This window comes from Tenacibaculum todarodis, from assembly GCF_001889045.1.
Taxonomy (GTDB): domain Bacteria; phylum Bacteroidota; class Bacteroidia; order Flavobacteriales; family Flavobacteriaceae; genus Polaribacter; species Polaribacter todarodis.
Genome location: NZ_CP018155.1, coordinates 615001 through 672671, shown reverse-complemented (window position 1 = coordinate 672671; position 57671 = coordinate 615001). Strand labels below are relative to the sequence as shown.

The window sequence follows — 57671 nt, the reverse complement described above, 5'->3', positions numbered from 1 at the left end:
CTTTTAATCCGTTTTCAGAAAAATATTTTTCACCGTTAAAAACTATGGTTAAACCTGGGTTTAAGTACACATAGTTTTTCAACATTTTAGCAACATATTCATTTCTGAATTTAAACTTCTTAAAGATTGTTTCATCCGGAATAAAAGAGACCTTTGTTCCTTTTCTACGTGATGTTTCTTCTAAAAACTCTTGATTTCCTAAAACACCTTTGGAAAATTCTGCCGAAGCCGATTTACCATCACGAGTAGATTCTACTCTAAAAAATTCTGATAATGCATTTACTGCCTTTGTACCAACTCCATTTAAACCAACCGATTTTTTAAACGCTCTGGAATCGTATTTTCCACCAGTATTCATTTTAGAAACCACATCTACAACTTTACCCAACGGAATACCACGACCGTAATCCCTTACAATAACCTTGCTTCCATGTATAGAAATTTCAATGGTTTTACCAGCGCCCATAACATACTCATCAATAGAGTTATCCAGCACTTCTTTTACTAAAATATAAATACCATCGTCTGGCGAAGAACCGTCACCCAACTTACCAATATACATTCCTGGTCGCATTCTAATGTGCTCTTTCCAGTCGAGCGATCGTATATTATCTTCGGTATATTTTGTTTCTTGAGCCATAAATCTTTAAATGGTTGGAGTCTTGCTAAAATAGCATTTACACCGCAAAAACAAAACAGCAAAATAGATTAGTTATTAACAGATTTTTGAATCTTTTTTTGGGCGTTTTAACGGGCTTTCGCTACTCGCTTTTTTTAGTTTTGTATTTCGACTTCGCTCAACAACCAAAACTAAAAAAGAGCTCAAACAGACCGCTCTATCCCTAACGCTCGTACTTATTAATGCAGTGTTAATTCCAACGTTTTTCACTATTTATTTTTTAAGTAAATAGTTATATAAATAAAAAAGCTTTGGCATTTTACCAAAGCTTTTTATTTTAAAATATTACTACCCCTTAATTAGCAATATTTTGAATGTTGTAATAAATCCCCTTAAAATTTAATTACACTACAAATATAGTTTAGCTATTTAGTTTTTTGTACAGGAAAAATCCTGTTTTAAAAGAAGAAAAATATGGTTTTAACTAATAAAAAAAGACCTTTTAGGTTTTTAAAATCTGAAAGCTCTGAAGTTTTAACTGACTTACATAAATATGCCTGCGTGAAAGATTGAGCGTTTCGACTGCGCTCAACGCAGGCTAATTGTTTGAGCTCTTTTGAAGCATGAAAAAAGCGAGTAGCGAAAGCTTGACGAAAATAAAAAAGAGAAGCCGTTTTAGCTTCTCTTCTTTTATTTTGGGCACGCCCTAAAAATTATTTTATCGTCTACTATAATTTGGTGCTTCTTTAGTAATTGCAACATCATGCGGATGACTTTCGTTAATTCCGCTTGCTGTAATTCTAACAAATTTACCTGTATTTTTTAGTGTTTCAATATCTTTTGATCCACAGTAACCCATTCCGGCACGTAAACCTCCAATAAATTGATGAATACTTTCGTATAACTCGCCTTTATAGGGAACACGACCAACAATACCTTCTGGCACTAATTTCTTAATATCGTCTTCTACATCTTGGAAATAACGGTCTTTAGAACCTTGTTTCATAGCTTCAACAGAACCCATTCCACGATACGATTTAAACTTACGTCCTTCGTAAATAATAGTTTCTCCTGGGCTTTCTTTTGTTCCTGCTAATAATGAACCTAACATAACACAATCTGCTCCTGCTGCAATTGCCTTCGGAATATCACCTGTATATCGAATTCCACCATCTGCAATTACAGGAACTCCAGAGCCTTTTATAGCTGCTGCAACTTCTAAAACTGCCGAAAACTGAGGAAAACCAACTCCTGCTACAACTCTTGTTGTACAAATAGAACCTGGACCAATACCAACTTTTACGGCATCTGCTCCAGCCTCAACTAAATATTTAGCTGCTTCTGCTGTAGCAATATTACCAACAACAACATCTAATTTAGGAAACTTTTCTTTTACTGCTTTTAATACATTTACCACACCTTTTGTATGTCCGTGAGCTGTATCTATAATTACGGCATCTACTCCTGCATTTACTAAAGCCTCAGCTCTATCAACAGCATCTCCAGTTACACCTAAAGCAGCTGCAACACGTAATCTACCAAAAGTATCTTTGTTTGCAATTGGCTTTTGCGTAACCTTTGTGATATCTCTAAAAGTAATTAATCCTTTTAATTTGTAATCTCCATCAACAATTAATAATTTTTCAATTTTGTTCTTCTGAAGAATCTTTTCTGCATCTTTTAATGAAGTTCCAACAGCTGCAGTAATTAAGTTTTCACTTGTCATTACTTCTACAATTGGTCTTTGATTGTCATGCTCAAAACGTAAATCTCTATTAGTTACAATTCCTTTTAAAACTCCGTTTTCATCAACAACAGGAATTCCTCCAATGCTATGTTCTTTCATTAACTGCTTTGCATCATAAACAATAGCATCTAATGGTAAAGTAACTGGATCTATAATCATACCAGATTCGGCACGTTTTACACGTCTAACTTCTTGTGCTTGTTGCTCAATAGTCATGTTTTTATGTAAAACTCCAATACCTCCTTCTCTAGCAATAGCAATAGCTAAAGCAGATTCTGTAACCGTATCCATTGCTGCAGAAGCAATTGGTACGTTAATGGTAATATTTCTAGTAAATTTTGTTTGAATTGAAACTTCTCTTGGAAGTACTTCTGAAAAAGCTGGAACTAATAAAACATCATCGTATGTTAAACCTTCTCCTAAAATTTTGTTGTCGTGTGCTGTCATGGTGCAATTAAAGTATAATTGCGAGCAAATTTACAATTAATAAATGAATAATTTAAGAATTAGTCTTTACAATAAGCACGCAATCTATCCAAAGCATACTTATATCTATCTTTTGCTAATTCAATTTTACCTTGAAACCTAATTTCTTTAGGGACAAAAAGACTAAATAAAAATTTGCCTTTTGCCACCCTTTCTATTCTTTTTATTTTCTTAGAACTCATTGTTTTATACAAAGATGCTATCCAAGTAAATTGTTCTTTGTGAAGTATCTTTTTATCCCAATTAAGTGCAGCATCGTTTTTTAAGGTTTCATCTGATTTATACAGAGCCAATAAATCTAAAAAAACATTATTAAAAACAATAATACTTCCGTCTTCTCCATACTCTTTAACGCTTTTTCTAACAAAAATATTTACGGGAAAAGAGTTCATTGTCTTTATCTTCTGAGAAATAAACAAAGCCATTCTTGGCCAAACAACTTGATGTCCTTTTTTTTCTATTTCTGATATATACCAAACATAAAAATCTCTCCTTTGTTTAATGGTTAAATACTCTTTAGATAAGTTATTTTTTAAATTGTAGACATTGGCTTTCTGCCAAACTAAAGTATTCTTTTTTCTATCTGATTTTAACCAATCTGAAGGAGAAAGTGTTTCTTTTTGAGTCGATTTTTCATACGCTTTTAAAGATTTGTATTCTTTAGCTGAAATTGGGATTGACACAATAAAAAAGGCAAGAAATAATATCGTTTTCATAGTTAAACGAAATTACAAAAACTTATATCAGTAAAAAGATAACTTATGCTTTTTTACTTCTAAATAATTGCAGTAAAATAATTAAAACTGAAGCGGTATAAGTTAATGTCATTAACATTCCAGAAAACATAATTACATATTTCATCCAATGGATTTCTTTCCACAGAAAATAGATTCCTCCAAAAGTAAAAACCAATGAAAAGAAAGGTTCAATCATTAAAAATAATTTTAATTTCTGATTGACACTTGTTGTTGCTAAAAGCAAGGAAACCATAAAGAAAATAACCGAAAGTGATAAAATATGACTATGAACGGTTGTTAAAATTTCCCCTTCAGATTTTTTGAACTTCATTTTGGTTGCTTCTTCATCTGCTTCGTTACCTAAATAACGTTCTTCTATTCCGGTTGGATTTGCATCTGTTGTTGTTCTAACAAATGATATTCCGCCATAGAAACCGATACTTAATGTAACTAAAAAGGCTACAATTAAATATCTTATTTCTTTAGGAAATTGATGAATTAAACCCTGAAATTGCATTAAAAAACCTTATTTTGATGTAAAATAGCCAAATTTTGTAAAAACTTGTTTACTGCTATTGTCATTGAAGATGCAGAAATTGTAGCACCAGAAATTGCTATAATATCTTGCTCATAGGTTAGGGTATCTTTAAACGTTTTTCCTATAAATTGTTTTAACCAACGTTTGCTTCCTATTTCTCCACCGTAATCTTCTCGGTAAATTAATATTTTGGTTTTTGCTACTATTAGGTCCTTATTAAGTAATATTAAATAATCAAATTCATCTGTTTTACTTGGTGCTTTGTCTACATAAGCATACCCTAATAACGCACTATTATTAGTGATTTTAAATAAGTTTTCTTTTGATATTACTTGGGTGAGCTGCTTATTCACAGCATCTGAAACTGGAATACTTTCTAAAGAAAAGTTTTCTACAGAGAAAGTTTTTTTAATTTCTTTTGCTACTTTTTTTTGTAGTCTATTCGATATATTAAACGACAAAAATGTAAATGAAATTAAAACAAGAAATAAGGATAAAAAACGTTTCATATTCATGCAGCAAAAGTAATTAGAATTAATCTAAATAAAAAGAAAAGAATATTGTTTTTGTACGGTTAGTTAGTAAAAATGCCCGCGTTAGTGATTGAAGCAATTGTTTGAGCTCTTTTTTGAGGCACGAAAAAAAAGCGAGTGCGGAAAGCACGACCTTGGTCCTGAATGCCTTCAGGATAAAGTAACGCCATAATAAAAGCCAACACAAATTTTACTTTGTATTGGCTTTTTTAGACAACAAAAATTAATTACAATTTTGTCTATAATTTAGTTTAGAACCAAACTCCTATTCCTAAATTTAATTGTTTTGTATCTTGGTTTAAAGCATTGTCTTTAAATTGATAATCTGCTTTTACAACTGCTCCTGGAGCAATTTTGTAGCTTAAACCAACAGTCCATTCTTGACGATCATACGTTAAGTTTTCGGCTAAAGCGCCATCTACATCGGCATGTGTGTTATAATCCTCGTAACGTACAAATCCAAAAAGTTGTTGTTTTTTACGTTGTGGTAATAAATTATAAGCTGCCTCTAAATAGTAACCTTGTAATGCGCTTCCTAAATCTTTACCTGTTGCTAAATTGTAAGCTTCCGTATCTGATAAATCTGCATAAATAAATTGACCACGAGCTGCAAAACGTTGGTATGCATAACGTGCATCGAAACCAACCATTGAAAGACCAACATCTGCTCCATCTACATTTTCTACATCTACTGGAGATTGTGTTCTACCAAAATAACCTGATAAACCTAAACGTAATCCAGGTAAACCATAATAATCTAATTTTGCTGAGAAGTTTGGATTGTTAAAGTTAGATTTTGCTCCTTTTTGTCTTCCACCACGTAAACCGCTACTTCCGCCTAATTTACCTCCAGTAATGTTTCCATTACCATCTGAAGTTGTTGTTTGAAATCCGTTGAAAATATAAGCTTGGTAACGTAAAGACGCTTCGTCATATCTACCAGAAACACCTACTCCAATTTCTCTCCAAGTTGTTGGAATTATGGCTCCATCCATACTTGGTCGCTCAACTCCGTTAAAAGTTGTTGGTTCGTGGTATTCATTTACAATTCCCATTGGCACTAACATTAAACCTCCACGAAGGTTAACATTTTCGGCAACTGTATATTGTAAAAATGCTTGTTCTACAAACACTTCTTTTACATGTTCAAATTCTACTTCTGTTACAAACTGAACTTTATCTGAAAACTTATATCCAAATAATAAAACTAAACGTTGTACGTCTAATTCGGCATTTTTTCCTGTTGCTCTATTGTAAGTAATTTCTCCATAACCACCAACAGTTAAGCCTTTTTGAGCTAAATTAGAAGATAAAATACGTTGTGCCGCATTTTTTTGGTTTTGTGGATTTGTTGGTATACTGTCTTGTGGAGCACTTTGTGCCATTGATACAAGTGTAAAACTTGTTAAGAATAAGAATAATACTTTTTTCATCTTAATTAGATTAAATATAAATAGTGATTAAATTTTCGACTGCAAATATAGTCAGCAATTTTAATTTAACAAGTATTATTTAGATTTATTTTAAATAAAAATAAGGAAAAGAATTAATGGGGATTTTAAAGCTTAAAAAGTTTTTAAATAAGCAATGATGGCTTTTCTAATATCATAAGGTAAATCTGTATTAGCTGGTTGAGAAACTGTTAACACACCTGGGTTTTTATCAGATAAAAAAGGAATATCGAAGCCTTTTAATAAATAATCAGAGAAAGCAACTTTATAAATTTGCTCATTATTTATTGGTAGGTTTTGTACAAACCACTCCTCACCTACTTTAGTAACATTATGTCTATGTAAATAAGCGCCAGTTCCAGCAGCTTGCTTACCAAAATCTAAAACCTGCTTTAATAAACTACCTTTAATATCTACTTTTAAAACTGCGCCTCCGTAAGGTAAAACTCTAAAAATATCTACGGAATTTATATCACCTTCTAAAACATCATCTATTCTAATAGAGCCTCCATTTACCAATGCACAATCTACTTCGTTATTATAAGCATAACTCATAGATTTAGTTATAATTTCTCCTAAATTAGTTTGTAAACTTCTTGTTGGAGTATCTCTACCATCTAAAGGAATGTTTGCTGTGTAAATTACTGAATCTGGATTGGTAATAATTTCTTTAATCTTCGTTTTTAAAATTGTTTGCCATTTATCTACAACTGCTCCAACTTCTTCGTCTCTAAGAATTCTATCATTAATTTCTTTTAATTCAGATTTTACAGTAGTTTCTTTTGTTATTGTATTATAGCTTATTCTATGAATATAGGCAGTTTTTGCGTTTGCATCTGCTTTAGAAATTTGAACATTCCCAACAAAATCATTACTATTAGTATGTTCATGTCCGCCCATAATTAAAGGAACATTAGGTAATAATTGTGCTATTTGTTTGTCTTGCGCAAGTGTAACATGTGTTAAACCAATAACAATATCTACTTGGTCTTTTAAATCTAAATAAGAACGTTCTGCTTCTATTAAAATATCTCCATAAGACACATAATCTTTTGGGTTAGAAGGAACACAGACACTTAAAAAACCTATTTTAATTTTTGTTCCATCTGCATCTGTAAGCTCTTGAATAAAAGTATCGTTAACAGGATATTTTTTACCATTTACTACTTTTTCAAAATAGAAGTTTCTTCCTCCTTTATTGTGCATAACATTACCTGAAAGCCATTCGAAATTACTTTCATTTAAGCGTTTTTGTAAATCGTTATAACTTAAATCAAACTCATGATTACCAAATGCAACCAAATCGAAATTCATGTAATTCATTACATCAATCATTTGCTTTCCGCGTAAACGTTCTCCATCTTCTTTTATGGTTCCTAATAAAGACGGATTTAAAAAATCGCCAGCCATTACCATCATTGTATTTGGATTTTCTTCTAACAGCGCATTATGTACTGCTTGAACTCTTGCCATTCCGCCAAACTTACCTCCTTGAATTGGTGCTATTTCGTAGACATCATTTAACTGTAAAAAGTTAAATTCTATGGTATTAGGGTTATTTGTAACGGTTTGTTCTACAACAACTTTCTGCGGAAGTATTACAACTGGTTTCGTTTCTTTTACTTCTGTTGATGTGGTATTTGAAGAAGATCCGCAAGACAATAACAATAGTATTGTTGCGCAATATATAATTGATTGTATTTTTTTCATTTTCATTTTTAATTTATGAGAAACTGAAACAACCTTTCGGCTGCGCTCAAGGTGACATTATCAACTTAAAACACCTCTAAAGCCTTATTATAAGCACTTTCAAAACTCATTGGTTTTATACCAGTTTCAGCTTTTTCAGTTGTAAAGTAACTTAATAATTTTTCGGTTGGCATGTTTCCTGTTAAATCGTCTTTTGCCATTGGGCAACCTCCATAACCTTTAATTGCACCATCAAAACGTAAACAACCTGCTTTGTAAGCAGCATCTACTTTTTCGTGCCATTTATCTGGTGTTGTATGTAAATGTGCTCCAAACTCAATTTCAGGGTATTGTGTAATTAAGTTTGAAAACAAATAATCGATTACGTCTGGTGTAGAACTTCCCACAGTATCTGAAAGTGATAAAATTTTAACACCCATTTTAGACAATTTCTCCGTCCATTCACCTACTATTTCTACATTCCAAGGATCTCCATACGGATTTCCAAATCCCATAGATAAATACGCAACTACCTCTTTATTGGTTCTATTTGCTATGCTTAAAATTTCTTGTAAAGTCTCAATAGATTGCGCAATTGTTTTGTGTGTATTACGCATTTGAAAGTTTTCTGAAATTGAAAACGGATAGCCTAAGTAATCTATTTCTTCAAATTGAGACGCATCGTTTGCGCCACGAACATTAGCAACAATGGCTAATAATTTACTAGTTGTTGAAGATAAATCTAATTTTGATAACACTTCAGCAGTGTCTCGCATTTGCGGAATTGCTTTTGGCGATACAAAACTCCCAAAATCAATTGTATCAAAACCAACTTTTAGTAAAGAATTGATATACAGCGCTTTCTTTTCTGTAGAAATGAAATGGCTTTTAATGCCTTGCATTGCATCTCTTGGACATTCTATAATTTTGACCTTGTTGTTCATGAATTTCAAAGATAAACAAAGTATGGTTTGTGCAAAATTTTTTTATTGGGATTATTTTACTTCTACTTTAGGTTGCATTATTGTTAAAATTTATTAAGAAATAACTTCTAGAATTAAAAACTAGATTGATTTAATTGTGGTAAATTATCTTTGATGTAAACAAAGTCTCCTTTAAAGTCATTATTACCTAATGACAGTTTCTTTAATTTTTTCAAGTTAATTAAATCAGATGGTAAATACCCTACAAATAGATTATTTCCCAATGATAATTCTTCAATGTTTTCCAAATTACTTATTGCTGAAGGTAACACACCATTTAACTTATTGTCAAACACGTTTAAGATTTTTAATCTTTTTAACTTAAAAATATCTTTAGGTAATTCTCCTGATAAAGAGTTGCTACTAACCTGTAAACACACTAAATTTGATAATTTCGTTATTGAAGGAGGTAGTTTTCCTGTCAAATTATTATTAAATATTTGTATAGAGCTTAATAACTTAAGGTCTCCAATATTTTCTGGTATTTCACCAGTTAACCTATTCATAAACAAACTAAAAGATCTTAAATTAGTTAAATTAGTGATAGTTAAAGGTATCTCTCCTTCTAACTTGTTAAAAGCAATATTTAAATGTGTTAATTCTTTTAAACTTCCTATAGATTTAGGAATATTTCCAGTAATATTATTTCTATCTAAAACTAATTTTTTAAGATAGACTAAGTCTCCAATCTCTTCAGGTAATTGACCTGTAAGGTTGTTATAGTTTAGATCTAATTCAATAACTTTATTATCTTTTACCAAAACACCATACCACTCAGATATTGGTTTATTTAAGTTCCAAGAAGTTGTCCATTCTTGACCTTTAGTGTTTTTATAAATTGTAAGAAGTGCTTCTTTTTCTTTTTTTGATACATTATCATTATTACCAAAAACTATACATGGAAGTGCACACAAGAAAACTAGTGTAATTTTTAAAGGGGACATAAATTTTAATTTGGGGGTTAATTAAAGCACTAAACTATAATTAAATTTCGAGAAAACAAAATTATTGATAAATAATATTATTTGCCAATTAAATATGTAATTGATAGAATTAAACCAAAAATATTAAATAATTTCCAGCAATTACTCATATTAATTAAAACATATACACTTACTTAAACGCTAGTAACTGTGATAAATAACACCTAAAGTTATATTTTGAATTCTACTTTAATAAACAAGTTTTCCAAAAGATTTAAAGTTAATAAAAAAAGATTGAGTAAATTTTAAGGCAATAAAATTAAACAAGCAATAGCTATAAAAACTACAATTTGCATCCATTTTAGATAAATACCTATTTTTTTATTCTGTTTTATAGTTTCAGAAATACTTCCTGCTAATAAAGCTATTGAAGAAAAGATTATAAATGAAGTAATTATAAACAATCCACCGAGAATATAGAACTGTACTACTGTAGAAATTGTTTCAGAAAATAAGAATTGCGGAAAAAATGCTAAAAAGAAAATAGTAACTTTTGGATTAAGAACATTCATCCAAAAGCCTGTTTTAAATAATTGAAAGGTCGTTTTTTGAGAAACATTATCAGTAGAAAAGGTAATACTTGCATCACTTTTATACACTTGATACGCTAAGTATAACAAATATCCAGCTCCAAAAAGTTTAATAATAAGAAATAGATTTTCGTTTTGCTTTAAAATTGCTGAAACACCAAAGGCAACTAATGTTGTATGAATTATACAACCTGTCATTAACCCTAAAACTGTAGCTAAACCATACTTTTTTCCGTTTACAATACTTTGTACCAACACAAAAATGTTGTCTGGTCCAGGCGAAAACGCCAAAGTTGCGGTTGCAAGAATGAATGAAATTAGTGTTTCGGTCATTAGTAATTTGAGTTACTTTTTATAAAAACTGTCATTCCTGCGTAGGCAGGAATCTAAAACTATATTTATATGGATTCCTGCCTTCGCAGGAATGACAATGTAAGAGATTCTGAAATAAATTCAGAATGACATCAATTTAAAATTGACGTAAAATAGCCTTATTTATTTTTTTAATTAAACTTGGCCCTTCGTAAATAAAACCTGTGTAAACTTGAATTAAATCTGCACCTGCATTCAATTTCTCTAAAGCATCTTCAGCAGAATGAATTCCACCAACACCAATTATTGGAAACGATTTGTTAGAATTATCGGCTAAATATTTAATTACTTTTGTACTTCTATCTTTAATTGGCTGTCCGCTTACTCCTCCATTTCCAATTGTTTTTAATCTTTCTTCAGAAGCTTTTAAATTATCTCTATTTACTGATGTGTTTGATGCAATTACACCATCAATTTTAGTTACTGCAACTAATTCTATAATTTCATCTAATTGCTGGTTATTTAAATCTGGAGCTATTTTAAGAAGAATAGGTTTTTGTTTTTCTTGTTTGTTATTTAACATTTGAACTTCAGTAATGAGCTCTTTTAAATAATCTACATCTTCTAATTTTGCATGACTTGATACGTTTGGACAGCTAACATTCAACACAAAATAATCTACATACGGATGCAAACCTTCAAAACATTGTAAATAGTCTGCTGTATAATTTTCTGGTGAAGTAGCTGTGTTTTTACCAATATTTCCTCCAATTATAACTTTTCCTTTGTTCTTCTTTAATTGTTCAATTGCAATTGCTAATCCTTCATTATTAAACCCCATTCTGTTGATGATTCCTTTATCATCTTTCAACCTAAATAAACGTTGTTTTGGATTACCAATTTGTCCTTTTGGCGTTACTGTTCCTATTTCTATAAAACCAAATCCGAAATTTGCTAACTCATTATACAAAACTGCATTTTTATCGAAACCTGCAGCTAAACCTACTGGATTTTTAAATGTAAGTCCAAATAAATTACGTTCTAATTTTTTATCATTTACTTGATATAAGCCTCTAAAAATTGCAGAAACACCTGGAATTTTAGACATAAATTTTACAAGGCTAAATGTAAAATAATGAATCTTTTCTGGATCAAAAAGAAAGAAAATTGGTCTTATTAGTAGTTTGTACATAAACTTTTGTCATTCCTGCGCAGGCAGGAATCTTATTTTAATTTATCATTTATATTTATGAGATTCCTGCTTTCGCAGGAATGACAGCTAATTAAAAACGCCCAACAAAGGGCGTTCTTTTATCTTAAAACAGCATTTAAACTTTTCTCGAAAGTTTGCTGTAATTTTTGCATTATTTTATCAATTTGTTTGTCTGCAAGCGTTTTGTTTTCATCTTGTAATACAAAACTTACGGCATAACTCTTTTTACCTTCAGGTAAATTTTCACCTTCATATACATCAAATAAATCTACTTCTTTTAGTAGTTTTCTTTCTGATTGAAAAGCCAAATTATACACTTCTTTAAATTCCGTTTTGTTATCTAATAACAATGCTAAATCTCTTTTTACTGCAGGGAATTTAGGCAAACCTGTAACTTTAATGTTTTTGTTACTACAGAATTTTAAAATAGCGTCCCAATTAAAATCAGCAAATAAAACTTCTTGTTTAATGCTAAATTCTTTTAAAACAGAACGTTTTACAACTCCAAAATCTACCATTTTAGTTTTTCCTAAACTTAAAGATATTCCTTCTGAAAAAACATCGTTTTTAGTTGGAGTAGATTTCATTTTAGAGAATCCTAATTTACTGAAAAGTAAATTTACAATTCCTTTTAAATAGAAAAATTCTGATGTTTGCGCAGTAGTTTTCCAACTATCTTTAGACCTGTTTCCTGTAACAAAAAGCGTTAAATGTTTATCTTCTTGGTAACCGCTTTCAAATTTGTGGTATGTTTTTCCGAATTCAAAAAACTTAAGTGAATTATTCTTTCTATTAATATTATAGGCTACACTTTCTAATCCAGAAAACAATAATGATTGACGCATAACTTTTAAATCGCTACTTAGCGGATTTAACATTTCTACATTGTAGTTTGCGTTTAAATTATCTGATAAATTAATATAGTCTTCTTTGGTTAAAGAATTTGCCATTGTTTCATTAAAACCTAAAGAACTTAGCTGGTTAGCAATGGTATTTTCTATTTTAACTTGTTTGTCATTATCAAAAGAAATTGATGTGTTTAGTTTATGAGAAAACTCAATATTGTTATAACCGTACACTCTTAAAATTTCTTCAATAATATCCGCTTCTCTCTGAACATCAACTCTGTAAGATGGTATTGTTAATCCTAAACCTCCTTCTGTTACACTATTGATTTTAATTTCTAAGGACGCTAATATTTTTTTAATTGTTTCCTTCGGAATTTCTTGACCAATAATTTTATACGTATTTTCAAACGATAAGAATACTTGGAAATCTTCGGTTTTAACTGGATACAAATCTAAAACGTCAGATCCCATTTTTCCGCTAGCATATTTTTCAATTAATATTGCCGCACGTTTTAACGCGTATTCAACCATATTAATGTCAATTCCTCTTTCAAATCTAAAAGATGCATCAGTATTAAGAGCGTGCCTTTTTGCTGTTTTTCTAATTGAAACTGGGTTGAAATATGCAGCTTCTAAAAAAATGTTTGAAGTGTTTTCTGTAACTCCGGAATTTAATCCACCAAAAACACCTCCAATACATAACGGATTATCTTCAGCATCACAAATCATGATATCTTCTGAAGAAAGTTCTCTTTCAACTTCATCTAAAGTTGTAAATTTTGTACCTTCAGCAAGGTTTTTTACAACAATTTTATTTCCTTTAATTTTTGCTGCATCAAAAGCATGCAAAGGTTGTCCTAATTCGTGCAACACATAATTTGTAATATCTACAATATTATTTTTTGGTGTTAGACCAATAGCTTTTAATTTATTCTTAATCCACTCAGGACTTTCTTTTACAGTTACATCTGTAATAGAAATACCGCAGTAACGTGGCACTAACTCTTTGTTTTCTACTTCTATATCTATACGAAGTGTTCTTTCATCTACGTGAAAATCTGAAACAGATGGAGAAATTAATTCTAAGTTTAAATCCTGTTGCATTAAACCAGCTCGTAAATCTCTAGCAACACCAAAATGACTCATAGCATCTGCTCTATTTGGTGTTAAACCAATTTCAAAAACTTCATCGGTTTCTATATTAAAAACCTTAGCTGCCGGTGTACCAACTTCTAAAGTATCTTCTAAAACCATAATTCCATCGTGAGATTTACCAAGACCTAATTCGTCTTCAGCGCAAATCATACCATGGCTTTCTTCTCCTCTAATTTTACCTTTTTTAATAGTAAAACCTTCACCTTTATCATCATATAAAATAGTACCTATTGTTGCAACTGGTACTTTTTGCCCTGCAGCTACATTTGGTGCTCCACAAACAATTTGTACTGGTTCTCCAGAACCTAAATTAACCGTTGTTACTTTAAGTCTATCAGCATTTGGATGTTGTTTACATGTTAAAACTTCTCCAACTACTATACCTTTTAAACTTCCTTTTATACTTTCTTTGATTTCAATTCCTTCTACTTCTAAGCCTAAATCTGTTAATAACTCTCCAGTTTTAGCAGCTTCCCAGTCTATTTGTAAAAATTGTTTTAACCAATTGTATGATATCTTCATCTATCTTAATTTTCAAGGAGCAAATTTACGTTTTTTCTTCGGAAAAATTGCATGTAAATGATATGTTCAGGGTATTGTTTACAAGTTAATATAAAGGAAGGTTTAACATTTTAAATTATGTAAACCTATTTTAAGTAATAACTTAAATGGTTGACGAAACTTTAATAAGTAGCTAAACAAATTAAAATTAAAGGAATAAGTAATTACAGGGACTTAAATTAGATTATTTTTTTTTAAATCCTTTTTCTGTTTTGCTTTTACATATAAATTATAAATCAACCCAAATAAGATTAAAAAAACACCTAAAATTGCGTACATGTTATATTCTTCTTTAAACCAAAAAATTCCTATTATAATAGTAACAATTACTTCTAAATATTTTAATGGAGCAACAACGTTTGTTTCATTTAATTGAAATGCTTTGGTCATATACAATTGCCCAATGTAACCGAAGACACCTAAACTTAACAATAAAAACCATTGCGAAACTGTAGGAGTTACCCAGTAATTTATAGACATAATTCCTCCAAATAAGAAAGCCATAACCATAAAGTAATTGATAATTACTAATGGGTGTTCTCTATCACCAATTTTACGAATAACAACAAAGATAACTCCTAAAGCAATTGCGGAACTTAAAACATATAATAGTCCAATTGAGTTTACATTAATCCCAAAACCTTTAATTATTAGAATACCTATAAATGCTATTAAAAATAAAAACCATTGAATGGGTTTTATTTTTTCTTTCAAAAAAAACATGGCAAAAATTGCTGCAAATATTGGTGACGTATATCTTAATGAAACCGCTGTACCAACTGCTAAATAATTTAAAGATTCAAAAAAACAGGTTAAAGAGATTACACCAGCTAAACCTCTAAGAAAAAGAAGTTTTTTATGTGTACCTAAAAAAGGAATCTTATATCTTAATAATAAAGGAATAGTAAATGCTAAAGTACCAATAGATCTAAAAAAAACTATGTAATGCTAACTCATAACTCTGCAAACCAAAACCAGTAATAATTCCTTTTACATTTGGAGCAATAAAACTTTTATTTCTAAACTCTTCACGTGCATGTACATTTGAGATATGCACTTCAATAACTGGGGTTTCAATTGCTTTTATAGCATCTGCAATACCTACTGAAGTATGTGTGTAAGCTGCAGCATTTAAAATAACTCCATCAAAAGTAAAACCTACTTCGTGAAGTTTATCAATGAGTTCTCCTTCTATATTAGATTGAAAATACTCAATTGTTAATTCTTTATATTTTTCTTGAAGTGTTTTTAAATAGTCTTCAAAGGAATTATCTCCATAAATTCCTGGCTCTCTTTTACCAAGTAAGTTTAAATTTGGTCCGTTTAAAATCAGTAATTTCATAATTGTTTTAAATAAAAAACGGAAGTTAAAAAACTTCCGCTAAACTTTTAATATTTTTTAAAACTATAACCTCATCATAACACCTAAACCTACATATGCAAATGTTGGCTGTTCTTTCTTTATACCTGTATAAAAAAGGTTTAAATTAATAGATTGACTTATATTATAACCTAAAATTGGTTTAAAATAAAAACCACCAGCATCTCCACTTGGAGATAAACCTATTGCATAACCAACATCACCTCCAATAAAAAAACTATCACTATCATTACTAAAACGTACAGAACCCGCTAAAGGAATATACATTTTATCTTCTGGAGCAATACCATTATTTTCTTCTCCAGAAAAATAAACCAAACCTGTTGCACCTCCAATACTAATTTGATCTGTAATTTCATACAAATAGTTAGCATCTAGACCAAAAGCTACAGAGAAATTATCTTCTAAATTTCCTGTTGGTAACCCTCCGTTAATACCGATACCAATACTACTATATTGTGCAGTTGCATTTAAAGATAATACAATTGTCATTAAAAATAATAATTTCTTCATGATTTTTTTGTTTTGAAATTTTAAACAAATATATAAAATAGTTAAATAAAACGGATAAAAAAAGGGAGTCAATATTACCTCCCCTTCTATTATAATATATCTTTTTTTTTTAGAACTTATATCCTAATCCAACTTGAAAATAGTCGTAACCTGTAGTTACATTGGCTATTTCTACTCTATTACTTAATCCAAAAGAATATCTAGCTGTTGCCATAAAATGATCATCAAAATCGTATCCGACACCTCCTGCAATACCAAATCCAAAAGTATTAAAACCATCAGGTGCTTCATCTAAAATAACATCAATCATTGGCCCTGCTTGCACAGAAAATTGTTCCGAAACATAATATTTTGCTAAAACTGGAAGCGCAATTGCATTTCCTGAATCTCCATCTCTAAAAACAGCTATATAATGAACCTCTGGTTGAATGTTAAATTTTTCAGAAACCTCAAAATCTCCAAAAAAGCCTACAAATAAGCCAGAAATCCCATCGGAAGCAGTTATTCCTCCTCCACTTGCTTTTGCTATTGTGTTATTAAAACCTCCAATAACTCCATAATCTTGTGCACTTACTGTTAAAGCAAACGTAAACATAGCAATACTTAATAATAATTTTTTCATAATAATTTATTTATAATTTTAGACACAAATATAATTTACTTTTTGAATTCAGAAAATTTTAATCATAAAAAAAGGAAGCAAATATTGCTTCCCTTTAAAAATGTTTTGTTTAAATATTATAATGCAAACATTGCTCCTAATCCAATACTTGAAGCTGTTGCTCCATCATTACTAACACCTGAATAAGAAATTTGTAGCATAACTTTATCGTTTAAGTTATAACCAACCATTGGTCTATAATAAAAACCTCCCTGATTACCAGTGTTAATACCTACTGCGTACCCAAGATCAGCACCTAAAGTAAACTCTTCTGAAGCATTAAAACGTGCAGCCGCAGCTAATGGTAAAAAACTAATATCTCCAAAACCTTCTTCTCCAAAAAAGTGAGAATATGATGCAGATGGCCCGACTTGAAATTGATCAGATACTTCAAATAAATAATTTGCCTCAACACTTCCTGCAAAAGAAAAAGCATCACTTACATCTCCAGTTGGCAAACCTAAGTTAACACCAAGGTTAAATTTTCCGTCTTGTGCTGTAGCTGTAAATACAAATGCAACCAAAGCAATACTTAATAATAATTTTTTCATAATAATATAATTTTAGTTAAAAATTCATGACTAAATTAAAAACAATTACTCACACTTATCAACAAAAAAACCATAGTTGTTAACAACTTTATCAACATTTGGTGTTAATAAAGCATGTTTTTCTATTAAAATTAACTAAAGAAACTATTTTATAGTTAATTTTGTTATTATAATGAATTGGAAAAACGCTATAAAAGATTATCAATTATATTTAAAAATAGAAAGAGGACTTTCTAAAAACTCTGTTGAAAATTATGAAAGAGATATAACTAAGTTAGTATCTTTTTTAAATGAAAAAGAAACACACATATCTCCTACTACAATTGACAGTCATCTTATACAAGAATTTATTTATCAAATTGCTAAAAAATTAAATCCTAGGAGTCAAGCTCGTATTATATCTGGCTTACGCAGTTTTTTTGATTATTTAATTTTTGAAGATTATAGAAAAGATAATCCGACTGATTTATTAGAAACTCCAAAAATTGGAAGAAAGCTACCTGACACTTTATCTCATGAAGAAATAGATGAAATATTAAGCGCCATAGATTTAAGTCATCCGCAAGGAGAAAGAAATCGTGCAATACTAGAAACTATTTACAGCTGTGGTTTACGTGTTTCTGAAGTTATAAACTTACAGATTTCTGACTTGTTTTTTGAAGAAGGTTTTATAAAAGTACTTGGAAAAGGAAACAAGTTTCGTTTTGTTCCCATACATCAATCAACACAAAAATATATTTTAAACTACATTTCTTATATCAGAAACCACATAACACCCTCAAAAAACGAAGAAGATATTGTTTTTCTAAACAGAAGAGGAAAACGATTATCTAGACAAATGATTTTTATGATTTTAAAAGAATTAGCCCTTAAAGCTAATGTTGAAAAGAAAATAAGTCCGCATACTTTACGCCATTCTTTTGCAACTGAATTATTAAAAGGTGGCGCAGATTTACGCGCTGTACAACAAATATTGGGGCACGAAAGTATTACTACAACTGAGATTTATGTACATTTAGATAAAAGTTACTTAGCAGATGTTGTTAATAAATACCATCCTAGAAAGAGTAATTAGATTACTTTAAAAATAGATTGCAATTCTTGTTAATGAGTTTTAGAAGCAAAAAAGTATGAAGTATTTACCTAAATATAAGGCACAAAAAATGGCAAGCTACCTACATCACACTGCTACAACCTAATACCTTTGCTGCGTTCCCGCCCTGGAGGATTCAAAGGGAGCTAGTTGTGTAGAACTTGCCGAGGCAAATTTACAATCTATTTTTTATTTATCAAGCAAAAAAAAAGCAATTTTTATGTAACATTTTTAACTTATTGAATACTAATTAATTGTTATTGCATTTATTCCTCTAAAAATAATTCCAATAACATATTAACTAATTAAATATATTTGTAATTAACTAAACTAAATTTATAACAATGGAAAATCAAGCAAATAGTAAAAGTGTAATTTTAAACTATGGTCTATTAACAGGAGGTGTAAGTGTTTTAATAGCATTAGTTTTATACGCAATGGGTAAAACTGCAAACCCTGGAATACCAATGACAGCACTAAGTTTTATTATTCCAATTGTACTTATTGTTTTAGGAATTAAGAAATTTAAAGATACAAACGGTGGCTTTATGTCTTGGGGACAAGCAGTTAAAGTTGGTGTTGGTATAGCATTATTATGGGGACTTTTAACTATTATTTTTCAATATGTATTAGAAAATTTTATTGCACCAGAATTAATTGAACAAAAGTTAGAAGCTGCTAGAGTTGCAATGGAAAACTGGGGAATGGATCAAGATTTAATTGATACTCAATTAGAAAAACAAAGAGATACAAATCCGTTTTTTGGTGCTGCAATGGGATTATTATTCTCAGCCTTTATAGGTTTTGTAATTTCTGCAATTGCTGGTGCAATCATGAAAAAAACAGAAGAAGATCAATATTAATAATGGTTTAACATTTTTTAAAGTAAAAAATTCTAAGTTCTATTAAAGACTTTGTAACTTTACAACTTTAAACTTTGTAACAAAACAATATGGATATATCGGTAGTAATACCACTTCTTAACGAAGAAGAATCTCTACAAGAATTACACGATTGGATTGCAAAAGTTATGCAATCCAATCGTTATTTATATGAAATTATTTTTATTGATGACGGAAGCACCGACACTTCTTGGAATGTAATAGAAGAACTTTCTTCTAAAAATTCATCCGTAAAAGGAATTCGTTTTCAAAGAAACTACGGAAAAAGTCAGGCTTTAGATGCAGGTTTTAACCTTACTAAAGGACGCGTTGTTATTACCATGGACGCTGATCTACAAGATAGTCCTGATGAAATTCCTGAATTGTACAACATGATTATTGATGATAATTATGATTTAGTTTCTGGTTGGAAAAAGAAACGATACGACAGTGTTTTTGCTAAAAACATACCTTCTAAATTATTTAATGCTGCCGCTAGAAAAACTTCAGGAATAAAATTAAACGATTTTAACTGCGGATTAAAAGCTTATAAAAGCGATGTAGTAAAAGCTGTGAAGGTTAGCGGAGAAATGCATCGTTATATTCCGGTTTTAGCTAAAAACGAAGGTTTTAATAAGATTGGAGAGAAAGTTGTGCAACATCAAGCACGTAAATACGGAGAAACTAAATTTGGAATGAATCGTTTTATAAATGGTTTTTTAGACTTAATTACCATTTCATTTTTATCTAAGTTCGGTAAAAGACCAATGCACTTCTTTGGGCTTTGGGGAACGTTAATGTTTCTTTTTGGGTTTTTCTCAGCTTTTTATATTGGCGCAAATAAATTATACAAACTATCTCAAGGTTTAAAAACTATACTTGTAACCAACAACCCTTGGTTTTATATTGCGTTAACCACAATGATTTTAGGTACCTTATTATTTCTTGCTGGCTTTTTAGCAGAAATAATAATTAAATCTAACCCACAAGAAAAGCATTATTCCATTAAAGAAAAACTCAATTTCTAAATCCGTAACTTAGCTAAACATATTCTTATTTTATGAAAGAAATTTTAGACAATGCCAAGCAATGGCTTTCAAAAGACTTTGACATTGAAACTCAAAAAGAGATTCAACATTTAATAACAACAAATTCTCCTGATTTATCCGATAGATTTTATAAAAATCTAGAATTTGGAACTGGAGGAATGCGCGGTATTGTAGGTGCAGGTACCAATAGAATTAACAAGTACACTTTAGGTAAAGCAACACAAGGTTTAAGTAATTATTTACTTAAAAGTTACCCGAACACAAAAATAAAAGTAGCAATTGGTTATGACTGTAGACATGATAGTAAGTGGTTATCTGAAGTTGTAGCAGGTATTTTATCTGCAAATAACATATACGTTTATGTTTTTGAAGATTTACGACCAACACCAGAATTATCTTTTGCTGTAAATCTTTTAGATTGCCATGCAGGTATTGTATTAACAGCATCTCATAATCCGCCAGAATATAATGGTTACAAAGTATATTGGGCAGATGGCGGACAAATTGTTCCTCCAGAAGATAAAGGTATTATTGATGAAGTAAACTCTCTAAAATTTACGGATATTAACTTTAATACAAATACAAAATTAATTACTACAATTGGGGCAGAAGTTGATGACGCTTTTTGGAAAGCCTCTATAAAAAACGGAACCTTTGACCTTAAAAAGCGTGATGATTTAAAAATTGTTTTTACTTCTTTACATGGTACAGCTATTAAACTAATTCCAGAAGTTTTAAAACGTGCTGGTTATACAGATTTACATATTGTTGAAGAACAAGCAATTCCTGATGGAGATTTCCCTACAGTAAAATCGCCAAATCCAGAAGAACCCGAAGCTTTAAAAATGGCGGTAGATTTAGCTAATAAAATTGGCGCTGACATTGTTTTAGGAACCGATCCAGATTCAGACAGAATTGGTATTGCTGTTAGAGATACTGAAGGAAGCATGAAATTGCTTAACGGAAATCAAACCATGTGTTTAATGAATGATTTCTTATTACAAAACTGGAAAAAACAAGGAAAACTAAACGGGAAACAATTTATTGGTTCTACCATAGTTTCTACTCCTTTAGTTAGTGAAATTGCTGAAAGCTACGGTGTAGAAACCAAAATTGGTTTAACTGGATTTAAATGGATTGCTAAAATGATAAAAGATTTTCCTGAACTAGATTTTATTGGTGGTGGAGAAGAAAGTTTTGGCTACATGGTTGGCGATTTTGTAAGAGATAAAGATGCTGTAACTGCTGCCCTACTTGCTTGTGAAATGGCAACAAGCGCAAAAGAAAAAGGCAGTTATTTATATAAAGAATTATTAGAACTATATACACGCCATAATTTTTACAAAGAGCATTTAGTTTCTTTAGTTAAAAAAGGCATGAACGGTGCCAAAGAAATAAAACAAATGATGATTGATTTACGTAGTAAACCGTTATCAGAAATTGATGGGGAAAAAGTACAATTTATATACGATTACCAATCTTCTATAAAGAAAAACTTACTTACCGGAGAAGAAATTACAATTGACATTCCGGCTTCAAATGTTTTAATTTACGAAACCGTAAATGGAACAAGAGTTGCTTGTAGACCTAGTGGAACAGAGCCTAAAATAAAGTTTTATTTTAGTGTCAATTCAAATTTAAACACTACAAATAATGCCGCATCAGTAGAGTTTGATTTAGATTTAAAAATTAAAAGAATTGAAAAACAATTAGGTATATAAATGAACTATTTTAAAGACATTCTAAAATTTGCAAAACCATATCAAAAATTTGCATGGTTAAATGTATTTTTCAATATTTTATATGCCATTTTTAATGTTTTATCTGTTCTTGGATTTATTCCTGTTTTAGGTATCTTATTCGGAAAAGAAGAAAAAGTATATAACAAGCCTGTTTATGAAGGAATTGGAAGTATTTATGATTATGTACAAGGCACTATAAACTATTCCGTTACAGACATGTTAGAAAAAGGAGGCATCGATAAAGCATTGTTATTTATCTGCATCCTTTCATTTAGTTTATTTTTCTTTAAAAACCTGTTTAGATATCTTGCTTCTTATGTATTGGCGTACTTAAGAAATGGTGTTGTAAAAGACATTAGAGATAAATTATACAATAAAATATTAGAGTTACCAATTGCTTACTTTTCAGAAAAGAAAAAAGGAGATACAATTGCACGTTTAACGGCAGATGTTAAAGAAGTTGAAACTACCTTTTTAACATCGTTAGAAACTATTGTTAGAGAACCTTTAACTATCGTTTTTACACTTATTTCTATGTTTGCTATAAGTGTTAAACTTACCTTATTTGTCTTTATTTTATTGCCAGTTTCTGGATTAATTATTTCATCAATTAGTAAAAAATTAAAAGCAAACTCATTATTAGCACAACAAGAAACGGGTAATTTCTTATCCTTTATTGAAGAAACTTTAACAGGTTTAAGAGTGATAAAAGGGTTTAATGCTGAAAAAAGAATAGCATCAAAATTTAACGACTCAACAAAGAAATACAGTAATCTGATGACAAAGGTTATTCAGCGAAAAACATTAGCCTCTCCAATGAGTGAATTCTTAGGAGTTACCACAATTATTGCAATTCTGTTTTATGGTGGAAAATTAGTGCTAGGTGATAACAGCGACATGAAACCTCAAGAGTTCTTTGGCTATATTGGTTTGTTTTACTTAGTCTTAAACCCTGTAAAGGCAATAGCTACAACATATTCCAACATTCAAAAAGGAGATGCTTCTGCAGAACGAATTATGGATGTTTTAAATACCGAAAACAGTATAACTGAACCTAGTAATCCAATACCAAAAGATACTTTCAATGCTAAAATTGAATTTAAGAACATCTCTTTTAAATATAAAGATGAATATGTTTTAAAAGACTTTTCTTTAACAATTCCTAAAGGCAAAACTGTTGCTTTGGTTGGGCAATCTGGAAGTGGAAAATCTACACTGGCAAATTTAATTACGCGTTTTTACGATGTAAATAAAGGTGAAATTTTAATTGATGATATTAACATCAAAAATATTTCAAAGAAAGCATTGAGAGATTTAATGGGAATTGTAACGCAAGAATCTATTTTATTTAATGATTCGGTTGAAAATAATATAAAGTTAGGAACAGAAAATGCAACGCTTTCAGACATACAAAAAGCTTCTGAAATTGCTAACGCTCACGAGTTTATTAAAGACTTACCACAACAATACAGCACTAACATTGGTGATAGCGGAAACATGCTTTCTGGCGGACAAAAACAACGTTTATCTATAGCTAGAGCAGTTTTAAAGAATCCGCCAATTATGATTTTAGATGAAGCAACCTCTGCTTTAGATACAGAAAGTGAACAATTGGTACAAGTTGCTTTAGAAAAGATGATGGAGAACAGAACGTCTTTAGTTATTGCGCACAGACTTTCTACCATTCAAAAAGCCGATAATATAATAGTTATGAAAAAAGGAACTATTGTAGAACAAGGAAAACATGAAGAATTACTAACTAAAAAAGGAGAATACTTTAAGTTAGTAAACATGCAATCTTTAGCATAAAAAGTATTTATATAAACAAGATTCCTGCTTTCGCAGGAATGACAGGATTAAAATATTTAACCTAATTTCTGTAACATTTCCATCATTTTACCTCCAACTAATTCAATAGCTTTTAACGGGCGTAACATTACTTTAAAATCGATTATTTTTCCTTCAGCATTAAAAGTAATTATATCAACTCCATTTATGTAAAATCCATCAATTTCTGTTTCAAATTCTAAAATTGCTTGAGTTTCATTTGATGTTTCTTTTACGTATTTAAAACTATCATTTAATAAAACCTTATAAGCCGCAGATAAATACATAAATGCAAGTTTTTTTCCAACTTGAGGTTTGTGTAATATTGGAGAATGAAAAACTACAGATTCATCTAAAATTGCGTCTAACAAAGTTAAATCTCCACTTATAATAGCTTTGTGCCAGTTATTGATATTATCAGTCATAATTTAAAGTTTTAAACCTAATTGTTGCCCTTTTTCAATCATAAATTGCTGAGAAGCTTCGTATTCATTTGGTATTTTACCATCTAAAATTGCTTCCTTTATGGCTTCTTTAATCTGCCCAATTTCTCTACACGGCTTTAAATTAAAGGTTTTCATAATTTCTTCACCAGTAATTGGTGGCTGAAAATTACGAACACTATCGCGCTCTTCTACCTCTTTAATTTTAGCTCTTACAACTTCAAAATTCTTATGATATCTTTTAAATTTCTTCGGATTTTTAGTAGTAATATCTGCTTCACAAAGCGTCATTAAATCTTCAATATCATCACCAGCATCAAAAATTAAACGTCTTACAGCAGAATCTGTAACATCAGTTGCTAAAACTATTGGTCTTGAGCTTAACATCACCATTTTCTGAACAAATTTCATCTTATTGTTCAATGGCATTTTTAAGCGTTTAAATAACTTATAAACCATTTTAGAACCTACAAACTCATGTCCATGAAAGGTCCAACCATTTTTTTTATGAAATTTTTTAGTTGGTGCTTTACCAATATCATGCAATAAAGCTGCCCAACGCAACCAAACATCTTCAGTATATTTAGCAATATTATCTACAACCTCTAACGTATGATAAAAATTATCTTTATGCTTCTGTCCTTCAACTTCCTCTACTCCTTTTAAAGCAATTAATTCCGGTAGAATTTGAGGTAATAAACTCGTTTGCTCTAAATGTAAAAATCCTATTGATGGAACTGGCGATGACAAAATCTTATTCAATTCATCAATAACACGTTCTCTGGTTATTATTTTTAATCGGTCAGCATTTTTAGAAATTGCTTGCAACGATTTTTCTTCGATAGTAAAGTTAAGTTGTGTAGAAAATCTAATAGCACGCATCATTCTTAATGGATCGTCAGAATAGGTAATATCTGGATCTAGTGGCGTGCGAATTAGTTTGTTTTCTAAATCTGTTATTCCATTAAACGGATCTAATAATTTCCCGAAGGAATCTTTATTTAAACTCAATGCTAAGGCATTAATTGTAAAATCTCTTCGGTTTTGATCATCTTCTAAAGTTCCTTCAGAAACTTCTGGATTTCTACTGTCTTCTGAATATGATTCTTTACGAGCTCCAACAAATTCAATTTCTACGTCTTTATAACGCAACATTGCCGTTCCGTAGGTTTTAAAAACTTGAACTTTAGGTTTGTTTGGTAGTAAACTTGCCACTTTTTCAGCTAGTTCAATACCGCTTCCAACTGCAACAATATCAATATCTTTGGCAGTTCCTCTTTCTAATATATAATCGCGTACAAAACCACCAATTACATAACTTTTTAGCTGTAACTGATTTGCTGCTTCAGAAATAAATTGAAAAATTTCAGCAGATATTGCTTCTTTATAATACGTTTCTTGCATTAATTATTCTCGAATAGTGATAACGTTATCTCCTTCTAATTTTAAAATAGTTGAAGACTTCGTAGTAATTTTTTCTTTGTGCAAATTTACCACATAATCTACGCTCGTCAAAATAGCATTGTCTATTTCTGAAAATGAATTTGGAGTTGGTTCTCCACTCCTATTTGCAGATGTAGAAACAATTGGTTTACCGAATCTTTTAATTAGTTTTCTACAGAAATCATCCTGTACAATTCTAATTGCCAAAGTATTATCTTCTTTATTGATAATGTTTTCAGCTATTCCTTTAGGATTATTATAGATTATGGTTGTTGGTTTTTTAGCTTCCTTTAAAATATCTAAAGCGGTTTTTGGTACAGAAACATACTTTTTTAACATACTAACAGAGCTAACCAATACAATTAAACTTTTACTTTCCTCTCTATTCTTAAGCTTAAAAACCTTCTTTACAGCGTTTACTGAAGTTGCATCGCAACCAATTCCCCAAACTGTATCAGTTGGATAAAGGATTGTTTTTTCTGCTAAAAGAGGTGTTAACGTGTTTCTTAATTGCTTCATTTTATATTGAAACTAAATTTATTGATTCCTTATTTATAAAGTTTGTCTAAATACTCATAACGTTTACTAACTCCGTAAGCCATTAAATAAGATAATTGTAACCCTTTAAAACCATCTAAAAAACCAAACCTTATTATAAAGTGAATCAAAAATCTTGCTGGTGGTTTTATTAAAGTATGAAAGATAGTTGCTTTTTTTCCTTTAGCAAAAAGTTCTTTTGCCTGTAATTGTGCATATTGATTTAACTTCTGCTTATAATGCTCACTATTTTTATAAGAATAATGATTCAATTTATTTTTTAAAAATGATGTTTTTCCATTACACACCAACTCTTCGTGTACAACACCTTTGTATTCACATTCATTTTTTAAAAATAATCGTTTTACTTTACTTGTTCTAAATCCAGAAAAATTGATTTTAGTTCCTCTATAAAAGAAATTTCTTTTTATATAAAACGCTACAGAATCATTGGGGTTTTTAACAGTGGTTTTTATTTCCTTTTGAAGTTTTTTAGGTAATTCTTCGTCTGCATCTAATACTAAAACCCAATTGTTTATTGCTTTTTTAATGGCATAATTTTTCTGAGTAGAAAAATCGTCGAATTTTCGTTGTAATAACGTTACATTTTTATTTTTCTTAACAATAGCAACTGTTTCATCTGTACTAAAAGAATCAATAACAATAATTTCATCTGCAAATAAAACTGAATTTATTGCACGTTGAATATTATCTTGCTCGTTAAGCGTAGGAATTATTGCTGTAATTTTTGTCAAAAAAATATTTTTCTCAAAGATAGTATTCTGCAACAAAAAAACACACAAATTTCTTTGTGTGTTTTTCTTCATATTTAATTTTTTTTTAAACCGCTACGTCATACTCACGCAAAGCATCATTTAAAGACGTTTTTTTGTTGGTACTTTCTTTACGTTTACCAATAATTAAAGCACAAGGAACTTGATATTCTCCTGCAGCAAACTTCTTCGTATAACTTCCAGGAATTACAACTGATCGTGCAGGAACTCTTCCTTTCATTTCAACAGGCTCGTCACCAGTTACATCTATAATTTTTGTACTCATTGTTAGTACAACATTCGCTCCTAAAACAGCTTCTTTTTCAACATGAACTCCTTCAACAACAATACAACGAGAGCCTATAAAAGCACCGTCTTCAATTATTACTGGAGCAGCTTGTAATGGTTCTAAAACACCACCAATTCCAACACCACCAGAAAGGTGAACATTTTTACCAATTTGTGCACAAGAACCAACAGTTGCCCAAGTATCTACCATGGTTCCTTCATCTACATAAGCACCAATATTTACATAACTTGGCATTAAAATAGTTCCTGGAGAAATGTAAGCTCCATGACGTGCAACTGCATTTGGCACAACTCTAATTCCTCTTTCTGCAAAGTTTCTTTTTAAAGGAATTTTATCATGATATTCAAAAATACCAGCTTCTAAAGTTTCCATTTTTTGAATTGGGAAATACAAAACCACAGCTTTTTTTACCCATTCATTAACTTGCCAACCATCATTTGTAGGTTCTGCTACTCTAAGTTCTCCTGCATCTAACAAGTCAACCACTTTTCTTATGGTTGCAATTGTTTTTTCATCTTTTAATAAATCTCGGTTTTCCCAAGCTTTTTCTATAATTGAACGTATTTCCGTCATTTTAATCTTATATATTTTAAACAAATATAAAAACTACTTTAGTCTTGGCATAAAATTTAGTGTAGTATAAACAGAAAACTTATTTTTGTATAAATTTTAAATACTAATGGCGCAAATTTTAGCGATAGATTTTGGAAAAAAAAGAACTGGTATTGCAGTTACTGATGATTTACAGATAATCGCATCTGGTTTAACAACCGTTAATACAGAAGAATTGATTCCTTTTTTAAAGGAATATATTTCAAAAGAAAATGTTGAATTGTTTTTGATTGGTGAACCGAAACAAATGGACAATACAGAAAGTGAAAGCGAAGAATTGATTCGCCCTTTTATAGAAAAACTGAAGAAAGCCATTCCTTCAATTCCATTTAAAAGAGTTGATGAACGCTTTACCTCTAAAATGGCTTTCCAAACCATGATAGATGGCGGTTTAACTAAAAAACAACGTAGAAACAAAGCACTAGTTGATGAAATCAGTGCCACAATAATTTTACAATCTTACTTATATAAGTAGTTTTTAATTAGGAAAAGCGGCAACTAATTTATCCAAATCAATATTAATTGTATAATCTTCTTTAAAAAGATCTAAAAGATTATCTAAATCTTTAATTTCATTAAAATCATAAGGCGATTTTTCTGTTCTTCCTACTGAAGCAAAGTAATCTCTAAATTTGAAACCGTTTCCAACAACTTTATCAGAAAAATTAATCCAAACAGAAGGAATATTATACGCATCTGCTACAATTATTCCATGTAAAGAACTAGAAATAATATTTTTACATTCTAAAATTTCATCAACAACTTTTAAAGGATTTTTGTTTTGAACATCAATAACTTTAATGCCTGGATTCCTTTTTAGAAACTTAAGTAACTCTTTATTTTTTTTATCTCTATAATGAGGAATTATACCCAATTCAAACTTACGCGCAATATTTTTTGGATTGTGAAATCTTGGTAATAACAAAGCTGGATCTCCATAAACCTCAGGACATTCAATGCCAAACTCTAAAAGTTTCTTTCTAGTTAAAGGTCCTCTAACAGCTAAAACTTTTTTAGGTTTTTCTTTAATTACAGAATCTTCAGAAATAATTCCACTACCCCAAACAATTGTGTTTTTATTACATCTTTGTAATATAGAACCAATTATGTAGTAGTGTTCAAAATAAGAACTCTTCCTTTTAGATATTTTCTTTACATCTTTATTTTCACTAAATTCTTTGGCTATAATTGGATTTAAAATGTCTCCAAAATTATCTCTATGAGAATCGTATGATAGAAAAAAAGTGTTTTCAGTTGTACTTTTTTGCCAAGGGAATTTAAATATCATAAAAATAGATTTTTTACAAAAATAGTAAAATATTCAATTTCTCATCAAATAAACACCTTCAGAATCTATATCTAACTAAAAAATTAATAATTTTGCATCCATTAAAATTTAAAAAATGATTTTACCTATTGTTGCTTATGGCGACCCAGTTTTACGCAAGGTTGGAAAAGAAATCGATAAAGATTATCCAAATTTAGAAAAACTAATTTCTGACATGAGAGAAACCATGTACAATGCTTCTGGTGTTGGTTTGGCGGCTCCCCAAATTGGGAAAGACATTCGATTATTTCTTATTGATGCTTCTCCTTTTGCTGAAGATGAAGAATTAGAAGAAAGCGACAGAGAAGCATTAAAAAACTTTAATAAAGTATTTATTAATGCAGAAATTATTGAAGAATCTGGAGACGAATGGGCTTTTAACGAAGGATGTTTAAGTATTCCTGATGTTAGAGAAGACGTTTTTAGACAAGAAAGCGTTACTGTTGAATATCAAGATGAAAACTTTAAAACAATAACAGAAACTTTTACAGGTTTGGCTGCACGTGTTTTTCAGCATGAATATGATCATATTGAAGGTATTTTATTTACCGACAAACTTTCTTCATTGAAGAAAAAATTAATCAAGAAAAAATTAGAAAAAATATCAAAAGGGAAAATAAATGCAGAATACAGAATGCGTTTTCCTAATATAAAAAATAAATAAATGGACTTTAACAAAATTATTGCCGTAACCGGTAAACCAGGATTATTTGAAATCTTATCACAAACTAAAACAGGTGTAATTGTAAAGAATTTATTAGAAGACAAGCGTTTTCCAATTACAGCAACACACAATGTTAGTTTATTAGAAAATATTGCAATTTACACGTACGAGAAAGAAGTACCTTTAGGTGCTGTTATAAAAGCTATTGCTGATAAAGAAGATGGTAAAGAAGCAATTTCTCATAAAGAAAGTGGCAAGAAATTAGAAGCTTATTTTGCTGAAGTATTACCAGATTACGATGCAGAAAGAGTGTATACATCTAACATTAAAAAAGTTGTACAATGGTATAATCTTTTAGCTAAATCAGAATTTGATTTTGCAACTTTAGGTGAAAAAACTAATACTGAAGAGGAAGAATAGTTAGTTGTTAGTTGTTAGTTGTTAGTTGTTAGTTGTTAGTTGTTAGTTGTTATGTTAGTTGTTAGTTGTTAGTTGTTAGTTGTTAGTTGTTAGTTGTTAGTTGTTAGTTGTTAGTTGTTAGTGAAAATGACAAATTTCAAAACCATTCAACTTTACTGGGCTAAAACTTTGTTACTTTGAGTCTATGCAACTTCGAAACTAAAAAAAACTAAAAAAATAAATGAATACTCGTAAGGATCAATTAGCAGCCTTTAACCGTTTGTTAGACATCATGGACGATCTTCGAGAGAAGTGCCCGTGGGATAAAAAGCAAACTCTTGAAAGTCTTCGTCATCTTACAATTGAGGAAACTTACGAGCTTGCAGACGCTATTTTAGAAGACGATTTACCAGAAATTAAAAAAGAATTGGGCGATTTATTATTGCACATTGTTTTTTATGCAAAAATTGGTAGTGAGAAAAAAGCTTTTGATATTGCAGATGTTGCCAATAGTATTTCAGATAAATTAATACATCGTCATCCACATATTTATGGCGATGTAAAAGTGGAAAATGAAGCAGATGTAAAACGTAACTGGGAACAATTAAAACTAAAAGAAGGTAAAAAATCTGTTTTAGAAGGTGTTCCTAAAAGCTTACCAGCTTTGGTAAAAGCTAGCAGAATTCAAGAAAAAGTTGCTGGCGTTGGTTTCGATTGGGAAGAACCACATCAAGTTTGGGAAAAGGTTCAAGAAGAATTAAACGAACTAAACGAAGAAATTAAAAAAGGAGATAAAGAAAACACCGAAAAAGAATTCGGAGACGTTTTATTTTCAATGATTAATTACGCTCGTTTTATTGATGTAAATCCTGAAAATGCATTGGAAAAAACCAATAAGAAATTCATTAATCGTTTTCAGTATTTAGAAGAAGCCGCTAAAACAGCTGGCAAAGAACTTTCCGATATGTCTTTGGCAGAAATGGATGCTTTTTGGGAAGAATCTAAGAAATACTTCAAATAAAACTATCATTCCTTTAAAAACAGGAATCTTTATATATATTTAGTCTAATTTTAAAAATAGATTCCTGCATACGTAGGAATGACAAATTATATGAACACAATTATTATTACTGGCGGAAGCAAAGGTATTGGAAAAGCTTTAGCTGAAAAATACGCTACAGAAAACTATAAAGTGTATTCGCTTTCCAGAAGTATTGTTGATTTACAAAATGTTACTCAAATTTCAGTAGATTTAAGTAATTTACAAGAAACTACGAAGACCTTTACAATGCTTTTTGAAGAAATTTTAAAAGAAGAAGTTTCCTCAATTACATTGATAAATAACGCTGGAAGATTAGGCACAATTTCTAATTTAGAAAATATAGATGCAGAAGATATTACCAAGACAATACAACTAAATACTACTACTCCACTTATTTTATCTAGCTTATTTATTAAATTATCAGAAGATATAAAAGGTAAAAGACAAATTATAAATATTTCTTCTGGTGCAGCTCAAAGTCCTTATGAAGGTTGGTCTATTTACTGTACTTCTAAAGCCGCTATAGATATGATGACAAAAACGATTGCTGCTGAACAAAATGATATAGAAAACGGCGTAAAATGTGTTTCTATATATCCTGGAGTTGTAGACACAAATATGCAAACTCACATAAGAAATACTGATAAAACGGATTTTAAAAACCTGGATCGTTTTATAGAGTTAAAAGAAACCAATCAATTATTTACACCAAAATTTGTTGCCGAAACTATTTTTAAAGTTGACTCAGAAAACACTTTAAATAGTGGAGATATTGTTGATATTAGAAATTTTTAGAGAAGTAAATTTTAGCTTGTTTCTAATATTAATTTTAGATAACTTCGTTAACTCCTGACATTTCGAATTAAAACTCGGCATATCAATTAATTGCCATTCATTGATGGAGAACTCAAAATTAATATGAAAATTTACAGAGCTATTTACTTAAACTCGATTAAAGAATTAGATAAATCGAACTTTGGTTGTCATTGGACTAAAGATGAACATTATGCATATAGTATTGAATTTATGTATAATGATATTTCAGAAAAAGGAAGAAATGGTAAGACGCAGTTTTTATTTATGAGCAAAATTGATAAAAATCAAATTAATGAATTAGCAACTATTAATAGTAACAAAGATTATTTAACTGAAAATGAATGCGTATTAAAAACAAATATAGTTTTAAAGGAAGTATTTTTAATTTTTCCAAAAAACGAAGATTTGTCATTTTCAGTTAATACTGGAAATAGATGTGATAATTGGGTTGAGCAATTAATAAAATAATAAATAATGGGACTTTTATCTTATTTAAAAAAACAAGTAATCGGGAAAGAAGGAATTGAAGTTCTCAATAGATTTCCTAAATGGTCAAAAGAAATAAATGAACATTCTTATAAGAAAGTAAAATTAGTTACTGAAAACAGAAAACTAGATATTGAAGGTCAATATTTACGAAAATTTATTAATGAAAATAATTTATTACCTTTTTTAGATGAAAAATATATTCACACAGGAGCTAATGGCTACAAATCATTAATTTGGTATGGTCCAGGTCTACCTACAGAAAGATTTTACTCTGTAAATTCTGTATTCTTAACATTCGAAAAATTAGAACTCACAAATAAACAGAAAAACATTCTTAATAAATTTGGAGCATTAAATCCCAATGAATTTAAAACAGGAGTATATGTTAATCGTAAAGAACTATCTGAAATTATTACAGAATTTGGAGGAATAAAGAAAAAGAATCTTGACGAATTTGAATTAATTGGATTATTTGGTAGTTCTTTTCTTAAAGACCTTATCAGACAATACAATGAAACAGAAATAATTTCAGACGACTCGTTTAATTCTGAAGATGAAGAAATACAAGAATCATACTCAAATGGAATTAGATACATATCCATTTGGTCATTTAAGAGAATAAATGGTATTTCACCAAATTCAAACGAAGACAATTACATAAATTCAGAAGATATTTTCGATAAATATCCGTCTTTAGAAACAATAAAAATCAAAATTGAGAATAATAAATTTGAATATGTTTTAGGTTATCCTGAAAAAATACTAACAGCTTTTTTTAATGTTTAAAGTAAATTTAGTAATTATAGAAAGTCTGAAAAAACATTTGAAAAACAACGAAATGGCAACACCGTGTATAATTCATTGCTAGTTATAGCTTACTTACGAAAGTCCTTGCGGACTTTCTATTCGGTTTTTATTTGCTAAATTAGTTGCTGAAACACGCAACGAGATCATACACGTATTCCAAGATCAAATCCTAATAAAATTTAGTTTTTATTTTAAGCAGCATAATTTTGAAGAACAACATATGGTGTTCCTCTTTTAACAACTGCAAATGCTCTTGCTATTAGTTTGTTTCTCACATTATTTATCGCCAACATTTTATCTTTTCCTTCTGCCAACTTTTTTTGATAATACAACTTTAACTCACTATCATGTTGTATTGCAGAAACACTTGCCATACTCAATAAACTTTTCATCTTTCTGTCTCCTAAATAATGACATTGTTTTCGCCTGTGAATGCTGGTGCCAGAACGATGCTCAAAAGGTGCAGTTCCACAATAACTGGAAAAAGCACGCCAACTTTTAAAACGGGTAAAGTTACCTGTATGATAAATTAATTGGCAAGCAACGACCAAACCAATTCCTTTCATACTTTTTAGTAATTCGTAATTTTTACTCATAGAAACATCATCAAAAATGATTTCTTCAATTCTAATTTCTATAGATTTTACTTGTTTAGACAAATAGTCAATACTACGCTTTAAACTGATACAACCTAAATCTGTTGTAGAACTTGTTAAAAGTACTTTCATCTCTTTTAAAGTGCCTTTTAAACCTGCATTATTTCGAACTAATTGATCTCTTAAAGCTAACAGTCTACCAAGTTCTAAATGAGAACTGCTTTTTACTGTACTCGGCATTAACTCTTCTCTGTAAAACCAACCATACTTTGCTATTACTTGAGCATCTAGCTTATCTGTTTTCTCTTTTACAATCCCAGAAGAACGCTTAATTTTTAACGGACTCTCCTCAACATAAACAACTTTCTTACTATGGAAATAAAGTGCCAACTTTAATGAATAATAACCTGTGTTCTCAAAACAATAAAAAACAGCACTTTCTTTTGTCTGTTTTAAAACCCATTTTAAGAGACTTTTGTAACCAGCTATATCGTTCTTAAACTCTTGGTGAACTTGAGCATGATAACAATAGGCATCAATCGTCTTTTTTGATACATCTATTCCTACTACTTCTCTGTAATTTTTCATATTTTTACAATTAGAATGATTAAATATGTTGCAAAAACTACTTCCTTTATCGGGTTTTTATAATCCTGGTATTCCAAATGGTTCTTTGCAACTTTATAGGAACTGAGGACTCGTACGTGTAAGGGAACTGCAATTCTAAAACACGTTATAGTTCTCCTCCTTTCCTATATAAAGATATTTAATACAAACTAAAGAAACACGTTAGCGAAACAATTTAAAAAAACTTAACTAATCTCAGACCAAAAACCAGTTTTTCTTTGAATTTGAGCAAACGTTTTTTGTAAAACAGTATTTTCTGGTTTCGATAAATTAGCATCATTTTGCAAAACTCCAATTGCAGTTTGTCTTGCTTTAAAAAGAATTGGTGTATCTCTAACAACATCGGCAATTTTAAGATTTAAAACACCACTTTGCTGTTTTCCCATTAAGTTTCCTGGACCACGTAATTTTAAATCTACTTCGGCAATTTTAAATCCATCAGAAGTATCAACCATAGTTTTTAAACGTGTTTTTGCATCGGCAGATAACTTAAAACTAGATAAAAGAATACAATAACTTTGTTCCGCTCCTCTCCCAACTCTACCACGTAATTGATGCAATTGAGAAAGTCCAAAACGTTCTGCGCTTTCAATAATCATAACACTTGCATTGGGTACATTAACACCAACTTCTATTACAGTTGTGGCAACCATAATTTGAGTTTCGCCTTTTACAAAGCGCTGCATTTCGTATTCCTTATCGGCAGGTTTCATTTTACCATGCACAATACTTATTTGGTATTTTGGCAGCGGAAATTCTCTAGAAATACTCTCATAACCATCCATTAAGTCTTTATAATCCATGGCTTCCGATTCTTGAATTAACGGATACACAACATATACTTGTCTGCCTTTTTCAATTTCATCTTTTAAAAACTTAAAAACGGCAAGTCTATTTTTATCATATCGATGTACAGTTTTTACTTCTTTTCGTCCTGGAGGCAATTCATCTATAACAGAAATATCTAAATCTCCATAAACCGACATTGCCAACGTACGTGGAATTGGAGTTGCGGTCATTACCAAAATATGTGGTGGTAAAGCCCACCCTAACCCTCCCGAAGGGAGGGAATTCTCACTAGTATGTTCTTTTAACTCTTCAGAAATAATATTAATTACTTGTTCTATATTACCAATTACCTCTTCGTTCTTAAACCTAATTACTTTAAACCCTAATTCTTGTAAAATTTCTGTTCTTAAATCATCTGATTCTTGCTGCTCTTTTGTGTTGTGATACTTCCCATCAACTTCAACTATTAAACCTTTAGAAATACAAATAAAATCAACTATAAACTCGTCTACAATATGTTGTCTTCTAAATTTAAAATCAAGTTTTTTTGTTTTTAAACTTTCCCATAAAACACGTTCTGCTTCTGTTGTTTTTTGCTTTCTTTCTTTTTGAAGCTCTTTCATCAATTTATATACTGATGGACGAGCGGTTTCATAACGATTCCGTACTTCGGTTCCCTTCCCTTCGGGAAGGGTTAGGGATGGGCCGCCTTTTCTCCATAATTTAGAACGTTGCTCTACACCAAATCTGTGTTGTTCATCAATAATTGCAATTCCTAAATTTTTGAATTTCACTTTGTCTTCTAACAAAGCATGGGTTCCTATTAAAATATTTAATTCACCACTTTCCAGCGCTGCATGTATTTCCCTTCGCTTTTTGGTTTTTACAGATCCTGTAAGTAATTCTACAGAAATATTCATTTCTTGTAACAATTCTGTAACTGCATGATAATGTTGCGTTGCCAAAATTTCTGTTGGCGCCATTATAGTTGCTTGGAAACCATTGTCTATTGCTAACAACATTGCCAACAAGGCTACAATAGTTTTTCCTGAACCAACATCTCCTTGTAATAAACGATTCATGTGAGCATTGGAAGCTACATCTTTCCGAATCTCTTTTAACACACGTTTTTGTGCATTTGTTAACTCAAAAGGTAAATAATTAGTGTAAAAATTATTGAATTGCTCTCCTACTTTTTCAAAAACAAATCCTTTTATTTTACTTTTTCTGATGAGTTTTTTACGCAATAATTGCATCTGAATAAAAAATAATTCTTCAAACTTTAATCTAAATTGAGCTTTTGCTAATAATTCTTGATTCTTAGGAAAATGAATGTTAATAAGTGATTCTCTTTTACCTAATAAATTATGTTCTTGTAATATATAACTAGGTAAACTCTCTTCAATTGAATAGCCTATTTTAGACAGTAAATCTTCAATATAGCTTCTAACAACCTTATTGGAAACGTTTTTATTTGCTAATTTTTCGGTTGAAGGATACACAGGTTGCATGGAAGATTGGATTTTACTTTTATAATCTTTCAGCAATTCCATTTCTGGATGCGGCATGGAAAATTTTCCTCCGTAAAAATTCAGTTTTCCATAAATTACATACGGCTGATTTATTTTTAAAGAATCTTTTAACCATTTTTGTCCACGAAACCAAACCAACTCTATAGCACCAGTTTCATCTCTAAAAGTTGCTACTAATCTACTTCCTCGTTTCTGTTCAACCGTTTTTAATCCTGTAATCTTACCAACTATTTGAACTTCCGCAGTGTTTTGCTGCAAAGAGTTTATCTTGTAAAACTGTGTTTTATCAATATATCTAAACGGAAAAAGATGCAATAAATCTTTACAGTTTTTAACACCAAGCTCACTATAAAGCAATTCTGCTCTGGCAATACTTACTCCTTTTAAATATGTTATGGGTTGGTTAAGATTCACTTTTAAATTTTCTAAAAACGAAAATACAGAATTCTTGTACTAAATACAGCTAGATTTTTGTTTCTTTTCAGTAATGGAAAAGAAAAAAGAGACTCAAAAAAAGCTTAAATTAACGTATCTTTGTGGCTTAAAATCAATTAATGAGATTACATAGAAACTTAACGTATGCTGTAATAGACAGTTTACGAGACATTTTTAATGAAGGAGCTTATGCTGGTAAAGCTGTTGAAAAAGCTTTAAAACGCGACAAACGTTGGGGTTCTAGAGATAGAAAATTTGTAGCAGAAACAATTTACGAAATAGTACGTTGGAAACGTTTATATGCTGAAATTGCAGAAGTTAAAGAACCTTTTGACAGACCTAATTTATGGAGACTGTTCTCGGTTTGGTGTGTTTTAAAGGGAATTAAACTTCCAGATTGGAATCAAATTGAACCAACTCCAAATAGAAGAATAAAAGGTAAGTTTGATGAGCTTTCTAAAATTAGAAAGTTTAGAGAATCTATTCCAGATTGGATAGATAATATTGGTTTAGAAGAGTTAGGAGAGAAAATTTGGACTAAAGAAATTGCTGCGCTTAACCTACAAGCAGAAGTAATTTTACGTACAAATACTTTAAAGACAACAAGAGAAAACTTACAAAAAGAACTTGCTAAAGAAGGTATAGAAACTGAATTTGTAAAAAACCATGATGATGCTTTAAAATTAGTTGAACGTGCAAATGTTTTTAGAACTGAAGTATTTAAAAAAGGTTTTTTTGAAGTACAAGACGCTTCTTCTCAATTAGTTGCAGACTACTTAGAAGTTAAACCAGGTATGAAAGTTGTTGATACTTGTGCTGGTGCTGGTGGTAAAACATTACACTTAGCTTCTTTAATGGAAAATAAAGGGCAAATTATTGCCATGGATATTTACGAAAGTAAATTGAAAAAATTAAAAGTTAGAGCACGTAGAAATGGTGCCCATAATATAGATTTAAAAGTAATAGACTCTACTAAGGTAATTAAGAAACTACACGACAAAGCAGACAGAGTATTAATTGATGCTCCTTGTTCTGGTTTAGGTGTTCTTAGAAGAAACCCAGACAGTAAATGGAAATTACAACCAGAGTTTTTAGACAATATTCGTAAAACGCAACAAGAAATATTACAACAATACTCTAAAATGGTTAAACCAGGTGGAAAATTAGTCTATGCTACTTGTTCCGTCTTACCTTCTGAGAATCAATTACAAGTTGATAATTTCTTAACAACAGAGTTCGGAAAAAACTTTACATTTGTTGCAGACAAAAAAGTGTTAGCACACACTTCTGGCTACGACGGATTTTATATGGCACTTTTAGAAAGAAAACAAAATTAAAAATTATGGTTAAAAAATTACTTTCACTTTTATTTATTACATCAATTTCATTAAGCTTTGCACAAGAAGCATACTATAGTGATGTAGATTTAACATTAGCAGGTACTGATTTAAAAGATGCCTTAGCTACAAAGATTACAGCTACACATACAAATATGTTAAACTATACTCCTGGTGTTTGGGAAGCATCTAAAATAACAGATGCTAATCCAGCAAATACTTCCGAAGTAGTTTTAATATACGGTTGGGAAGATGGTTCTGATTCTGACATTACCAATGACAGAGAAAGAGACAATACATTACAAGATTGTGGTACTAGTTGTAATAATTTTGTTTGGAACAGAGAACATGTATTTTCTAAATCTTTAGCAAATCCAGTTTTAATAGGACAAGGTAATAGTCAAGGTCCAGGTTCAGACGCTCATAACTTAAGGCCTGCTGATAGAACTCGCAACTCTGAAAGAAACAATTATAAATTTGCTTTAGGTTCAGGTAATTCTAGTCGTTCTTCAGCAACTTATAATGGTCCTGATGGTCCTAATACTGCTGGTTGGTATCCTGGAGATGAATGGAAAGGTGATGTAGCAAGAATGATAATGTACATGTACCTTCGTTATGGTGAGCAATGTTTACCTACAGCTGTTGGAGTTGGAGACAATCAATTTACACAAGATGATATGATTGATTTATTCTTACAATGGAATGTAGAAGATCCTGTTTCTGATCTTGAAAAAACAAGAAACACATATCACGAAGACACTACAAATAATACCTACGCACAAGGAAATAGAAATCCTTTTATAGACAATCCATATTTAGCAACTCGTATTTGGGGTGGAGATTCTGCAGAAGATCTTTGGAATTTATACGCACCTACAGATACACAAGCACCAACTGTACCAACAAATGTAACAGTAAGTAACGAAAACTTCACTTCTTTAGACGTTACTTGGGATGCTTCTACAGACAACGAAGCGGTAACTGGCTATAATATATATGTAGATGGTACTTTAACGGCACAAACTACCGCAAATACTAGTACAACATTGGTAGATTTAAACCCTAATACAACCTATAGCATTACGGTTTTAGCAAAAGATTTAATAAATAATTTTTCTAATGAAAGTGCTCCTGTTAACGGAACAACGTTACCAGACACTACTGCTCCTACAGCACCAACAAACGCTACTGCAAGTACAATTTCAGATAGTTCTTTTGTATTAACTTGGGATGCTGCTACAGATGATAATGAAGTAGAGAGTTATGACGTTTATTTAGACGGAGTTTTAAATAGTAATGTTACCACATTAACATATACTATTATTAATTTATCACCAACAACTAGTTATACAGCGTATGTAATTGCTAAAGATACTTCAGGTAATCCATCTGCACAATCAAATACAGTTAATGTAACTACAACAGCTGGTGGCTCTGGAACTGCTACAGAATTATTCTTTTCTGAATATTTAGAAGGTGAGCCAGGAACAAGAAAAGCATTAGAAATAGTTAATTTAACAGGCGCAACCGTAGATCTTGCTGGCTATGTTGTTAAGTTAGAAAGAAATGGTGCTGGTGTTTGGACTACTCCATTAGCTTTAAATAGTGGAACTGTTCAAAGCATAGTTCCTAATGATGTTTTTGTAATTGGTAATGGAGATAATTCAGATCCTGAATTACAACCAAACTCAGCTTCAAATCCTCTTGGACAAGTAGATTTGGTACAACCAAATAATAACGATACTAATTTTGGACAACCCGTAAATTTTAACGGAAATGATGCTGTTGCCTTATTCAAAAATGATGTGTTAATTGATATTATTGGTGTTTTTGGCGATGATGCTTATTTTGCAAAAGACGTAACCTTAAGAAGAAAAGGAGATATTTCTAGCCCAAATACAACCTATACAGAATCAGAATGGGATAGTTTTCCTAAAAATACGCTAGATGGTATTGGAAGCCATACTTCAACCTTAAGTACAGAAGATAATACTTTTGAATCTTTCAAAATGTTTCCAAACCCAACAAACGGAGACACAGTTTACTTTAGTGTAACAGAAGACGCAACAATACAAGTTTACTCTACATTAGGTAAATTAATTTCAACACAAGAAGTTACATTAAGTAATAATAAAATTGATGTTTCTAACCTTAGTAAAGGGGTTTATCTATTAAAAATAAATTCAGAGAAAAGATTTATCACAAAGAAATTAATTAAAAACTAAAAGAACATGAAAAAATTAAGCCTCTTACTAATCTTCTTTTTAACAATAACAATAAACGCTCAAGAAGCATATTATAGTGATGTTGATTTAACTGCTGAAGGTATTACGTTAAAAGAAAAATTAGCTATTAAAGTTACAAATACACATACCAACACTTTATCTTATGGAGAACTTTGGAATGCATTAAAAGCAACAGATGAAGATCCTGCAAATGCTAATAATGTTTTACTTATTTATGGATATAGTGATAGTGATGGAAATTACGTAACTGATAAAACAAGAAGCAAAAGTTTAAATGGTGGTACTCAAGGTACAGATTGGAACAGAGAACACGTTTACGCTAAATCTAAAGGAACGCCAAATTTAGGTACTTCTGGTCCTGGTGCAGATGGTCAACATCTACGTCCTTCTGATGTAAGAATGAATTCTAACAGAGGTAGTTTAAAATTTGCAGATGGTTCTGGTAATGCAGGTAGTGTTTCTGGTGGCTGGTATCCTGGTGATGAATGGAAAGGTGATGTTGCAAGAATTATGATGTATATGTACATTAGATACGGAGATAGATGTTTACCAACTAATATTGGTGTTGGTAGCGCTGCTTCTACTCCAGATAATATGATAGATTTATTCTTAGAATGGAATGTAGAAGATCCTGTATCTGATTTTGAAAGACAGAGAAATACTTATCATGAAAATACAAGTAACACGTATGCACAAGGAAATAGAAACCCATTTATTGACAATGCTTATTTAGCTACAAGAATTTGGGGTGGAGATGCTGCAATAGATTCTTGGGGAATTTATACTTCTACAGATACCGAAGCGCCAACTGTACCAACAGATTTAGCTTTAAGTAATATTACAACAACAAGTATAGATGCTACATGGACAGCTTCTACAGATAATGAAGCGGTAACAAAATATGAGATTTATGTAGACGGGACTTTAAACGATGAAACTGCAAATACAACATTTACAATTACAGGTTTAACTCCAAATACAACGTATGCCGTTAGTGTATTAGCAAAAGATATCGCTAACAATAAATCTGACCAAACTACTGCAGTAAACGGAACTACATTGTCAGACTCAACACCACCAACTGTTCCAACAGCTGTTACTATATCTAATGAAACTGGAACAAGCTTTAAAGCTAGTTGGTCTGCTTCTACTGATGATTCTGGTGTAGCTAGTTATGATGTTTTTATTGATGGAGTTCTAAATGGAAATACAACAAATACAGAATTTGTAGTTACTGGTTTAACTATTTCTACAACATACACTGTTACAGTTCTTGCTAAAGATGCTGCTAATAATCAATCCGCCCAAAGTGCTCCTGTAAATGGAACAACTACAGATGGTACAAGTAGTGTTGCAGAACTTTTCTTTTCAGAATATGTAGAAGGAGGAGGTTATAACAAAGCTTTAGAAATTGTAAATTTAACAGCTAACCCTGTAGATTTAAGTACTTATTCTGTAAAAAGACAATCTAATGGTACATGGGAAACTGCTTTAAATTTAAGTGGTTCAATTGCTGTAAATGATGTGTTTGTAATAATAAATAGCGCTACACCTGCTAATCAACATTTACTTGATGAAGCAGATTTACAAATTAATAATTCAACTCCTATGACTTTTAACGGGAATGACAGAGTTGGTTTATTTAAAAGCGGTACTTTAATTGACATTATTGGTGATTTAGATGGAACAGATAACTTTGCAAAGGATGTAACCTTAAGAAGAAAATCTTCTGTGTCTGAACCAAATACAACTTACACTATTAGTGAATGGGATGAATTTCCTAAAGATACTGTTGATGGTATTGGGAGTCATACTTCTACCCTAAGCACAGAAGATCATACATTTAGCTCTTTTAAAATGTTTCCAAACCCAACAAATGGAAATAAAGTATATTTTAGTGTTACAGAAGATGCAACCATAAAGGTTTACAATACTTTAGGAAAATTAATTGCTACTCAAGATGTAACTTTAAATAACAATAGTATTGATGTTTCTAACTTAGGAACTGGAGTTTATTTATTAAAAATAAAGTCTGATAAACAATACATTACAAAAAAATTAATTAAAAAATAATTTAATTATTCTTTAAAAAATCAAAAAAGTCGGCTATTCAAGTAGCCGACTTTTTTAGTTTATAAATAAGTGAATAACTATCTAATTTCAATCAAATTAATATTAACTATTCAATTGAAAAAAAGTAAATTTGCATTTTACAACAACACACAAACACAACACTATAATGATTCATTTCTTTGGAAACAAAAACAGTAAAGTATTTGCTGTTCAAACAACAAAAGAATTAACTTCAGAAACCATAGCCAAATTAACATGGTTATTTGGTAATCAACCTAAAATAGATGAAACTTCAATAAACGCTTTTTTTGTTGGACCTAGAGCTGCAATGATTACTCCTTGGAGTACAAATGCTGTAGAAATTACTCAAAACATGGGGATTTCTGACATTATCAGAATTGAAGAATTTACTGCTTCAACAGAAGATTTCTCTGATTTTGATCCAATGATTTCTGAAAAATTTAATGGATTAAATCAAGATAGTTTTACTGTTGAAATTCAACCAGAATCTGTTTTAGAAATTGATGATATTGCCGCTTATAACAACCAAGAAGGTTTATCTTTAAGTGATGAAGAAGTTTCTTATTTAGAAAGTGTTGCTACTAAAATAGGAAGAAAATTAACAGATTCTGAAGTATTTGGTTTTAGCCAAGTAAATTCAGAACACTGTAGACATAAAATATTTAACGGAACTTTTGTTATAGATGGAGAAGAAATGCCAACTTCACTATTCAAATTAATAAAAGAAACATCAAAACAAAATCCTAATGATATTGTTTCTGCATATAAAGACAATGTTGCTTTTATTAAAGGACCAAAAGTGGAACAATTTGCACCTAAAACAGCAGACAAACCAGACTTTTATGAAACATTAGATTACGAATCTGTAATATCTTTAAAAGCAGAAACACATAACTTTCCAACAACTGTAGAGCCTTTTAACGGAGCTGCAACAGGTTCTGGAGGAGAAATTAGAGATCGTTTGGCTGGAGGAAAAGGTTCTTTACCTTTAGCAGGAACAGCTGTTTATATGACTTCGTATTCTCGTTTAGAAGAAGGCCGTTTTTGGGAAGATAAGTTTGAAGCTAGAGATTGGTTGTACCAAACACCAATGGATATTTTAATAAAAGCATCTAATGGAGCGTCTGATTTTGGAAACAAATTTGGGCAACCTTTAATTACGGGTTCTGTGTTAACATTTGAGCATGAAGAAAATTCTTCTTCAAGTGATGCAGCTGCAAGAAAACTAGGTTTTGACAAAGTAATTATGCAAGCTGGTGGAATTGGATACGGAAAAGCAGAACAAGCTTTAAAAGACACACCAAAAGAAGGCGATAAAATTGTAATTCTTGGTGGAGAAAATTATAGAATTGGAATGGGTGGCGCTGCAGTTTCTTCTGCAGATACAGGAGAGTTTGCTTCAGGAATTGAATTAAACGCAGTACAACGTTCTAACCCAGAAATGCAAAAACGTGCTGCAAATGCAGTTCGTGGAATGGTAGAAAGTGAAGAAAACTTTATTGTTTCTATTCACGATCATGGAGCTGGTGGACATTTAAATTGTTTATCTGAATTAGTAGAAGACACTGGTGGAAAAATAGATTTAGACGCTTTACCTGTTGGAGATCCAACATTATCTGCAAAAGAAATTATTGGTAACGAATCTCAAGAAAGAATGGGATTGGTTATTGCAGAAAAACATATAGATACTTTACAAAAAATTGCAGAACGTGAGCGTTCGCCAATTTATACTGTTGGAGATGTTACAGGAAATGATCGTTTTACTTTTGAATCTAAAACTACTGGTGAAAAACCAATGGATTTAGCTTTAGAAGACATGTTTGGTTCATCACCTAAAACTATAATGACAGACAAGACTGTTGTTAGAAATTATAAAAATTCTAGATATAAAATTAAGAACTTTAAAAAATATTTAGAGCAAGTTTTACAATTAGAAGCTGTTGCTTGTAAAGATTGGTTAACAAATAAAGTAGACCGTTGTGTTGGTGGTAAAGTTGCCAAACAACAATGTGTTGGTCCTTTACAAATTCCGTTAAATAATGTTGGTGTTATGGCACTAGATTATAACGGAAAAGAAGGTGTGGCAACAAGTATTGGCCACTCGCCTATTTCGGCTTTAATTAATCCTGAAGCTGGAAGTAGAAATGCCATTACAGAAAGTTTAACCAACATTATTTGGGCGCCTTTAAAAGATAATTTAGATTCAATTTCTTTATCTGCAAACTGGATGTGGCCTTGTAAAAATGAAGGTGAAGATGCTCGTTTATATAAAGCTGTTAAAGCGGTTTCAGAATTTTCTATCGGTTTAGGAATCAATGTTCCTACAGGTAAAGATTCTTTATCTATGAAACAAAAATATCCTGATGGAGATGTAATTTCTCCGGGAACTGTAATTATTTCAGCTGCAGGAAACTGTAACGAAATTAGTAAAGTTGTAGAGCCTGTTCTACAAGTTGATGGTGGAAATATCTACTATATTAATATTTCTCAAGACAATTTTAAATTAGGAGGAAGTTCTTTTCACCAAGTATTAAATACCATTGGAAATGAAGCGCCAGATGTAACCAATGTTGATTTTGTAAAAAACACTTTTAATACAATTCAGAATTTAATAAAAGATAATAAAATCACAGCAGGACACGATGTTGCTTCTGGTGGTTTAATTACAACTTTATTAGAAATGTGTTTTGCTGATGTTAATTTAGGAGCCGATTTAAACATTACTACTTTAAATGAAGAAGATGCTATAAAAGTTTTATTTGCTGAAAATAGCGGAATTGTTTTTCAAGCGGATGCTTCTGTAGAAACAATTTTATCAGAAAATAATATTGAGTTTTTTAATATTGGAACTGCAACTAATTCAGGAACTGTAAACATTCAAAATAACGAAGATGCTTTTTCTTTTGATGTTTCTGAAATGAGAGACGTTTGGTATAAGACCTCTTTCCTACTGGATCAAAAACAAACAGCAAACGGTTTAGCAAAAGATCGTTTTGATAATTATAAAAAGCAACCGTTAACTTATAAGTTCCCCGAAAATTTTACAGGAAAATTACCTAAAATCGATAAAAAGAAGCCAAAAGCTGCAATTATTAGAGAAAAAGGAAGTAATTCTGAACGTGAAATGGCAAATGCCATGTATTTAGCTGGTTTTGACGTAAAAGATGTTCACATGACCGATTTAATTTCTGGGCGTGAAACATTAGAAGATATTCAGTTTATTGGAGCCGTTGGTGGTTTCTCTAATTCAGATGTTTTAGGTTCTGCAAAAGGTTGGGGTGGAGCATTTAAATACAACGAAAAAGCAAATACAGCTTTAAAAAACTTCTTTAAAAGAGAAGATACATTATCTGTTGGTATTTGTAACGGTGCACAATTATGGATGGAATTAGATTTAATAAACCCAGATCATAAAGTACACGGAAAATTAGTGCATAACGATTCTAAAAAACACGAGAGTTCTTTTACTTCTGTAAAAATTCAAGAAAATAATTCTGTAATGTTATCTAGTTTAGCAGGAACGGAATTAGGTGTTTGGATTTCTCATGGAGAAGGAAAATTTAACTTACCAGAAACGGAAGAAAACTATAATATTGTTGCAAAATACGGTTATGAAGGATACCCAAATAACCCAAATGGTTCAGATTTTAACACAGCAATGTTATGTGATAAAACAGGAAGACATTTAGTAACAATGCCACATATTGAGCGTTCTACTTTTCAATGGAACTGGGCAAACTACCCAACAAACAGAAAAGATGAAGTTACGCCTTGGTTAGAAGCGTTTGTAAATGCTAAAAAATGGTTAACAAAATAATTTAAAAAAAGTATATCAAAAAAGGGCTTTTTTAAAAAAGCCCTTTTTTTTGTTTTAATATAAAATGAAATGAAAATTCCAGAAAAATATCAATTTATAGTTGCGCTTGGAAAAGCGTTACATGTTTACGGTATTCCTTCTTATAAAATACAGGCTTACTTAACAAGAGTAGCAGAAAAACAAGGAATTACGGGTAGTTTTATGGATACTCCAACTTGGATTAATTATGTATTCTATGAAGAAGATAACTCTTATAATTATGTTGAGTGTGTTCCTCCAGGATCTCTAAATTTAGGAGCTTTATCTAGAATTGCTGAGCTAACCAATAAGGTTATTGATTCTAAAATTGATAATGAAACTATACATAAAGAATTAAATAATATACATGCAAAAACTAAGAAAACAAATCATTTACAGTCTACTTTGGCTTACGCTGCTTCTGCGGGTTGTTTTAGTATAATGATTGGTACTAATTTAGTTTCTTTTGCTTTTTCTTTATTACTAGGTGCACTTATATATTTTTTAGTCTATTTAACTAGTAAATCTAGTTATTTAGAAAATATCTTTGAATCTTTAAGTGCCTTAATTGCAACAATTATTTGTTGTTTATTAACGTTAATTTTTCCAAATTTTAATTTAGGTTTAACCATATTAGCTTCTATTATTATTTTTATTCCAGGGCTCGCAATTACTACTGCTTTAGAAGAAATAACTTCTAAAAGTTTGGTGTCTGGTAGCGCAAAGCTTTTTGATGCTATTATCTTATTATTTAAACAGTTTTTTGGCGTTTTACTTGGCTTAGCATTGATGACATCTATAGTAGATATTGATCTAACGTATCATGTATCTGAAATGCCAAAATGGACACTGTTTTTTGCTATTCCTATATTTTCAATAGCATTGTTACCAATATTTCAGGTGCGTAAAAAAGATATGTTTTTTGGTGCGTTAACAGGTATAATAGCATTTTTTACTACCGTTTTATTTTCTGGTTACGGAGTGTTAATTAGTACGTTTATTGGTACTTTGGTGGTTGTTGGAGCTAGTCGTTTATTTAGTTTGATTTCTAAAACTCCTAAAACAGTGTTTTTAATTCAAGGTATTGTAATGCTTGTTCCTGGAAGTAAATCTTTTATGGGTTTAAGTAACTCCTTTTTTAATCCGTCTACTACTACAGGTTCTGCAAATCTATTTGAACAAGTTGCTTTTATATTAATGGGAATTATTGGTGGACTTCTTTTTGCGGGTACTTTTAGAGAACGAAATTCCAGAAAAATTGAAGTAGAACCAAAAAAATAACTTCACTTGTATATAAAAAAATCAGCTTTTAGAATATTCTAAAAGCTGATTTTTTTTTGCGTTAGGGATTGGAGCGGCATCCTTTTTGCTTTTTCTGCAAAAAGATATAGCGTAAAGCCCGACCTTTGGGAACGCCCAAAATATAAAACTACTGTACTTTTCTTATTTTAGACTCTCCAATTATTAGTCCCTTTTTTAAGGTTGCATCTCCTTTATATAAAATTGTAGCTTCACCGTAAGCAGTAACTTTTATCTTTTTTGAGGCATTAAATTGAAAGGTTCCGTCTCCATAAGCGGTTATTTTTGTTTCTTTTGAAATAACATCTGATGCCATAACATTACTTGCGCCATAAGCTGTTATTCTTTGCTTATTTATGGTTCCTTTTTCGATATTTAAAAAACTTTCTCCATAGATAGTTACGTTTAGTTTATCTACTTCTATGTTACTAATTGTAACTTCTGACTTCCCGTAAATTCTTAATTTACATGCTTCTTGAATTAAGGGTGACTGAAATGTTATTTTTTCTTCTCCTCTTAGAGAAAATATTGCTACATCTGTATATGTAATAGTTACCTTAACTACTTTATTTTTATATAATGGAACTTTTGTTTTATGGTCTCCATATACTATTTTTTTGTTTTTAGTATAGGTTTTTGCTCCTTCTAAATAAACTTGTAAGGTTCCATTTTCTAATTCGTATTTAAATTTTTCTCTTGGAACACTAATATTTTCAATTGTAATAGCTTGCTCATTTCCTTTTATAAAAACTGTTTCTATATGAGGACTTACTATTACTTTGTCAAAACTATTGTTAAGCTTAATAGTTTCTTGTGCTTTTAATTTACCGTTGATAAATAATAGCATTAGTAGTAAAGTAGTTATTTTAAATTTCATGGTTGTTAATTTAGTTTATTTTTAATATCAGTTGTTACTACATAAAAGACTTATATAATTACGTTTTGTGACTCTTTCATTCATTTTTTGTAAATAAAAATAAATTTTGGACTTTTTTAGCCCTAAAAAATTGGATAAACAATAAAATAGATAATTCGTACTATTTTATTTAAAAATAGTACTATTTTAACCAAAAAAAAAGGAGAAAATGAATCTAACTTATTATGATATAGAAAAAACTGGCCATTTGGTAGATGAATTCTATCATATTTCTTATTCAGAAAATGCGCTACCTTTTAATATTGTTATGATGCCTTTTGGTTTTTCTGGATTTACTTTTATTTATAACAATGGGCAAAAAGCAAAAATTGGAAAAAAAGAAAATGAACTTAAAAAATTAGTAATTAATGGCCAATTTTACAAGTCTTATAATTTTTTAGTTGAAGAAGTTGGTTATTCTTGTGGTATAAATTTTAAGCCAACTGCTTTGCATAAACTAACAAATTTAGATATATCTAAGTTTACAAATAAACATAGTACTCCCGAGCTAATGAACAACGATTTTTCTACTAAATTTCAAGTAATTTTTAACTCACATAATAATGATTTTGATAGTTTATTTAATAATTTAGAAAGCTTATTACTAAGCTTTCCATTAATTGAAAACAAAAATACCAAAGCAATAGACAATGTTATAGAGTTAATACATAAAGAGCAAGGAATGCTATCTGTAAAAGATTTATTAGCAGTAATACCTTTTGGTCAAAAAACGTTAGAAACTCAGTTTAAAAAAATAGTTGGTTTAACTCCTTCTAAATACATGAGAATTTATCGCTTTAAAAAATTAATGGAAAAATATGAAAAAAATAAAATTGAATTAAAAGATTTAGTTTATATGTATGATTATTATGATGAATCTCATTTTGCGAAAGATTTTAAATCATTTACATCTAAATCTCCTAAAGAATACTTTAAAAAAGATTTTACGCTAATAAAAGAAGCTTTAAAAAATTAATTTACGATTATTTACAATTAATATTTCATATCTTTTATTAACTTAGCTACTATAAGCTTATATATATTTATATGTTTTGGGGGAAACACATTAAATAATAAGTTTTGTATGAGTTGGTATAAAATGTACCAGCTCATTTTTTTTATTTAAAACTGTCACAACTTAACTTTATTTTGGTCTTTAAAGTGTAATCATTCTAAAAACAATAAAGATGAAAAATACAGCTACACTACTATTTCTTTTATTTATAACTGCAGGGTTTTCTCAAAAAACTATCCATGCTTCAGATTTATTAAAAGACATTAAAGACGGAAAAAAAATTACAATTTCTAATGCAACTATAGAAGGTGTTTTAGATTTAACTTACATGGATGAAGCTTTACCAAAACTACCAAAAAGAAAAAAATGGTGGAATAACGGCGGCAGTAACGAAGTAACAAAAATTATAGAAAGCAAAATTTCATTTATAAACTGTGTATTTACAGATGATGTTTTAGCTTATATTCCAGATGAAGACAGTGGTTATACATTTACAGCCGATTTTGAAAGCACAGTTACTTTTAAAGATTGTACGTTTGAACGCAAAGCTATGTTTAAGTATTCTGATTTTGAACGTGATACAGACTTTTCTGGATCAAAATTTAAAGATGATAATACTTTTAAGTACGCAAAATTTGATAGAGCAATTAGCTTTAATAACACCATTTTTGAAGAACCTGCTACTTTTAAATATGCTGAGTTTAGAGAAAATGTAAGTTTTGCAAATTCAATTTTTAAAGAAACTGCAACGTTTAAATATTCTAAATTTAAAGATGGTGTATCTTTTAATAACACCAAGTTTCAAGAAGATTTAAATTTAAAATATACTAAGGTTACTGGCGAATTTGACATCAAAAATATGGAAGTTAATTATGAAATTGACACAAAATACACCTCAATTAACGGTAGAGGTTTTAGTAAGTCCGATTTAAAAAACAAATAAGAATTACAATATGTAACAAAAAAATCCGCTGTTAGTAAACAGCGGATTTTTTTATTCTTCTTCGTCAGAATTATTCAAAAGAGTTTCAAAACGATCTCGTTTCTTTTCCTTTCTACTTCCTTCATACAATTCGTACTTTACAAATCTAGTATCTAAATCACCGTTTTTAAGCGGTATTCTCTTTGATGTTCTTAATCCAACATTCTTTAAAGCATCCATGTCAGAAGTAATTAACCAAGCTGTAGAACCAGGGTAATTATTTTTTAATGTATCTCCTATTTTACCATAAAACTCATTTACATCAATATTTAAACGCTCTCCATAAGGCGGATTAAACAAAATTGTAGTGTTACCGAAAACTTCTTTCTTAGAATTAAAAAAGTTAACATGATGTATTCCAATAAACTCTTCTAAATTGGCATTAATAACGTTTTGTTTTGCTTTATTAACTGCAGATGGCGCTTTATCAAACCCCATTATTTTAAAATGCGAATTTGTAATCTTTTTTAATAACGAATCTTGAATTGTATAATACAAGTCTTCATTATAATCCTTCCAGTTTTCAAAACCAAAATGCTTACGGTTAATATTTGCTGGAATATTGTTAGCAATCATAGCAGCTTCAATTAAAATTGTCCCAGAACCACACATTGGGTCAATAAAATTTTCGTCACCTGTATAACCAGAAAGCATTACCAAACCAGCCGCTAAAACTTCGTTTATTGGTGCAATATTCGTAGCACTTCTATATCCTCTTTTATGTAAAGAATCTCCAGAAGAATCTAAAGAAATAGTTAACCATTCTTTCTGTATGTGAATGTGTACTTTTACATCCGGATATTTTAAATCTACATTAGGTCTTTTGCTATATTTATGTCTAAAATAATCTGCAATTCCATCCTTAGATTTTAAAGAAATATAATGAGAATTAGATGTAAAATTCTTAGAGTTTACAACAGCTGCAACTGCAAATGTTCCTTCCGCATCTAAATACTTTTCCCACTTAATTTTTTGTATTGCTTCGTATAAATCTTCTTCATCATATACCTTGCAAAATTTAATGGGTTTTAAGATTCTAATAGCAGTTCTCAATGCAATATTTGCCTTGTATAAAAAACCTTTATCACCTCTAAAACTTACGCTTCTAATTCCTTCTTTTACATCTTGTGCGCCTAATTTCTTAAGCTCATTTGCCAACACACCTTCCAAACCTTTCATGGTGGTTGCGGTCATTTTAAAGTCAGTTCTTTCCAAAATCTTTATTTTTTATTTGGGCGTTACTTTATCCTGAAAGCATTCAGGACCAAGTCGCGCTTTCCACTATATCTTTTTTTTCGTGCCTCAAAAAAAGGATGCCGTTTCAATCGCTAACGCGCACAACAACATGCTCTTATTTGCAACCACAAAAGTAGGTTAAAAAATTGGTTATAAAAATGTAAGAAATGCCTATTTTTACGACCTTAAAATTATGAAAGCCTATAAAGGGCTATTGGCCAAAGAAAACTATTTTCTCTCCAATATTTTAAGTAATAATTATCTAATTTTTAGAAATTTTTTAAATGACTGTTGACTGGTTTACATCTTGGTTTAATACACCATATTATCATATATTATATAAACATAGAAATGATAACGATGCGCAATTGTTTATGAAAAACATAACGCAGTTTTTACAATTACCAACCACAGCACATATTGCCGATTTACCTTGCGGTAAAGGACGTCATTCAGTTTTCTTAAATTCCCTTGGTTATAAAGTAACAGGAGGAGATTTAAGTAAAAACAGTATAAAACACGCAAAACAATTTGAAAATGAGAATTTAAAATTCGAAGTTTGGGATATGCGTAATCCCCTAGAAAACAAATACGAGGCTGTTTTTAATCTTTTTACAAGTTTTGGATATTTTGAAGCAGACAGTGAAGATATTACCGTTTTAAAGTCCATGAAAAATGGATTAAAAGAAGATGGCTATTTAGTTTTAGATTTTTTAAATGTTGCTAAATTAAAAGAAAGCATTGTAAAAAAGGAAACAAAAAACATAGAAAATATTGAGTTTCACATTCAGCGAGAAATCAAAAACGGATTTATATTAAAACACATTTCTTTTTTTGCAGATGGTAAGCAACATAATTTTACAGAACAAGTTAAGTTTTTAGAATTAGAAAAATTTCAACAATATTTTGAAGAAGTAGGTTTAGAAATACAACAAATTTTTGGTAATTATAAACTAGAACCCTTCGAAGCAAAAACATCTGATCGTTTAATTTTTGTACTAAAATGAGTTATATTTTATTAATTTTATCAGTAATCTTAGGCGCTGTTTTGGTTTTATTAAAAAAACCAAACAAAAATTTAGTTCGTTTACTATTAGCTTTTAGTGGCGCATATTTATTATCAGTAACTATACTACATCTTTTACCAGAAGTTTATATACATGCTTCTAGCGTTAAAAATGTTGGTATTTTAATTCTCGTAGGAATTTTATTACAATCTGTTTTAGAATCATTTTCTAAAGGTGCAGAACATGGACATATTCATTTACATACTAACGACAACAAATTTCCTTGGTTATTATTTATAAGTTTATGTATTCATGCATTTTCAGAAGGTTTACCAATACATCATGCAAATGATAACTTATTATGGGCAATAATTGTACATAAAATTCCGATTGCTATAGTGTTAACAACCTTTTTATTGCATGCTAAATATAGCAAGCAAAAAGTTATTTTCTTTTTAGCAATATTTTCTTTAATGAGTCCTTTAGGTATGTTTTTATCTAATTATCTACCAATTTTAGAAACCTATAATACAGAAATTACTGCCTTTATAATTGGTGTATTCTTACACATTTCAACCATAATACTTTTTGAAAGCACTGAAAATCATAAGTTTAATTTTCAGAAATTTGGAGCAATATTATTAGGAATACTTCTAACAGTATTTACTTTATAATTCTTCTTCTCTATTAACCAAATCAATAGAAAAAGCAGGTAGACAAACAGCTAAATAAACACATTCATCAGTAAAAGGATTAGAGTATTGCACTCGTGTGTGTTTTTCAATTTTTATAGATTGACCAGCTTCTAAAACAACTGTTTCTCCATCTATAATAAATTGCTTTTTACCACTTATTATGTAAGTGTATTCATCAAATTTAGGTGTTTGAAAAGGTTCTGACCAACCAGCAGGAGCAATCATATGTGCAATACTTACCTTAGAATTTTTATCAGTAGCATTACCAAAATGCTCTTTTATTATTTTTCCATCTGTTGTTGGAACCACAAACGGAGTTTTTTGTATTGTATATTTTTTCATACTAATAAGGAAAGTAAACTATATTATAAACACTCTCAACATCTTTTTCAACATCTGTAAACTCATCAAATCCCTTTTCAACATAATAATAATTATCAGCTTCTTCAATACTTAATTCTTCTAAATATTTAGTAGCTAAATTAGCTAATTTGATGTTAGATTTATTCATAAAACCAATAGCTAATCTTAAAGTATTTAAATGCGTTTTATCGTTTAAAAGGCAACCTATAATACCTATACTCTCAGGTTCTACAGCAATACATTCTAAAAGAATTTTTCTTTCTTCCTCATCTATTTGAATATCATTATCTAAGTAATATTGAAGAATTACCCTTCTTTCAAACTGCGAATTAGGATATAAAATAGTTTCTTTGTTATTTAAAATAGAAAAACTCATTACCAATTAATTAAACCAAATTATAAAAGATTTAATTTTTGCTAAATCAGGAATTTGTTCTTTGCTAACTTTTTGCATATTGTTTTCTTTTATTCCTAGTTCTTCTTTATCAATAGCAATAGTAGCATTTAATTCATCTAAAAATAATGATGCAGAAGAAAATGACGTTTCTACTTTATTTATAATATTATTTGCGTTTATTTCCTCAAAAGTAGATTTTAAATTTAAACCTGATGCAGTTTTAAAACGCTCATCTAAAATTTTAATACTCTTTAATGTAGAAGTTGAATCTAATTGTTCTTTTGGTGTAATAGTTAAAAGATGCTTCCCTCCTTTTTCATAGATTTCATACTCATCGTCATCTTGAAAATAATTATCACCTTTTGCTCCTTCACTTAAAATTTTAACAATAGAATCATTCTTAAAAATGGTCTCTAATTCTTGTACAGTAGTTTTAGTTGTTAATTGACCAACTTTACCTTTAGCTACATCAAATTTACCGCCATTTCCACATTTTATAAATACTAATGAAATTAATAAGACTGATGCTAGTTTAAATATGTTCTTCATTTTTATGTTTAGTTTTTTTATAATACTTTTTTTAAGATACCAAATACACTTCTAATAAATGTAGCACTGGTTAATACTTTAATAATTGGATTTTGTCTTGTACTTCTTCTACTAGTAGAAGAACTTCTTTTACGTGTTTTCTCTTTTTCCTTTCTTTCTTCTTCTTCGGTTTTCTCCTTGTTTATTTTATCTATTTTACCATTAAGCATTTCGTAAGCACTTTCTCTATCTACTTCTTCATTGTACTTTGGTATTAACCTAGAATTATCTAAAACTTGTTTTATTTCTTTTGGAGTTAAAACGTCCATTCTACTCATTGGTGCACGTAACATTGTACGCGCTAATGGAGTTGGAATCCCTTTTTCATTTAAAACGGAAACAAATGCTTCCCCAATTCCTAATTGAGTTAAAACGTCTTTAGTAACATAATATTTTGAGTCTGGATAGTTTTCTGCGGCCAATTTAATAGCTTTTCTGTCTTTTGCTGTAAAAGCTCTTAAAGCATGTTGAACTTTCATACCCAATTGCGCTAAAATATCTTCTGGCACATCTTTAGGATTTTGAGTTACAAAATACAGCCCAATTCCTTTAGATCTAATTAACTTTACGATGCTTTCTATTTGACTTAATAATGCTTTAGAAGCTTGATCAAACACTAAATGTGCTTCGTCTATAAAAATTACTAACTCAGGTCTTCCGCTATCTCCTTGTTCTGGAAAAGTTTCATATACTTCAGCTAATAATTGTAACATAAAGGTTGAAAATAATTTTGGTCTGTCTTGAATATCTGTTAAACGTAAAACTGAAATTAATCCACGTCCGTTTTCATCAATTCTAGTTAAATCTTCAACTTCAAAAGATTTTTCACCAAAGAATAACGCACCACCTTGCTGTTCAATTTCTACTATTTTACGTAGAATAGACCCTGTACTTGCAGTAGAAACACGTCCATATTCAGCCTGAATTTCTTCTTTACCTTCAGCAGTTATAAATTGTAATATTTTTTTGAAGTCTTTTAAATCTAATAATGGTAATTTATTATCATCACAATATTTAAAAATAATAGCTACAATACCGGATTGCGTTTCTGTTAAATCTAAAATTCTTGAAAGTAAAACTGGTCCAAATTCAGAAACCGTAGCACGTAAACGAACTCCATCTTGTTCAGATATTGATAAAATTTCTATAGGAAACTTCTTAGCTTCAAAATCGAAACCAATCTTTTCGTGACGTTCATCAATCTTTGCATGTCCTGGACTTGGTTGTGCCAATCCACTTAAATCACCTTTAACATCCATCAATAAAACAGGAATTCCTTGTTCCGACATGTTTTCAGCCAAAACTTGCAAAGTTTTTGTTTTACCAGTTCCGGTTGCTCCAGCAATTAAACCATGTCTATTCAATGTTTTTAAAGGAATCTTAACAAACGCATCTGTTATCGTTTCTTCACCTAACATTGCTGCTCCAAGGTTAATAAACTCGCCTTTAGTTTTATAACCTTCGTTAATGTAATTTAAGAATTCTTCGTTTTTACTCATCTTTAAAATTTTAAACGCTTTTATTTTAAAATCACGTAAAAATAGGAAAAATCATTATTAAAACATTCATAAAAATTGAATGTTACTTATCTTTGCACTCTTATGTTGAAAAAAGAAGTACAAGAATTAATAAATAAAGGAGAAATGCTTCCGTTAATGGAAGAATTTTATACCATTCAAGGAGAAGGCGCACATACAGGAACTGCTGCCTATTTTATACGAATTGGAGGTTGCGATGTTGGTTGTCATTGGTGCGATGTTAAAGAAAGTTGGAACGCAGATTTGCATCCACCAACTAAAACAGATTTAATTGTAGAAAACACAGCTAAATACGCTAAAACTGTTGTTATTACCGGTGGAGAACCTTTAATGTGGTCCTTAGATTATATTACTAATCAGCTTCAAGAAAAAGGAATTAAAACACATATTGAAACCTCT

53 protein-coding genes and 1 other RNA gene (2 of these 54 only partly in view) are annotated in these 57671 nt (G+C 30.3%); 22 read left to right on the top strand and 32 right to left on the bottom strand.

What is annotated here, in order from left to right; genetic code table 11:
• From LPB136_RS03095 to LPB136_RS03015, 17 genes are all read right to left on the bottom strand, one after another.
• Positions 1–640, bottom strand: the 5' end (the start) of a protein-coding gene (locus LPB136_RS03095) for a DNA topoisomerase IV subunit B (protein ID WP_072554735.1). It extends 1220 nt beyond the left edge of the window; only the first 640 of its 1860 coding nucleotides appear in the window; its start codon is at positions 638–640; its stop codon lies off the left edge, out of view.
• 697 nt (positions 641–1337) lie between these two features.
• Positions 1338–2813, bottom strand: a complete 1476-nt coding sequence (gene guaB, locus LPB136_RS03090) for an IMP dehydrogenase (RefSeq protein ID WP_072554734.1) — start codon at positions 2811–2813, stop codon at positions 1338–1340.
• A 59-nt stretch (positions 2814–2872) separates the two neighbouring features.
• Positions 2873–3568, bottom strand: coding sequence for an Insecticidal toxin complex protein (locus LPB136_RS03085; RefSeq protein WP_072554733.1), 696 nt, complete (start codon positions 3566–3568; stop codon positions 2873–2875).
• 43 nt (positions 3569–3611) lie between these two features.
• Complete coding sequence (locus tag LPB136_RS03080) at positions 3612–4106, bottom strand: hypothetical protein (protein WP_072554732.1); 495 nt, start codon at positions 4104–4106, stop codon at positions 3612–3614.
• Positions 4106–4636, bottom strand: coding sequence for an FMN-binding protein (locus tag LPB136_RS03075; RefSeq protein ID WP_237267412.1), 531 nt, complete (start codon positions 4634–4636; stop codon positions 4106–4108). Before LPB136_RS03075 ends, LPB136_RS03080 begins: the two co-directional genes overlap by 1 nt.
• A gap of 275 nt (positions 4637–4911) precedes the next feature.
• Positions 4912–6093, bottom strand: a complete 1182-nt coding sequence (locus LPB136_RS03070) for a porin (protein WP_072554730.1) — start codon at positions 6091–6093, stop codon at positions 4912–4914.
• Between the two features lie 132 nt (positions 6094–6225).
• Entirely contained in the window at positions 6226–7821 is a 1596-nt protein-coding gene (locus tag LPB136_RS03065; protein ID WP_083426174.1) for a bifunctional metallophosphatase/5'-nucleotidase, read from the bottom strand.
• A gap of 65 nt (positions 7822–7886) precedes the next feature.
• Positions 7887–8744, bottom strand: coding sequence for a hydroxymethylglutaryl-CoA lyase (locus LPB136_RS03060; protein WP_072554729.1), 858 nt, complete (start codon positions 8742–8744; stop codon positions 7887–7889).
• 113 nt (positions 8745–8857) lie between these two features.
• Positions 8858–9727: a hypothetical protein gene (locus LPB136_RS03055; protein WP_072554728.1), complete on the bottom strand. Its 870-nt coding sequence runs from the start codon at positions 9725–9727 to the stop codon at positions 8858–8860.
• A gap of 284 nt (positions 9728–10011) precedes the next feature.
• A complete protein-coding gene (locus LPB136_RS03050; RefSeq protein WP_072554727.1) occupies positions 10012–10629 on the bottom strand; it encodes a LysE family translocator in 618 nt (205 codons plus the stop codon).
• Positions 10630–10765: 136 nt separating this feature from the next.
• A complete protein-coding gene (locus LPB136_RS03045; protein WP_072554726.1) occupies positions 10766–11800 on the bottom strand; it encodes a quinone-dependent dihydroorotate dehydrogenase in 1035 nt (344 codons plus the stop codon).
• A 119-nt stretch (positions 11801–11919) separates the two neighbouring features.
• Positions 11920–14346, bottom strand: a complete 2427-nt coding sequence (pheT, locus tag LPB136_RS03040; RefSeq protein ID WP_072554725.1) for a phenylalanine--tRNA ligase subunit beta — start codon at positions 14344–14346, stop codon at positions 11920–11922.
• Between the two features lie 213 nt (positions 14347–14559).
• Positions 14560–15288, bottom strand: coding sequence for a DMT family transporter (locus LPB136_RS03035; protein ID WP_237267429.1), 729 nt, complete (start codon positions 15286–15288; stop codon positions 14560–14562).
• Positions 15289–15313: 25 nt separating this feature from the next.
• Positions 15314–15727, bottom strand: a complete 414-nt coding sequence (gene aroQ, locus LPB136_RS03030; RefSeq protein ID WP_072554723.1) for a type II 3-dehydroquinate dehydratase — start codon at positions 15725–15727, stop codon at positions 15314–15316.
• 63 nt (positions 15728–15790) lie between these two features.
• Complete coding sequence (locus LPB136_RS03025; RefSeq protein ID WP_072554722.1) at positions 15791–16279, bottom strand: outer membrane beta-barrel protein; 489 nt, start codon at positions 16277–16279, stop codon at positions 15791–15793.
• A 109-nt stretch (positions 16280–16388) separates the two neighbouring features.
• The gene (locus LPB136_RS03020; RefSeq protein ID WP_072554721.1) at positions 16389–16901 is read right to left on the bottom strand and encodes a porin family protein; all 513 of its coding nucleotides are present in this window, start codon (positions 16899–16901) and stop codon (positions 16389–16391) included.
• A 116-nt stretch (positions 16902–17017) separates the two neighbouring features.
• Positions 17018–17491, bottom strand: a complete 474-nt coding sequence (locus tag LPB136_RS03015) for an outer membrane beta-barrel protein (protein WP_072554720.1) — start codon at positions 17489–17491, stop codon at positions 17018–17020.
• A gap of 172 nt (positions 17492–17663) precedes the next feature.
• Between LPB136_RS03015 and xerD the strand changes: the two genes are divergently transcribed.
• The gene (gene xerD / locus LPB136_RS03010) at positions 17664–18566 is read left to right on the top strand and encodes a site-specific tyrosine recombinase XerD (protein WP_072554719.1); all 903 of its coding nucleotides are present in this window, start codon (positions 17664–17666) and stop codon (positions 18564–18566) included.
• An 86-nt stretch (positions 18567–18652) separates the two neighbouring features.
• On the opposite strand, the gene ffs is transcribed toward xerD, so the two are convergent.
• An RNA gene (ffs, locus tag LPB136_RS03005) (signal recognition particle sRNA small type) lies at positions 18653–18751 on the bottom strand.
• Between the two features lie 177 nt (positions 18752–18928).
• Between ffs and LPB136_RS03000 the strand changes: the two genes are divergently transcribed.
• The 4 genes from LPB136_RS03000 to LPB136_RS02985 all read left to right on the top strand — a co-directional run bounded on the left by LPB136_RS03000 (position 18929) and on the right by LPB136_RS02985 (position 24065).
• Entirely contained in the window at positions 18929–19447 is a 519-nt protein-coding gene (locus LPB136_RS03000; protein ID WP_072554718.1) for a DUF4199 domain-containing protein, read from the top strand.
• A gap of 89 nt (positions 19448–19536) precedes the next feature.
• The gene (locus LPB136_RS02995) at positions 19537–20493 is read left to right on the top strand and encodes a glycosyltransferase family 2 protein (RefSeq protein ID WP_072554717.1); all 957 of its coding nucleotides are present in this window, start codon (positions 19537–19539) and stop codon (positions 20491–20493) included.
• A 32-nt stretch (positions 20494–20525) separates the two neighbouring features.
• Positions 20526–22235, top strand: a complete 1710-nt coding sequence (locus LPB136_RS02990; RefSeq protein ID WP_072554716.1) for a phospho-sugar mutase — start codon at positions 20526–20528, stop codon at positions 22233–22235.
• The gene (locus tag LPB136_RS02985; protein WP_072554715.1) at positions 22236–24065 is read left to right on the top strand and encodes an ABC transporter ATP-binding protein; all 1830 of its coding nucleotides are present in this window, start codon (positions 22236–22238) and stop codon (positions 24063–24065) included.
• Positions 24066–24121: 56 nt separating this feature from the next.
• Here the strand turns inward: LPB136_RS02985 and LPB136_RS02980 are convergent, their stop codons facing one another.
• The 5 genes from LPB136_RS02980 to LPB136_RS02960 form a co-directional block, all read right to left on the bottom strand.
• On the bottom strand, positions 24122–24508 hold the full coding sequence (locus LPB136_RS02980; protein WP_072554714.1) for a nuclear transport factor 2-like protein: 387 nt from the start codon (positions 24506–24508) through the stop codon (positions 24122–24124).
• 3 nt (positions 24509–24511) lie between these two features.
• A complete protein-coding gene (locus tag LPB136_RS02975) occupies positions 24512–25930 on the bottom strand; it encodes a CCA tRNA nucleotidyltransferase (protein WP_072554713.1) in 1419 nt (472 codons plus the stop codon).
• A 3-nt stretch (positions 25931–25933) separates the two neighbouring features.
• Positions 25934–26488 (bottom strand): L-threonylcarbamoyladenylate synthase, encoded by a 555-nt coding sequence (locus LPB136_RS02970; RefSeq protein ID WP_072554712.1) that lies wholly within the window; start codon positions 26486–26488, stop codon positions 25934–25936.
• Between the two features lie 29 nt (positions 26489–26517).
• Positions 26518–27261, bottom strand: a complete 744-nt coding sequence (locus LPB136_RS02965; RefSeq protein WP_072556885.1) for a glycosyltransferase family 2 protein — start codon at positions 27259–27261, stop codon at positions 26518–26520.
• Positions 27262–27346: 85 nt separating this feature from the next.
• Positions 27347–28162, bottom strand: a complete 816-nt coding sequence (locus LPB136_RS02960) for a 2,3,4,5-tetrahydropyridine-2,6-dicarboxylate N-succinyltransferase (protein ID WP_072554711.1) — start codon at positions 28160–28162, stop codon at positions 27347–27349.
• Between the two features lie 106 nt (positions 28163–28268).
• Here LPB136_RS02960 and ruvX point away from each other — a divergent pair, with 106 nt between their 5' ends.
• Positions 28269–28676 carry a Holliday junction resolvase RuvX gene (gene ruvX / locus LPB136_RS02955; protein WP_072554710.1) on the top strand — a complete coding sequence of 136 codons (408 nt, stop codon included), beginning with the start codon at positions 28269–28271 and terminating at the stop codon, positions 28674–28676.
• A gap of 3 nt (positions 28677–28679) precedes the next feature.
• Here ruvX and LPB136_RS02950 read toward each other — a convergent pair whose 3' ends face one another.
• The gene (locus tag LPB136_RS02950) at positions 28680–29489 is read right to left on the bottom strand and encodes a polysaccharide pyruvyl transferase family protein (RefSeq protein WP_083426172.1); all 810 of its coding nucleotides are present in this window, start codon (positions 29487–29489) and stop codon (positions 28680–28682) included.
• Positions 29490–29604: 115 nt separating this feature from the next.
• Here LPB136_RS02950 and def point away from each other — a divergent pair, with 115 nt between their 5' ends.
• From def to LPB136_RS02920, 6 genes are all read left to right on the top strand, one after another.
• Positions 29605–30192, top strand: a complete 588-nt coding sequence (def, locus tag LPB136_RS02945; protein ID WP_072554709.1) for a peptide deformylase — start codon at positions 29605–29607, stop codon at positions 30190–30192.
• Positions 30193–30612 (top strand): DUF5606 family protein, encoded by a 420-nt coding sequence (locus LPB136_RS02940; protein WP_072554708.1) that lies wholly within the window; start codon positions 30193–30195, stop codon positions 30610–30612.
• Between the two features lie 220 nt (positions 30613–30832).
• On the top strand, positions 30833–31612 hold the full coding sequence (gene mazG / locus LPB136_RS02935; protein WP_072554707.1) for a nucleoside triphosphate pyrophosphohydrolase: 780 nt from the start codon (positions 30833–30835) through the stop codon (positions 31610–31612).
• Positions 31613–31702: 90 nt separating this feature from the next.
• Positions 31703–32428 carry a (S)-benzoin forming benzil reductase gene (locus tag LPB136_RS02930; protein WP_072556883.1) on the top strand — a complete coding sequence of 242 codons (726 nt, stop codon included), beginning with the start codon at positions 31703–31705 and terminating at the stop codon, positions 32426–32428.
• 123 nt (positions 32429–32551) lie between these two features.
• Complete coding sequence (locus LPB136_RS02925; protein WP_158009590.1) at positions 32552–32917, top strand: hypothetical protein; 366 nt, start codon at positions 32552–32554, stop codon at positions 32915–32917.
• A gap of 6 nt (positions 32918–32923) precedes the next feature.
• Positions 32924–33724: a hypothetical protein gene (locus tag LPB136_RS02920; RefSeq protein WP_072554705.1), complete on the top strand. Its 801-nt coding sequence runs from the start codon at positions 32924–32926 to the stop codon at positions 33722–33724.
• A gap of 212 nt (positions 33725–33936) precedes the next feature.
• Here the strand turns inward: LPB136_RS02920 and LPB136_RS02915 are convergent, their stop codons facing one another.
• Positions 33937–34929 carry an IS110 family RNA-guided transposase gene (locus tag LPB136_RS02915; protein WP_072554704.1) on the bottom strand — a complete coding sequence of 331 codons (993 nt, stop codon included), beginning with the start codon at positions 34927–34929 and terminating at the stop codon, positions 33937–33939.
• Positions 34930–35153: 224 nt separating this feature from the next.
• Positions 35154–37703 carry a DUF559 domain-containing protein gene (locus LPB136_RS02910; protein ID WP_072554703.1) on the bottom strand — a complete coding sequence of 850 codons (2550 nt, stop codon included), beginning with the start codon at positions 37701–37703 and terminating at the stop codon, positions 35154–35156.
• A 140-nt stretch (positions 37704–37843) separates the two neighbouring features.
• Between LPB136_RS02910 and LPB136_RS02905 the strand changes: the two genes are divergently transcribed.
• The 5 genes from LPB136_RS02905 to LPB136_RS02885 all read left to right on the top strand — a co-directional run bounded on the left by LPB136_RS02905 (position 37844) and on the right by LPB136_RS02885 (position 48517).
• Positions 37844–39061 carry an RsmB/NOP family class I SAM-dependent RNA methyltransferase gene (locus LPB136_RS02905; protein WP_072554702.1) on the top strand — a complete coding sequence of 406 codons (1218 nt, stop codon included), beginning with the start codon at positions 37844–37846 and terminating at the stop codon, positions 39059–39061.
• A gap of 5 nt (positions 39062–39066) precedes the next feature.
• Positions 39067–41286 (top strand): endonuclease, encoded by a 2220-nt coding sequence (locus tag LPB136_RS02900; RefSeq protein ID WP_072554701.1) that lies wholly within the window; start codon positions 39067–39069, stop codon positions 41284–41286.
• 6 nt (positions 41287–41292) lie between these two features.
• Entirely contained in the window at positions 41293–43380 is a 2088-nt protein-coding gene (locus LPB136_RS02895) for an endonuclease (protein WP_072554700.1), read from the top strand.
• A 166-nt stretch (positions 43381–43546) separates the two neighbouring features.
• On the top strand, positions 43547–47218 hold the full coding sequence (gene purL, locus LPB136_RS02890; RefSeq protein ID WP_072554699.1) for a phosphoribosylformylglycinamidine synthase: 3672 nt from the start codon (positions 43547–43549) through the stop codon (positions 47216–47218).
• A gap of 69 nt (positions 47219–47287) precedes the next feature.
• The gene (locus tag LPB136_RS02885) at positions 47288–48517 is read left to right on the top strand and encodes a threonine/serine exporter family protein (RefSeq protein ID WP_072554698.1); all 1230 of its coding nucleotides are present in this window, start codon (positions 47288–47290) and stop codon (positions 48515–48517) included.
• 148 nt (positions 48518–48665) lie between these two features.
• On the opposite strand, the gene LPB136_RS02880 is transcribed toward LPB136_RS02885, so the two are convergent.
• A complete protein-coding gene (locus tag LPB136_RS02880; protein ID WP_072554697.1) occupies positions 48666–49412 on the bottom strand; it encodes a head GIN domain-containing protein in 747 nt (248 codons plus the stop codon).
• 208 nt (positions 49413–49620) lie between these two features.
• Between LPB136_RS02880 and LPB136_RS02875 the strand changes: the two genes are divergently transcribed.
• Positions 49621–50427, top strand: a complete 807-nt coding sequence (locus LPB136_RS02875) for a helix-turn-helix domain-containing protein (protein ID WP_072554696.1) — start codon at positions 49621–49623, stop codon at positions 50425–50427.
• A 211-nt stretch (positions 50428–50638) separates the two neighbouring features.
• Positions 50639–51409 (top strand): pentapeptide repeat-containing protein, encoded by a 771-nt coding sequence (locus tag LPB136_RS02870; protein WP_072554695.1) that lies wholly within the window; start codon positions 50639–50641, stop codon positions 51407–51409.
• Positions 51410–51460: 51 nt separating this feature from the next.
• On the opposite strand, the gene LPB136_RS02865 is transcribed toward LPB136_RS02870, so the two are convergent.
• Positions 51461–52642, bottom strand: a complete 1182-nt coding sequence (locus LPB136_RS02865) for a THUMP domain-containing class I SAM-dependent RNA methyltransferase (RefSeq protein ID WP_072554694.1) — start codon at positions 52640–52642, stop codon at positions 51461–51463.
• A 326-nt stretch (positions 52643–52968) separates the two neighbouring features.
• Between LPB136_RS02865 and LPB136_RS02860 the strand changes: the two genes are divergently transcribed.
• Positions 52969–53691 (top strand): class I SAM-dependent methyltransferase, encoded by a 723-nt coding sequence (locus LPB136_RS02860; protein ID WP_072554693.1) that lies wholly within the window; start codon positions 52969–52971, stop codon positions 53689–53691.
• Positions 53688–54365 (top strand): ZIP family metal transporter, encoded by a 678-nt coding sequence (locus LPB136_RS02855; protein WP_072554692.1) that lies wholly within the window; start codon positions 53688–53690, stop codon positions 54363–54365. The genes LPB136_RS02860 and LPB136_RS02855 overlap by 4 nt, the downstream gene beginning before the upstream one ends.
• Here LPB136_RS02855 and LPB136_RS02850 read toward each other — a convergent pair.
• From LPB136_RS02850 to LPB136_RS02835, 4 genes are read right to left on the bottom strand one after another with little or no spacing between them, the layout of a single operon-like run.
• Positions 54360–54728 (bottom strand): cupin domain-containing protein, encoded by a 369-nt coding sequence (locus LPB136_RS02850; RefSeq protein ID WP_072554691.1) that lies wholly within the window; start codon positions 54726–54728, stop codon positions 54360–54362. The two genes, LPB136_RS02855 and LPB136_RS02850, sit on opposite strands and share 6 nt — an antisense overlap.
• Position 54729: 1 nt before the next feature.
• Positions 54730–55125 carry a hypothetical protein gene (locus tag LPB136_RS02845; RefSeq protein ID WP_072554690.1) on the bottom strand — a complete coding sequence of 132 codons (396 nt, stop codon included), beginning with the start codon at positions 55123–55125 and terminating at the stop codon, positions 54730–54732.
• Positions 55126–55131: 6 nt separating this feature from the next.
• The gene (locus LPB136_RS02840; protein ID WP_072554689.1) at positions 55132–55695 is read right to left on the bottom strand and encodes a hypothetical protein; all 564 of its coding nucleotides are present in this window, start codon (positions 55693–55695) and stop codon (positions 55132–55134) included.
• A gap of 17 nt (positions 55696–55712) precedes the next feature.
• Positions 55713–57233, bottom strand: a complete 1521-nt coding sequence (locus LPB136_RS02835) for a helicase HerA-like domain-containing protein (RefSeq protein ID WP_072554688.1) — start codon at positions 57231–57233, stop codon at positions 55713–55715.
• 102 nt (positions 57234–57335) lie between these two features.
• Between LPB136_RS02835 and LPB136_RS02830 the strand changes: the two genes are divergently transcribed.
• A protein-coding gene (locus LPB136_RS02830) for a 7-carboxy-7-deazaguanine synthase QueE (protein ID WP_072554687.1) crosses the window boundary here: on the top strand, positions 57336–57671 show its 5' portion. It continues 297 nt past the right edge of the window; the window shows 336 of its 633 coding nt (coding positions 1–336); the start codon lies at positions 57336–57338; the stop codon falls past the right edge of the window.

Coding starts and splice junctions, on each gene's coding strand:
- LPB136_RS02950 (WP_083426172.1), bottom strand. CDS start 29,489: ATGATATTTAAATTCCCTTGGCAAAAAAGTACAACTGAAAACACTTTT.
- LPB136_RS02990 (WP_072554716.1), top strand. CDS start 20,526: ATGAAAGAAATTTTAGACAATGCCAAGCAATGGCTTTCAAAAGACTTT.
- LPB136_RS02880 (WP_072554697.1), bottom strand. CDS start 49,412: ATGAAATTTAAAATAACTACTTTACTACTAATGCTATTATTTATCAAC.
- LPB136_RS03015 (WP_072554720.1), bottom strand. CDS start 17,491: ATGAAAAAATTATTATTAAGTATTGCTTTGGTTGCATTTGTATTTACA.
- LPB136_RS03085 (WP_072554733.1), bottom strand. CDS start 3,568: ATGAAAACGATATTATTTCTTGCCTTTTTTATTGTGTCAATCCCAATT.
- LPB136_RS02920 (WP_072554705.1), top strand. CDS start 32,924: ATGGGACTTTTATCTTATTTAAAAAAACAAGTAATCGGGAAAGAAGGA.
- LPB136_RS03020 (WP_072554721.1), bottom strand. CDS start 16,901: ATGAAAAAATTATTATTAAGTATTGCTATGTTTACGTTTGCTTTAACA.
- LPB136_RS03050 (WP_072554727.1), bottom strand. CDS start 10,629: ATGACCGAAACACTAATTTCATTCATTCTTGCAACCGCAACTTTGGCG.
- LPB136_RS02875 (WP_072554696.1), top strand. CDS start 49,621: ATGAATCTAACTTATTATGATATAGAAAAAACTGGCCATTTGGTAGAT.
- LPB136_RS02975 (WP_072554713.1), bottom strand. CDS start 25,930: ATGCAAGAAACGTATTATAAAGAAGCAATATCTGCTGAAATTTTTCAA.
- LPB136_RS02930 (WP_072556883.1), top strand. CDS start 31,703: ATGAACACAATTATTATTACTGGCGGAAGCAAAGGTATTGGAAAAGCT.
- LPB136_RS02915 (WP_072554704.1), bottom strand. CDS start 34,929: ATGAAAAATTACAGAGAAGTAGTAGGAATAGATGTATCAAAAAAGACG.
- LPB136_RS03070 (WP_072554730.1), bottom strand. CDS start 6,093: ATGAAAAAAGTATTATTCTTATTCTTAACAAGTTTTACACTTGTATCA.
- guaB (WP_072554734.1), bottom strand. CDS start 2,813: ATGACAGCACACGACAACAAAATTTTAGGAGAAGGTTTAACATACGAT.
- LPB136_RS03045 (WP_072554726.1), bottom strand. CDS start 11,800: ATGTACAAACTACTAATAAGACCAATTTTCTTTCTTTTTGATCCAGAA.
- LPB136_RS02905 (WP_072554702.1), top strand. CDS start 37,844: ATGAGATTACATAGAAACTTAACGTATGCTGTAATAGACAGTTTACGA.
- LPB136_RS03000 (WP_072554718.1), top strand. CDS start 18,929: ATGGAAAATCAAGCAAATAGTAAAAGTGTAATTTTAAACTATGGTCTA.
- LPB136_RS02885 (WP_072554698.1), top strand. CDS start 47,288: ATGAAAATTCCAGAAAAATATCAATTTATAGTTGCGCTTGGAAAAGCG.
- mazG (WP_072554707.1), top strand. CDS start 30,833: ATGAATACTCGTAAGGATCAATTAGCAGCCTTTAACCGTTTGTTAGAC.
- LPB136_RS03060 (WP_072554729.1), bottom strand. CDS start 8,744: ATGAACAACAAGGTCAAAATTATAGAATGTCCAAGAGATGCAATGCAA.
- aroQ (WP_072554723.1), bottom strand. CDS start 15,727: ATGAAATTACTGATTTTAAACGGACCAAATTTAAACTTACTTGGTAAA.
- LPB136_RS02840 (WP_072554689.1), bottom strand. CDS start 55,695: ATGAAGAACATATTTAAACTAGCATCAGTCTTATTAATTTCATTAGTA.
- LPB136_RS02940 (WP_072554708.1), top strand. CDS start 30,193: ATGGACTTTAACAAAATTATTGCCGTAACCGGTAAACCAGGATTATTT.
- LPB136_RS02845 (WP_072554690.1), bottom strand. CDS start 55,125: ATGAGTTTTTCTATTTTAAATAACAAAGAAACTATTTTATATCCTAAT.
- LPB136_RS02870 (WP_072554695.1), top strand. CDS start 50,639: ATGAAAAATACAGCTACACTACTATTTCTTTTATTTATAACTGCAGGG.
- LPB136_RS03080 (WP_072554732.1), bottom strand. CDS start 4,106: ATGCAATTTCAGGGTTTAATTCATCAATTTCCTAAAGAAATAAGATAT.
- LPB136_RS02900 (WP_072554701.1), top strand. CDS start 39,067: ATGGTTAAAAAATTACTTTCACTTTTATTTATTACATCAATTTCATTA.
- LPB136_RS02835 (WP_072554688.1), bottom strand. CDS start 57,233: ATGAGTAAAAACGAAGAATTCTTAAATTACATTAACGAAGGTTATAAA.
- LPB136_RS03075 (WP_237267412.1), bottom strand. CDS start 4,636: ATGAAACGTTTTTTATCCTTATTTCTTGTTTTAATTTCATTTACATTT.
- LPB136_RS02960 (WP_072554711.1), bottom strand. CDS start 28,162: ATGACGGAAATACGTTCAATTATAGAAAAAGCTTGGGAAAACCGAGAT.
- def (WP_072554709.1), top strand. CDS start 29,605: ATGATTTTACCTATTGTTGCTTATGGCGACCCAGTTTTACGCAAGGTT.
- LPB136_RS02895 (WP_072554700.1), top strand. CDS start 41,293: ATGAAAAAATTAAGCCTCTTACTAATCTTCTTTTTAACAATAACAATA.
- purL (WP_072554699.1), top strand. CDS start 43,547: ATGATTCATTTCTTTGGAAACAAAAACAGTAAAGTATTTGCTGTTCAA.
- xerD (WP_072554719.1), top strand. CDS start 17,664: ATGAATTGGAAAAACGCTATAAAAGATTATCAATTATATTTAAAAATA.
- LPB136_RS03055 (WP_072554728.1), bottom strand. CDS start 9,727: ATGTCCCCTTTAAAAATTACACTAGTTTTCTTGTGTGCACTTCCATGT.
- LPB136_RS02925 (WP_158009590.1), top strand. CDS start 32,552: ATGAAAATTTACAGAGCTATTTACTTAAACTCGATTAAAGAATTAGAT.
- LPB136_RS02985 (WP_072554715.1), top strand. CDS start 22,236: ATGAACTATTTTAAAGACATTCTAAAATTTGCAAAACCATATCAAAAA.
- LPB136_RS02970 (WP_072554712.1), bottom strand. CDS start 26,488: ATGAAGCAATTAAGAAACACGTTAACACCTCTTTTAGCAGAAAAAACA.
- LPB136_RS03025 (WP_072554722.1), bottom strand. CDS start 16,279: ATGAAGAAATTATTATTTTTAATGACAATTGTATTATCTTTAAATGCA.
- LPB136_RS03065 (WP_083426174.1), bottom strand. CDS start 7,821: ATGAAAAAAATACAATCAATTATATATTGCGCAACAATACTATTGTTA.
- LPB136_RS02855 (WP_072554692.1), top strand. CDS start 53,688: ATGAGTTATATTTTATTAATTTTATCAGTAATCTTAGGCGCTGTTTTG.
- LPB136_RS02860 (WP_072554693.1), top strand. CDS start 52,969: ATGACTGTTGACTGGTTTACATCTTGGTTTAATACACCATATTATCAT.
- LPB136_RS02980 (WP_072554714.1), bottom strand. CDS start 24,508: ATGACTGATAATATCAATAACTGGCACAAAGCTATTATAAGTGGAGAT.
- LPB136_RS02995 (WP_072554717.1), top strand. CDS start 19,537: ATGGATATATCGGTAGTAATACCACTTCTTAACGAAGAAGAATCTCTA.
- pheT (WP_072554725.1), bottom strand. CDS start 14,346: ATGAAGATATCATACAATTGGTTAAAACAATTTTTACAAATAGACTGG.
- LPB136_RS02850 (WP_072554691.1), bottom strand. CDS start 54,728: ATGAAAAAATATACAATACAAAAAACTCCGTTTGTGGTTCCAACAACA.
- LPB136_RS02865 (WP_072554694.1), bottom strand. CDS start 52,642: ATGACCGCAACCACCATGAAAGGTTTGGAAGGTGTGTTGGCAAATGAG.
- ruvX (WP_072554710.1), top strand. CDS start 28,269: ATGGCGCAAATTTTAGCGATAGATTTTGGAAAAAAAAGAACTGGTATT.